At 62.3% G+C, this 57,671-nt stretch carries 53 protein-coding genes and 3 pseudogenes (1 of these 56 running past the window's edge); 30 read left to right on the forward strand and 26 right to left on the reverse strand.

Going from position 1 to position 57,671, the window contains the following annotated elements; genetic code table 11:
* Positions 1–243: 243 nt before the first annotated feature.
* From A5692_RS14885 to A5692_RS14895, 3 genes are all read right to left on the reverse strand, one after another.
* Positions 244–2,040 (reverse strand): acyl-CoA dehydrogenase, encoded by a 1,797-nt coding sequence (locus A5692_RS14885; RefSeq protein ID WP_068057215.1) that lies wholly within the window; start codon positions 2,038–2,040, stop codon positions 244–246.
* A 75-nt stretch (positions 2,041–2,115) separates the two neighbouring features.
* A complete protein-coding gene (locus A5692_RS14890; protein WP_068057217.1) occupies positions 2,116–3,693 on the reverse strand; it encodes an AMP-binding protein in 1,578 nt (525 codons plus the stop codon).
* A complete protein-coding gene (locus A5692_RS14895) occupies positions 3,663–4,817 on the reverse strand; it encodes an aromatic ring-hydroxylating dioxygenase subunit alpha (RefSeq protein ID WP_068057219.1) in 1,155 nt (384 codons plus the stop codon). Before A5692_RS14895 ends, A5692_RS14890 begins: the two co-directional genes overlap by 31 nt.
* Before the next feature lie 465 nt (positions 4,818–5,282).
* On the opposite strand from A5692_RS14895, the gene A5692_RS14900 reads away from it, so the two are divergent.
* The 3 genes from A5692_RS14900 to A5692_RS14910 all read left to right on the forward strand — a co-directional run bounded on the left by A5692_RS14900 (position 5,283) and on the right by A5692_RS14910 (position 8,643).
* Positions 5,283–6,395 (forward strand): spirocyclase AveC family protein, encoded by a 1,113-nt coding sequence (locus tag A5692_RS14900; protein WP_142393485.1) that lies wholly within the window; start codon positions 5,283–5,285, stop codon positions 6,393–6,395.
* Between the two features lie 621 nt (positions 6,396–7,016).
* The gene (locus A5692_RS14905) at positions 7,017–7,574 is read left to right on the forward strand and encodes a hypothetical protein (RefSeq protein ID WP_156766092.1); all 558 of its coding nucleotides are present in this window, start codon (positions 7,017–7,019) and stop codon (positions 7,572–7,574) included.
* 289 nt (positions 7,575–7,863) lie between these two features.
* Positions 7,864–8,643 carry an enoyl-CoA hydratase/isomerase family protein gene (locus A5692_RS14910; RefSeq protein ID WP_102420102.1) on the forward strand — a complete coding sequence of 260 codons (780 nt, stop codon included), beginning with the start codon at positions 7,864–7,866 and terminating at the stop codon, positions 8,641–8,643.
* A gap of 10 nt (positions 8,644–8,653) precedes the next feature.
* Here the strand turns inward: A5692_RS14910 and A5692_RS14915 are convergent, their stop codons facing one another.
* Together A5692_RS14915 and A5692_RS14920 are read right to left on the reverse strand one after the other, a co-directional pair.
* The gene (locus A5692_RS14915) at positions 8,654–9,466 is read right to left on the reverse strand and encodes an SDR family NAD(P)-dependent oxidoreductase (protein WP_068057225.1); all 813 of its coding nucleotides are present in this window, start codon (positions 9,464–9,466) and stop codon (positions 8,654–8,656) included.
* A gap of 184 nt (positions 9,467–9,650) precedes the next feature.
* Positions 9,651–10,316: a TetR/AcrR family transcriptional regulator gene (locus A5692_RS14920; RefSeq protein ID WP_082962731.1), complete on the reverse strand. Its 666-nt coding sequence runs from the start codon at positions 10,314–10,316 to the stop codon at positions 9,651–9,653.
* Positions 10,317–10,467: 151 nt separating this feature from the next.
* Here A5692_RS14920 and A5692_RS14925 point away from each other — a divergent pair, with 151 nt between their 5' ends.
* Positions 10,468–11,229 (forward strand): SDR family NAD(P)-dependent oxidoreductase, encoded by a 762-nt coding sequence (locus A5692_RS14925; RefSeq protein WP_174813836.1) that lies wholly within the window; start codon positions 10,468–10,470, stop codon positions 11,227–11,229.
* 135 nt (positions 11,230–11,364) lie between these two features.
* Here the strand turns inward: A5692_RS14925 and A5692_RS14930 are convergent, their stop codons facing one another.
* The 3 genes from A5692_RS14930 to A5692_RS14940 are packed head-to-tail and all read right to left on the reverse strand — an operon-like array spanning position 11,365 to position 14,431.
* The gene (locus tag A5692_RS14930; protein WP_068057230.1) at positions 11,365–12,507 is read right to left on the reverse strand and encodes an acyl-CoA dehydrogenase family protein; all 1,143 of its coding nucleotides are present in this window, start codon (positions 12,505–12,507) and stop codon (positions 11,365–11,367) included.
* Positions 12,508–12,512: 5 nt separating this feature from the next.
* A complete protein-coding gene (locus tag A5692_RS14935) occupies positions 12,513–13,568 on the reverse strand; it encodes an acyl-CoA dehydrogenase family protein (RefSeq protein ID WP_068057232.1) in 1,056 nt (351 codons plus the stop codon).
* Positions 13,565–14,431 (reverse strand): acetoacetate decarboxylase family protein, encoded by an 867-nt coding sequence (locus A5692_RS14940; protein WP_067923846.1) that lies wholly within the window; start codon positions 14,429–14,431, stop codon positions 13,565–13,567. Before A5692_RS14940 ends, A5692_RS14935 begins: the two co-directional genes overlap by 4 nt.
* A 166-nt stretch (positions 14,432–14,597) precedes the next feature.
* On the opposite strand from A5692_RS14940, the gene A5692_RS14945 reads away from it, so the two are divergent.
* Positions 14,598–15,617, forward strand: a complete 1,020-nt coding sequence (locus tag A5692_RS14945; protein ID WP_068057233.1) for a TIGR03617 family F420-dependent LLM class oxidoreductase — start codon at positions 14,598–14,600, stop codon at positions 15,615–15,617.
* A 362-nt stretch (positions 15,618–15,979) separates the two neighbouring features.
* On the opposite strand, the gene A5692_RS14955 is transcribed toward A5692_RS14945, so the two are convergent.
* Positions 15,980–16,885 carry an alpha/beta fold hydrolase gene (locus tag A5692_RS14955; RefSeq protein WP_067923854.1) on the reverse strand — a complete coding sequence of 302 codons (906 nt, stop codon included), beginning with the start codon at positions 16,883–16,885 and terminating at the stop codon, positions 15,980–15,982.
* Positions 16,886–17,773: 888 nt separating this feature from the next.
* Between A5692_RS14955 and A5692_RS14960 the strand changes: the two genes are divergently transcribed.
* Complete coding sequence (locus A5692_RS14960; RefSeq protein ID WP_197514468.1) at positions 17,774–18,604, forward strand: enoyl-CoA hydratase/isomerase family protein; 831 nt, start codon at positions 17,774–17,776, stop codon at positions 18,602–18,604.
* Positions 18,605–18,660: 56 nt separating this feature from the next.
* Here A5692_RS14960 and A5692_RS30420 read toward each other — a convergent pair whose 3' ends face one another.
* Both A5692_RS30420 and A5692_RS14965 read right to left on the reverse strand, forming a co-directional pair.
* Positions 18,661–18,969 carry a hypothetical protein gene (locus A5692_RS30420; protein ID WP_369830295.1) on the reverse strand — a complete coding sequence of 103 codons (309 nt, stop codon included), beginning with the start codon at positions 18,967–18,969 and terminating at the stop codon, positions 18,661–18,663.
* Complete coding sequence (locus A5692_RS14965; RefSeq protein WP_068057237.1) at positions 18,879–19,799, reverse strand: TIGR03619 family F420-dependent LLM class oxidoreductase; 921 nt, start codon at positions 19,797–19,799, stop codon at positions 18,879–18,881. The genes A5692_RS30420 and A5692_RS14965 overlap by 91 nt, the downstream gene beginning before the upstream one ends.
* A 348-nt stretch (positions 19,800–20,147) precedes the next feature.
* Between A5692_RS14965 and A5692_RS14975 the strand changes: the two genes are divergently transcribed.
* From A5692_RS14975 to A5692_RS15005, 7 genes and pseudogenes are all read left to right on the forward strand, one after another.
* Positions 20,148–20,510 carry a DUF4286 family protein gene (locus A5692_RS14975; RefSeq protein ID WP_068057263.1) on the forward strand — a complete coding sequence of 121 codons (363 nt, stop codon included), beginning with the start codon at positions 20,148–20,150 and terminating at the stop codon, positions 20,508–20,510.
* A gap of 291 nt (positions 20,511–20,801) precedes the next feature.
* Positions 20,802–22,043 carry a spirocyclase AveC family protein gene (locus tag A5692_RS14980; RefSeq protein WP_142393487.1) on the forward strand — a complete coding sequence of 414 codons (1,242 nt, stop codon included), beginning with the start codon at positions 20,802–20,804 and terminating at the stop codon, positions 22,041–22,043.
* Positions 22,044–22,137: 94 nt separating this feature from the next.
* Complete coding sequence (locus A5692_RS14985; RefSeq protein WP_067923969.1) at positions 22,138–22,938, forward strand: CbbQ/NirQ/NorQ/GpvN family protein; 801 nt, start codon at positions 22,138–22,140, stop codon at positions 22,936–22,938.
* 25 nt (positions 22,939–22,963) lie between these two features.
* The gene (locus A5692_RS14990) at positions 22,964–24,679 is read left to right on the forward strand and encodes a VWA domain-containing protein (RefSeq protein ID WP_369807570.1); all 1,716 of its coding nucleotides are present in this window, start codon (positions 22,964–22,966) and stop codon (positions 24,677–24,679) included.
* 172 nt (positions 24,680–24,851) lie between these two features.
* The gene (locus A5692_RS14995) at positions 24,852–26,042 is read left to right on the forward strand and encodes a cytochrome P450 (protein WP_068057243.1); all 1,191 of its coding nucleotides are present in this window, start codon (positions 24,852–24,854) and stop codon (positions 26,040–26,042) included.
* Entirely contained in the window at positions 26,039–26,236 is a 198-nt protein-coding gene (locus A5692_RS15000; RefSeq protein ID WP_067923870.1) for a ferredoxin, read from the forward strand. The genes A5692_RS14995 and A5692_RS15000 overlap by 4 nt, the downstream gene beginning before the upstream one ends.
* 176 nt (positions 26,237–26,412) lie before the next feature.
* Positions 26,413–27,325: pseudogene (locus A5692_RS15005) on the forward strand (LLM class F420-dependent oxidoreductase).
* Positions 27,326–27,947: 622 nt separating this feature from the next.
* Here A5692_RS15005 and A5692_RS15010 read toward each other — a convergent pair.
* Both A5692_RS15010 and A5692_RS29105 read right to left on the reverse strand, forming a co-directional pair.
* Positions 27,948–28,775, reverse strand: a complete 828-nt coding sequence (locus A5692_RS15010; RefSeq protein WP_067923873.1) for a mycofactocin-coupled SDR family oxidoreductase — start codon at positions 28,773–28,775, stop codon at positions 27,948–27,950.
* 235 nt (positions 28,776–29,010) lie between these two features.
* On the reverse strand, positions 29,011–29,352 hold the full coding sequence (locus A5692_RS29105; protein ID WP_156766093.1) for a hypothetical protein: 342 nt from the start codon (positions 29,350–29,352) through the stop codon (positions 29,011–29,013).
* Between the two features lie 130 nt (positions 29,353–29,482).
* Here A5692_RS29105 and A5692_RS15020 point away from each other — a divergent pair, with 130 nt between their 5' ends.
* Entirely contained in the window at positions 29,483–30,505 is a 1,023-nt protein-coding gene (locus A5692_RS15020; RefSeq protein ID WP_197509238.1) for a DUF2889 domain-containing protein, read from the forward strand.
* 92 nt (positions 30,506–30,597) lie between these two features.
* On the opposite strand, the gene A5692_RS15025 is transcribed toward A5692_RS15020, so the two are convergent.
* Entirely contained in the window at positions 30,598–31,230 is a 633-nt protein-coding gene (locus A5692_RS15025; protein WP_067923876.1) for a TetR/AcrR family transcriptional regulator, read from the reverse strand.
* Between the two features lie 201 nt (positions 31,231–31,431).
* Here A5692_RS15025 and A5692_RS15030 point away from each other — a divergent pair, with 201 nt between their 5' ends.
* The 8 genes and pseudogenes from A5692_RS15030 (at position 31,432) to A5692_RS15065 (ending at position 38,796) form a co-directional block, all read left to right on the forward strand.
* On the forward strand, positions 31,432–31,686 hold the full coding sequence (locus A5692_RS15030) for an aldehyde dehydrogenase family protein (protein WP_082962737.1): 255 nt from the start codon (positions 31,432–31,434) through the stop codon (positions 31,684–31,686).
* A gap of 18 nt (positions 31,687–31,704) precedes the next feature.
* Complete coding sequence (locus A5692_RS15035; protein ID WP_067923878.1) at positions 31,705–32,523, forward strand: mycofactocin-coupled SDR family oxidoreductase; 819 nt, start codon at positions 31,705–31,707, stop codon at positions 32,521–32,523.
* A gap of 43 nt (positions 32,524–32,566) precedes the next feature.
* On the forward strand, positions 32,567–33,367 hold the full coding sequence (locus A5692_RS15040) for a mycofactocin-coupled SDR family oxidoreductase (RefSeq protein WP_067923881.1): 801 nt from the start codon (positions 32,567–32,569) through the stop codon (positions 33,365–33,367).
* Positions 33,368–33,409: 42 nt separating this feature from the next.
* Positions 33,410–34,258 (forward strand): carboxymuconolactone decarboxylase family protein, encoded by an 849-nt coding sequence (locus tag A5692_RS15045; RefSeq protein ID WP_067923884.1) that lies wholly within the window; start codon positions 33,410–33,412, stop codon positions 34,256–34,258.
* Between the two features lie 283 nt (positions 34,259–34,541).
* Positions 34,542–35,742 (forward strand): annotated as a pseudogene (locus A5692_RS15050) (cytochrome P450).
* A 9-nt stretch (positions 35,743–35,751) separates the two neighbouring features.
* A complete protein-coding gene (locus A5692_RS15055; RefSeq protein WP_067923888.1) occupies positions 35,752–36,579 on the forward strand; it encodes an SDR family NAD(P)-dependent oxidoreductase in 828 nt (275 codons plus the stop codon).
* A gap of 316 nt (positions 36,580–36,895) precedes the next feature.
* Positions 36,896–37,936, forward strand: coding sequence for an LLM class F420-dependent oxidoreductase (locus tag A5692_RS15060; protein ID WP_068057249.1), 1,041 nt, complete (start codon positions 36,896–36,898; stop codon positions 37,934–37,936).
* An 86-nt stretch (positions 37,937–38,022) separates the two neighbouring features.
* Positions 38,023–38,796, forward strand: coding sequence for an enoyl-CoA hydratase (locus tag A5692_RS15065; RefSeq protein WP_067923894.1), 774 nt, complete (start codon positions 38,023–38,025; stop codon positions 38,794–38,796).
* 85 nt (positions 38,797–38,881) lie between these two features.
* On the opposite strand, the pseudogene A5692_RS28330 reads toward A5692_RS15065, so the two are convergent.
* Positions 38,882–39,085: pseudogene (locus A5692_RS28330) on the reverse strand (FadR/GntR family transcriptional regulator); the annotation flags it as partial.
* Positions 39,086–39,618: 533 nt separating this feature from the next.
* Positions 39,619–40,209: a TetR family transcriptional regulator gene (locus A5692_RS15075; RefSeq protein WP_067923900.1), complete on the reverse strand. Its 591-nt coding sequence runs from the start codon at positions 40,207–40,209 to the stop codon at positions 39,619–39,621.
* Positions 40,210–40,972: 763 nt separating this feature from the next.
* On the opposite strand from A5692_RS15075, the gene A5692_RS15080 reads away from it, so the two are divergent.
* Together A5692_RS15080 and A5692_RS15085 are read left to right on the forward strand one after the other, a co-directional pair.
* On the forward strand, positions 40,973–42,106 hold the full coding sequence (locus A5692_RS15080; RefSeq protein WP_067923904.1) for a phosphotransferase family protein: 1,134 nt from the start codon (positions 40,973–40,975) through the stop codon (positions 42,104–42,106).
* A gap of 47 nt (positions 42,107–42,153) precedes the next feature.
* Positions 42,154–43,206 carry a hypothetical protein gene (locus A5692_RS15085; protein ID WP_067923907.1) on the forward strand — a complete coding sequence of 351 codons (1,053 nt, stop codon included), beginning with the start codon at positions 42,154–42,156 and terminating at the stop codon, positions 43,204–43,206.
* Between the two features lie 113 nt (positions 43,207–43,319).
* On the opposite strand, the gene A5692_RS15090 is transcribed toward A5692_RS15085, so the two are convergent.
* From A5692_RS15090 to A5692_RS15110, 5 genes are all read right to left on the reverse strand, one after another.
* The gene (locus A5692_RS15090) at positions 43,320–45,470 is read right to left on the reverse strand and encodes an acyl-CoA dehydrogenase (RefSeq protein WP_068057251.1); all 2,151 of its coding nucleotides are present in this window, start codon (positions 45,468–45,470) and stop codon (positions 43,320–43,322) included.
* Positions 45,471–45,521: 51 nt separating this feature from the next.
* Entirely contained in the window at positions 45,522–45,734 is a 213-nt protein-coding gene (locus A5692_RS15095; RefSeq protein ID WP_067923913.1) for a hypothetical protein, read from the reverse strand.
* Between the two features lie 588 nt (positions 45,735–46,322).
* On the reverse strand, positions 46,323–46,583 hold the full coding sequence (locus A5692_RS15100; protein WP_231984331.1) for a cytochrome C oxidase subunit IV family protein: 261 nt from the start codon (positions 46,581–46,583) through the stop codon (positions 46,323–46,325).
* Between the two features lie 5 nt (positions 46,584–46,588).
* Entirely contained in the window at positions 46,589–47,188 is a 600-nt protein-coding gene (locus A5692_RS15105; protein WP_067923919.1) for a cytochrome c oxidase subunit 3, read from the reverse strand.
* Positions 47,185–47,907, reverse strand: coding sequence for a hypothetical protein (locus A5692_RS15110; protein ID WP_067923922.1), 723 nt, complete (start codon positions 47,905–47,907; stop codon positions 47,185–47,187). The genes A5692_RS15105 and A5692_RS15110 overlap by 4 nt, the downstream gene beginning before the upstream one ends.
* Before the next feature lie 601 nt (positions 47,908–48,508).
* On the opposite strand from A5692_RS15110, the gene A5692_RS29110 reads away from it, so the two are divergent.
* Positions 48,509–48,793: a hypothetical protein gene (locus A5692_RS29110; protein WP_156764426.1), complete on the forward strand. Its 285-nt coding sequence runs from the start codon at positions 48,509–48,511 to the stop codon at positions 48,791–48,793.
* An 83-nt stretch (positions 48,794–48,876) separates the two neighbouring features.
* Here A5692_RS29110 and A5692_RS15115 read toward each other — a convergent pair whose 3' ends face one another.
* The 4 genes from A5692_RS15115 to A5692_RS15130 form a co-directional block, all read right to left on the reverse strand.
* Entirely contained in the window at positions 48,877–49,680 is an 804-nt protein-coding gene (locus A5692_RS15115) for an SDR family NAD(P)-dependent oxidoreductase (protein ID WP_067923925.1), read from the reverse strand.
* The gene (locus tag A5692_RS15120; protein WP_067923928.1) at positions 49,677–50,078 is read right to left on the reverse strand and encodes a carboxymuconolactone decarboxylase family protein; all 402 of its coding nucleotides are present in this window, start codon (positions 50,076–50,078) and stop codon (positions 49,677–49,679) included. Before A5692_RS15120 ends, A5692_RS15115 begins: the two co-directional genes overlap by 4 nt.
* A 64-nt stretch (positions 50,079–50,142) precedes the next feature.
* Complete coding sequence (locus A5692_RS15125; RefSeq protein WP_068057253.1) at positions 50,143–50,739, reverse strand: TetR/AcrR family transcriptional regulator; 597 nt, start codon at positions 50,737–50,739, stop codon at positions 50,143–50,145.
* A 49-nt stretch (positions 50,740–50,788) separates the two neighbouring features.
* Entirely contained in the window at positions 50,789–51,109 is a 321-nt protein-coding gene (locus A5692_RS15130; RefSeq protein WP_231984332.1) for a hypothetical protein, read from the reverse strand.
* A gap of 263 nt (positions 51,110–51,372) precedes the next feature.
* On the opposite strand from A5692_RS15130, the gene A5692_RS15135 reads away from it, so the two are divergent.
* The 4 genes from A5692_RS15135 to A5692_RS15150 are packed head-to-tail and all read left to right on the forward strand — an operon-like array spanning position 51,373 to position 54,834.
* Positions 51,373–52,572 carry an amidohydrolase family protein gene (locus tag A5692_RS15135; protein WP_067923934.1) on the forward strand — a complete coding sequence of 400 codons (1,200 nt, stop codon included), beginning with the start codon at positions 51,373–51,375 and terminating at the stop codon, positions 52,570–52,572.
* 24 nt (positions 52,573–52,596) lie between these two features.
* Positions 52,597–52,803, forward strand: coding sequence for a ferredoxin (locus A5692_RS30425; RefSeq protein WP_067923937.1), 207 nt, complete (start codon positions 52,597–52,599; stop codon positions 52,801–52,803).
* On the forward strand, positions 52,803–54,026 hold the full coding sequence (locus A5692_RS15145) for a cytochrome P450 (RefSeq protein ID WP_067923940.1): 1,224 nt from the start codon (positions 52,803–52,805) through the stop codon (positions 54,024–54,026). Before A5692_RS30425 ends, A5692_RS15145 begins: the two co-directional genes overlap by 1 nt.
* 1 nt (position 54,027) lies before the next feature.
* On the forward strand, positions 54,028–54,834 hold the full coding sequence (locus A5692_RS15150) for an NAD(P)-dependent oxidoreductase (protein WP_067923942.1): 807 nt from the start codon (positions 54,028–54,030) through the stop codon (positions 54,832–54,834).
* 22 nt (positions 54,835–54,856) lie between these two features.
* Here A5692_RS15150 and A5692_RS15155 read toward each other — a convergent pair whose 3' ends face one another.
* Entirely contained in the window at positions 54,857–56,338 is a 1,482-nt protein-coding gene (locus A5692_RS15155) for a class I adenylate-forming enzyme family protein (RefSeq protein ID WP_067923945.1), read from the reverse strand.
* A 159-nt stretch (positions 56,339–56,497) separates the two neighbouring features.
* On the opposite strand from A5692_RS15155, the gene A5692_RS15160 reads away from it, so the two are divergent.
* Positions 56,498–57,671, forward strand: the 5' portion of a protein-coding gene (locus tag A5692_RS15160; RefSeq protein WP_068057255.1) for an aldehyde dehydrogenase family protein. Its footprint extends 323 nt past the window's final position; only the first 1,174 of its 1,497 coding nucleotides appear in the window; it begins with the start codon at positions 56,498–56,500; the stop codon falls past the right edge of the window.

Below are 57,671 nucleotides of genomic sequence, written 5' to 3' on the forward strand. Positions count from 1 at the left end.
ATGGTTCTAAACGGCGTCCGGTCGACATTTCGCCGGCGAAAGCTGGCCTGGGCGCGCGTCACCGGTAAGAGGGCACTCGCTCCTGGGTCATTCGACGGCGCGCGCCGCTGAGACGGGCCGGTAGGCGGGCTCAATCGCCACGCCGAACGAGCGCGCCGCGAAGGCCAGCATGTGGTAGTGCCCTCTTACCGGTGACGCGCGCCCAGGCCAGCTTTCGCCGGCGAAATGTCGACCGGACGCCGTTTAGAACCATTCCGCCTTCATGTCGACGGTCGTGCTGTCGAGGGTTTCGAGCAGATTGAGCTGGGGATCGACGCGGGGCAGTTCGTAACGGAAGAAGAACCTGCCGGCCTGCACCTTGCCAGCGTGAAAGTCAGTGTTCTTCGGCGCGCTGATGATCAACAGCTCGAGCCACATCCACGCAATCACCAAATGGCCGAACGCCTCGAGATAGATCGCGCTGTTGGCCAGCGCCAGTTCGCGATCGGATTCGCGGACCAGTTTCGTCGTTATTTCGACGAGACGGACCCACCGCTGAGCCAGCTGATCGGCGAGGTGCCCGAGCTCCCCGCCCAGCGCGGTCGCACCGTCAATCGCCTTACCGATACGGTCGGACACCAAGGCCAGGCTTGCGCCGTCGTGCTGAGTCACTTTGCGGCCGAGCAGGTCGAGGCTCTGAATGCCGTGTGTGCCCTCATGGATCGGATTCAAGCGGTTATCGCGGTAGTGCTGCTCCACGTCGTAGTCGCGGGTATATCCGTAACCTCCGTGTACCTGGATCGCGAGATCGTTGGCCGCAACGCACCATTGCGAGGGCCAGCTCTTGGCAATCGGGGTCAGCACGTCCAGCAGCAGCGCCGCTTCTTCAGCCTCTTTGTTGTCCTCACTGCTGGCGCGGGTGTCGATCAAGTATCCGCAATACAACGCGAGGGCCAAAGCGCCCTCGACATAGGCTTTTTGAGCTAGCAGCATTCGCCTGACGTCGGCATGCTCGATGATCGGCACGGGCTTGTCCTCCGCGGATTTGCGGGCCGGAACGCGGCCCTGCAACCGCTCACTTGCGTATCGCACGGACTTGAGGTAGCCGGTGTACCCCAGTGCAACGGCGCCGATGCCGACGCCAAGCCGAGCCTCGTTCATCATGTGGAACATGTAAGAGATACCGGCGTTGGGTCGGCCAACCAGGTACCCCACCGCACCTGCTGAACCCAACGGGCGATGGGCACCCTCACCGAAGTTCAGGACGGTGTTCGTTGTGCCGCGGTATCCCATCTTGTGATTGAGTCCACCAAGGGAGACGTCGTTTCGTTCTCCGATCGCGGCATTATCATCGACCAGGAACTTGGGCACGATGAACAAGGAAAGCCCTTTCACCCCCGCCGGCGACCCGGCGATGCGCGCGAGGACCAGATGCACGATGTTCTCGGTCATCTCGTGCTCACCGCCCGAAATCCACATCTTGCTGCCGAAAAGTCGGTAATGGCCATCATCGGTGGGTTCGGCGCGGGTGCTGACGTCGGCGAGCGACGACCCAGCTTGCGGCTCGGACAGACACATGGTGCCCGAAAACCGGCCGGCGAGCATAGGTTTGACGAAGAGCTCGTGGTCACGCGTGCTCCCATATGTGGCCAGCAAGTTCGCATTGGCCATGGTGAGCATTAGATAGGCTGCGGTACTGACATTGGCGGCGTGAAACCAGGCGAAGCCGGCGCTTGCCACGGTGACCGGTAACTGCGCGCCGCCGAGTTCGTAATCCATGCTCATGCCGATGAGGTCGGCGGCCGCGAATGCATCGAGCGCTCGCTTCACCTCGGGGTTGACGTGGACGTGACGTCCATCAAAGGTCGGTTCCCTGGTGTCATTGAGCTTGTTGTGCGGTGCGAAGTACTTCTCGGCGAGTTGCTCGCAGAGGTCGAGGACCCCGTCGAATGTCTCCCTGCTGTGGTCGGAGTAGCGCTCACGCTTCGGCAGCTCGTCCACACCCAGCCACTCGTAGAGCAAGAATTCGACGTCGCGCCGTGAGATGAGGTCGTTGGGCATGGACGCTCCCTACTTTTCGATCGTGGCGGCACAGCACATGGCGCCGGTGACGAGCCCGCCGGTGCCGGTAGCCAATTAGACTGTTAAATCAGGCGACTGCAGCTTCTGACGCCACTGTTCTCGCAGTGCGAATTTCTGCACCTTGCCGGTGCCAGTCTTCGGCAGCGCCTCGAACACTATTCGCTTGGGCACCTTGAACCCACCGAGTTGCTCTCGGACGTGTCTTTCGATGTCGGCCTGGTCCGCGGTTGCTCCCGGATGCAGGGTGATGTGTGCAACCGGAACTTCGCCCCAACGATCGTCGGGCACGGCGACGACGGCGACCTCGAGCACCGACTCGTGCGAGGCGATAGCGTTTTCCACTTCGATCGAGGAGATGTTCTCGCCGCCGGATATGATGATGTCCTTGCTGCGATCGCGAAGTTCGAGATAACCGTCTTCGTGGAGTACGCCGAGATCTCCGGTGCGGAACCACCCGTCGGGCACGGCAGCTTCAGTCGCCCCGGGGTCTTTGAAATAGCCCGCCATCACATTGTTTCCGCGGATGGCGACCTCGCCCATGGTTCGCCCGTCCTTCGGTACGTCATCACCATTCGCATCAAGGACCCGGACGGGTTGCGAGACGATGTTGCACACCCCCTGCCGGGCTTTGAGTCGCGCGCGCCGCGGTGCGTCGTATGAATCCCACGATCGCTGCCACTCGCAGATGACGACCGGCCCATAGGTTTCGGTGAGACCGTAAAGGTGCACGACGTCCATGTTGAGCGCGGCGAGTCGCGCCAGGATGGTGGGCGTCGGGGGTGCTCCACCGGTACCGATGAGTAGATTGCGCGGAGGGACGAGCCCATGGGCCGCATCGCCGTACGCGATCGAGTTCAGGACCACGGGCGCGCCATTGAGATGAGTGACCCCCTCGTCGTCGATCAGGCGCCAAATTTCGGTGTGATCGACCGATCGCAAGCAGATGTGGGCCCCGCCCGCAGCGGTGACGGCCCATGTGAAGCACCACCCATGGCAGTGGAACATCGGCAATGTCCACAGCATCTTCGATTTGTTCTCCAGGCGCATCTGCGTGGCCATCGCGACAGACTGCAGGTATGCCCCGCGGTGGTGATACATGACGCCCTTGGGCTTGCCGGTTGTGCCACTGGTGTAGTTGAGCGAGAGCAAGGCGTTCTCGTCCGTGATCGGCTGGATTCGAGGCTCCGCCTCGGCGAGCAGCTGTTCGTATTCGTCATTCTCCCCGCCGCAACACACCAGTTTCATCCGCGAGTCGACGATGTCCGATACTGCGTGAGCCAGTGTCGACAGTGAACTGTCGTAGATGAGGACGGCCGCTTCCGCATGGTCGATGATCCAGGCGAGCTCAGGCGCAGACAGCCGGATGTTGAGCGTGAGCAAAGGTGAGCCGGACCACGGCACGCCGTAGTGCGCTTCGAGCAACGCGTGGCTGTTCGGCGCAAGAATCGCCACGGCTTTTCCGCCGGCGAGGTCGATGAGCGCCCCGGCCAGCCGCGTACTGCGGTCGAGCAGCTCGCGATAGCTGAACGTGCGTTCACCGTCGACGACGGCCGTGTTGTCGCCGTAGATGGTGGCGGCGCGACGCAAGAAGCTGACGGGCGTCAGCGGCTCGAACCAGAATTCACTTTGCACAAGGCTTCGGCAATCTGTTCGTGGAAATGGATCAACCCCAGTTCGTTCTGGCCGAACACCAGCGAATCGACACTACCGCTGTTCAACCCCGACTGGATCTTCTTACACATCGGAAAGTCTTCCTGACCGGTGACTTGCATCAGGATGTCGAGATTGAGAATCCACTTCTTGATCGTGTCGTCATTGGGCGGTTCCGGTGCATAGATGCTCGTTTCCACCACCGAGCTGCCCGGCGTGTCGTGAGGGAAGATCCGCCATACCTCGAAATGGTCGAGCTGATGCACGACGAGAGTATTGGGAAAGACGGCGTAGTGAATCGTGGCATGCGGCGGAAACTGCCAGGTGCTCTGGTCCTCGCCGATATCATCAATCGATTTTCGGACGCCGATGCTGCGGCAGTGCTGGTCGAAGGCGTCGAACAGCTGGGGGTGCGAGTGGTAGAGCCGCGATATCGAGGAGTTGTGCAGCGAGAAGACGTGATATGTCTCGAGGAAGGTGTCGATGATCATCTTCCAGTTGCAGTCTTGAATTGCCTTGCGTGTCTCGACGTGATGGAAGTTGGCCAGCCCAAAACTGTCCAGATCCTCGCTCAACCGACCTAGGTAGGCGTTGGCGTCCACGGGGGCGCCGTCGAGCCGAGCCAGAATCAGACCGTGCGCCTCGTCGGAGGAGACCTCCGTCAGATTGGACGACTCACCGTTGAAGTAATCCTGGGCTATCGGTCTGCGCATCAGCTTGCCGTCCAGCGCGTACAACCACGCATGGAACGGGCAGCTCAGATTTCGCGCACCCGTTCTACGGCAGTCGGGCTCGACGACCGGCGCACCCCGATGCCGGCACGCATTGATGAATACCCTGGCGCGCCCGTCTTTGGCGCGAGTCACCAGCAGCGGCACACCATCGATATGCGTCGCCAAGACGGCCCCGGAATGCGGAACGTCTGCAGTGAGCGCTACCACCACCGGGTGACGCCTGAACAGGATTTCGCGTTCCTGCTCCAGCTGTTCGCTCGATGTGTACTCGCCGGCGGGCAACATCCGCGGGCCATCGCTCAGTTGTGTGGACTTCGCCTCAGCGAGCTTGCGGAAGCGCTCGATGAGCTCGTGCTGGACAGCGACCTGCATTGTTACGATCCTCGACCTCGGGGAGCCTGCCATTGCTATTTTCTATAGACGAGTAGATTCTAGCTGTAGCTAGGTGGTGAGGCAAGCGGAGGGACGACAGCGTCGCCACTCGATTGGCCGTTGTTGACGCGGAGCAACTTGACTTATCCGAGACCGCGTCGAACGCCGCCGGGATCCGCAGCTCTTGCGAATTGGCTCGCCCGCGTCAACACGTTCGGCGAACATGCCCGCACACAGCCGCAAGCCGCTGGCGGTGTTTTTTTCAATCAGGTTGCGCCCGCGCGCGTCCTGCGCGCCGCCCTCGGGCCGGCGACGTGCCCGAGATCGGGCCAGCGCAGTCCGCAGATGCCTGCCGCTTTTCGGTTCACGCTTCGATTCTGGCTTCCAATCGGGTTTGCTCTGCGTTACATTTCACATTAAGAGTTATTTGTTTAACTAATCACAGGGGAGGTGCTCGTGGCCACATTGGATGTCGAGCCGCAGCTCAGCGGCATGGACAGACTCAAGAAAGCGCCGCGGGTGCGGACGTCAACCCCCATCCTTGTGTGGGCGACGATCGGCGCTTTGTTCATGGTGCTTGCGGCATATATTGCGGCGAGTTGGATCTTCGGCGGTCGCGCCACACCCACCCCGCTCGGCAAGGACGAGCCGACGAGCGGCGAGATCGCGTTCAATATCGGCGCTCAGGTGGCAGCCCTCGTCGCCGTCGGCATCGCGCTCTTCTTCGTGATCCGCAGATGCATCAGGGAACGGCGCGTCACTTTCGATCTGATGCTCATGATCGCCTATGTGATGCTCGTCCAATGGGATCCGGTGCTCAACTACGTGGTGCCGACGTTCTCCTACACCTCATTGATGATCAACTTCGGCTCGTGGACGACCGACGTGCCGGGCTGGGTGTCGCCGGGGGCCAACCTGATGCCTGAGCCGACCGCCGCGATCGGCATCGGGTTCATGTGGAGTGCAGCGCTGTGCATGCTCGGGTGCGGATTCCTGCGCAAAGTCGTGATGAGGCGGTGGCCGGAGACCGGCAAGCTCGGCATCATCCTGTGGTCGGTCGGCTTCATGGCTGTCATGGACATCCTCATCGAGAGCGTTCTGTGCTTCGGTCACAACATCGCCTACTTCAACACCGTGGGTTGGCTGACGTTGTGGCAGGGGACATCTCATCAGTTCCCAATCTACGAAGCGCTCGTATGGGGAGGGCTCGGGTGGGCGCCCCTCATGGTGCTCCGGTTCTACCTGGACGACCGTGGTCACTCGGTCGTGGAGCGCGGCGTTGATCGCCTCAACGTGTCCTACAAGACGAAGGTCCTCCTGCAGATTCTCGCGCTGGGCGCGGTGACCAACATCTGCTACGTGAGCTACAACATCGTCATGATCGGCATCAGCCTGCAAAACGACAATGATGCCTCGGCGGTCTACCCGTCGCACCTGACCAACTCGCTGTGCGGCCCGCAGAACAAGTGCACCACTCCGGGGACCGGTATGTCGATACCTACGGGCGGCAAGCCGGCATCGCCGAGCGACGTGCCGGGCAACGGACGGACTTGGGTCGACGTTTATCTCGGGCGCTGACCCAGCCGCGCCTGCCAGCGCGAGAAAAGGACGCGGTGGGGCGGTGGTGTGACCGCGAGTCGTGTTGCACCACCGCCCTATCCATTCTCAAAGGAAGGGCCCACGACCATTCAAACCAGCGGACGCGGTCCTGCTCACTCGAATTTTCCTGGATCGGTGTAGGTGCCCGGGGGTGTAGACAAGCGAAAGTGCCCGTCCTGCAAGGGATAATTGCACTGCTCTACGGTTCAAAGATCCTGACGATAAGGCACTTCGCAGGTGAAGAATGTCGCGGTGGCATCCATCGCGGGTGAAAGTCTCGGCCGGCGGCCATGATGTCGTGTCGCATGCCCGGATGGCCATGGTGCGTGAGCTCGCCGACCGGACAGGGTTATCGGCGTAGGTCACCGCCGCGTTGGCAGACACCTACCACGGCCCGTGGGGTGTACGCGCCTGGGATCGCCGGCGGTCAGCATCCGGGCGCCACCGCGACCTGAATTGTTACGGTCCTTGACCTCTGAGAGCCTGCCATTGAAAAATTTTCTATAGCAGAGTAGATTCTGCTGCAGCTAGGTGGTGAGGCAAGCGGACCGGACATCGAAGCCTGCGTTGGCACCTGAACTTCGTCGAAGGGTCCATCCGATGACTTCGTCAGTCGTGAGTTCAGCGAGCAGCTCTACTGTTGCGCGTGCTGCTCGTCCTTTCCGGGTAGCGCTCGTGGTCTCTGAGGACGAGCGCGCGGCGATCGCGAACCCGGCGCAGAGCGGGCGCAGTTCGCTGCGGGGGCCCGAGGATCGAATTTTCGTGAGTCCAGCCACACTCGTGGCGGCCAGCGACCTGCGGCAAGCCAAGAAGCGAGTCGTTGAGGAGCGCGCGGCGCGGTGTGCGCGCGGACATCGGCAACGTCCGATTCTGTTGGCGGTCAACGTATGCATCGAAGTCGACAACGCCGCGGCATGCCGGCGGATGGACAACGGGACTAATGCGATGGGCGAGGGGCTGCCCTATACGGGTACGGCGCGTGGATTGGCCGGCTTGGTCTTCGATATCGATCACCTCGATCTCGCAGACGGCCTCATGGTGCGTTCTCCTGCGGGGTGGACTGCGGCAGCCTACGCCGCGATTGCCGAGGAGTTGGGCAAGCGTGGTTACCAGGCGCTGGTGATGGTCGCCGATCCCGAGATGCCCTGGGCGCGATAACGAAAGGCTTCTTAGGTGAGGGCCATTCGGCCGTAAGCCTCGGATACGCGCGATACCGCGGAAGGTGGGCGAGTCTGCGGGGCATCCGCGGGTGGACGCGTGCGGGCGAGATGATGGATCCCTTTCGCGCCTACCCACAATGAGAACCATTTGGTGTCACGGTCTGCCGCCCGAATGACGTCTCCCAATCGGATAGAATCTGTTTCTGATTCGATAACTAAAGGGTGGCAAGATATCGACTGCATAACTTGTGAGCCGATGGTCAGCCGACCGTTTCGAAGGGACGATGATGGAACTGGAAACGCTGCTCTACGCGTTGGATGGCCACGTTGCGACCATCACGCTCAATCGACCCGACCGGCTGAACGCCTTCAATCAGCATATGTGCGAGGATTTCTCGCAGGTCTGGCGCCATGTTCGGCTCGATGACGAGGTGCACGCCGTGGTGGTGCGAGCGGCTGGTGAGCGCGCTTTCTGCACGGGCGTAGACACGGACGACACGCTGGAGATGGTGTCCCGGCCCAATCTGTGGAGCCGCGAGGATCCCAGCAGTTATCTGTCCCCCAAGGCTAATCAGGTGTGGAAGCCGGTTATCTGCGCAGTGCACGGAATGGCGGCGGGTGGCGCGTTCTATTTGCTCAATGAGGCGGACATCATCATCAGCTCCCACGATGCGACGTTCTTCGATCCGCATGTGACTTACGGGCTTGCTGCCGTGCTCGAGCCTGTGGGGCTCGCCGCCCGGATGCCGCTGGGTGAAGTGCTGCGGATCGCGCTCATGGGCCTCAACGAGCGAATGTCGGCCAGCCGTGCCATGCAAATGGGCTTGGTATCGGAGGTCACCGAGCGTGAGGAGCTTTGGCCACGTGCCGACGAGATCGCTCACCAGATCGCGGCCAACGAGCCCCTGGCGGTGCAGGGAACGGTGAAGGCGATCTGGGACTCACTCGACGTCGGACGTACCGATGCCATCCGCAATGGTGTGCACTACACGCAGCTAGCCAACGGCGTGGAGACCGTGAAGGTGACTCGCGGTGGAGCTGGCAAGCCGCAATGGAGGTTGCGGTAGTCCCTGCGACTCATCGAAAGTCCGAACCTCCATCCACGTTGAGATCTGCCCCTGTGGTGAAAGAGTTGAGTCGCGAGCCCAGCAGCGCGATCATCGGCGCGATCTCCTCGGGGCGCCCGGCGCGGCCGACGTATCCGAGAGCATCGCCGAAAACCTGCTGTAGAAGCGCGCCGACATCCTCGGCAGTGCGCGGCCCCGTGGGCTCCCGAGGCATCGCCTCGATGAAGTTGCTGACCTGCTCGGTCATGAAGGTCCCCGGCGAAACGGTATTGACCAGAATGCCCTCACGGGCAAGTGTCTGGGACAAGTTCTTGGTCATACTGGTCAATGCAGCTTTGGCGGCTGTGTAGGCGATCAGCCTGGGTGATTGCCGTTGCACGGAATGCGCTGAGATGTTGACGATGCGCCCCCAGTCGGCAGATCGCAGCAGCGGGAGCGCAGCGCGGCACGTCCGCACAGCGCTGAGCAGAATCAGGTCGAGCGCTCTCGTCCAATCGTCATCGGACAGCTCATCGAACCCAGCCACGAGTTCGAGGCCGGGGCCCACGGTGTTGATCAGGACATTGGCAGTGTCCCAACAAGATTCGATCTGCCGGAAGGCCGCGTGCACGCTTTGCGCCTGAGCAAGATCAATGGGCACCACGAGCGCCTCCGGGCTACCCGCGGCGCGAAGTTCGGCCGCCACCTGCTCGAGCCGTCTGCGACTGCGCGCCAGAATGGCTAGTCGTGCCCCCTCTTGCGCGTAGACGTGCGCGGTTGCCAGCCCCATGCCTGCGGTCGCCCCGGTGATGATCACCCGCGCGTCCTTTACGGCCAGTTCCATACTTAGCTTTTCTCCCTCGCCCCGGCGACAGCATGCGCGCTGAAAGTGGTGCACGCGCACCGTGGCGAGGGCGCGCATGCATCGCGCTACAAGATGTTATATAGTTTACTGATTCACCGAAGGATGCGGAATCGCGGCCCCAACGGAACGACTGGCCGACAGGACGAATGCGCTAGGGGCCGGCCTATATCTGGACCGCATGGTCCCGGATGGTGATCCCGTCGAACAGTGCTGAGATGAGAAGGTCGGCGACCTTTTCAGGGGATCGCTTGGCGCGGTCGGGCCATTCGACGGTCCAGTTCAGCGATCCCATGATGAGGAGCCTCAGGGTCTGCAGGTCGAGGTCGTCTCGAATTTCGCCAGCGTCGCGCGCGTCGCTGAGGAGTCCGTCCCAGAGCTTGCCGTAGGGCCGTTGGTCGACGCGGATGTGACGCTTGCGCAGCTCGTCGGGAAGCTGGCCGAGGATGCGTGCATTGGCTGCCGTGTAGTCGACGGCCTCGATCACGGCCTCGGCGTGCGCATGAATCGCGGCGCCAAGACGCGCGGTCGCCGAGGCTTCGGGGCCCAGGGCTTCGACGGCCGAGACGACGTGTTCGTGCGTCTTCTCGAGTCCGACGCGCAGCATCTCTGCGACTAGCGTGTCCTTCGAGTCGAAGTAGTAGTACAGGCTGCCTTGTTTGACCTCGGCGGCCTCCGCGATGTCGGTGAGGCGCGTGCCGGCGTATCCGTTCTGGCTGAACACCCGTGCGGCGGAATCGAGGATCCGTGCCCGCGTTCGTGCTGACTTCGCGAATGGCACCCTGGTCCGGCTCTTCGTTGTCACCGCCCGAGTATACGAGAAACCGCGCATTTCTCCGGTCGCCGTCGACGCATGCGGTGGGTCGGAGCGGCTTCCGCGTCGCTCGGCACCGGCCCGTCGTGCACGATTGCGGGGGGTTGCAGGATAAGCTTATATTCTATTCGCTAGTAGAAAGTAGGTGTTGATCGGGAAGGGGTAAGCGGTGCGGATGGACGATTCCGTAGCGTTGGTCACTGGGGGCGCTTCCGGCCTGGGGCTTGCAGCCGCCGCAGCGTTGCGAGACAGTGGCGCGACAGTCGTCATCGCCGATCTGCCGTCTTCTGCGGGTCGGGCGGTTGCGGCCGACCTCGGCGAGGACGTTCTGTTTGCGCCAACGGACGTGTGCGACGAATCCACTGTCGAAGCGGCACTCGACCTTGCGCAGTCGGCCGGCGACTTGCGGATAGTCGTGAATTGCGCCGGGGTCGGTATCTCTCGTCGCGTGCTCGGCAGAGAAGGCGCGCACCCGACGGCGGATTTCGCCAGGGTGATCGGCGTCAACTTGATCGGCACGTTCAATGTCATCCGGTCCGCGGTCGCCCGGATGACGACCACCCCGCTCGACGCCGAAGAGCGGGGTGTCATCGTGAATACCGCATCGATCGCCGCCTACGACGGGCAGATTGGCCAGGTCGCCTATTCTGCCTCGAAAGGGGGCGTCGCGGCGATGACGCTGCCGTTGGCCCGCGATCTGGCGAGTCACGCCATTCGCGTGATGGCTATCGCGCCGGGACTCTTCGAAACGCCATTACTCGGCGTCCTGCCCGATGAGGCACTCGGCGCGATGACCCGAGTAATACCCCATCCCAAACGTTTCGGAAGGCCGAGCGAATTCGGCCAGCTCGTCGTGCATATCACGCAGAACCCGATGCTCAACGGTGAAGTGGTGCGGCTCGACGCGGGCCTGCGAATGCCAGCCCGCTAGCGGTGACGAACCCGCGGGCCGCGCCCGGTTCGCCAACCCGTCGCCTGGACGCCGACCGTGGCGAAACATGGCTACCCTCGTTCGGTTGCAGGCCGGGCCGTCGGACCAACAGCCAAGGCGTCGAAGGCAATTGAGTCAGACGCATTTCGGAAGTCCAAGATGACGCTCCGCCACGATGTTGCGGTTGATCTCGGTAGTGCCCCCGCGGATCGTGCAAAGTGGTGCATGGCGGCCCTCGTACTCGATCCAACCATCCGCGGCTGCGCCAGCCTCGCCAAACCGAAGCAGACCCGCCGCTCCGGCGCGCTGTTGGAACCAATGGGCAGCCTTTTGATATGCCGTGGTCGCAAAGAGCTTGGTCATCGCACCTTCGACTACGGGCAACTCACCGCTCGCCGCCAGCCACGCCGACCGCTGTGTCAGCAGCTTCGCGACTTCATTGTCCATAGCGGTCTGGGCCATCTGCTGTCGTATGGCGGGGTCGCGCACCGCACCGGTGTCTTCGGCCCACTGCCGAAAATGCCGCAACAGCGCAACACCGCCGTTTGTCTCACCGACGACGCCGCGTTCGAACGACAACCCGACGCCCATCGCCGCCCAACCATTGTTAACGCCTCCGAGGACCCACTCATCGCCCACGCGGACATCGTCGAAGAACGTCGCGTTGGTGCGCTCGGACCCGATCGTCCACACCGGTTCCACTGAAATGCCGGGAGTGTCCATGGGAAGCACGAACATGGTGAGACCGCGGTGCTTCGGCAGAGTCGGGTCCGTGCGCGTCAGCAGCAGGATCCAATCGGCTTCGTGGGCCATCGTCGTCCACATCTTGGATCCGTTGATCACCCACTGGTCGCCATCGCGAATCGCGCGCGTCGACACCGAAGCCACGTCACTTCCGCTCCCCGGCTCGCTGTAGCCAAGGCAGGCATAGGATTTCGCAGAAAGCAACGAGGAGAGGATGCGTTCTCGATGGAACTCGGACCCTAGCCGGTTAACCATCGCGGAAACGATCAGCATCACAGAAAGTGCGTCGTAGGGCACCGTCGCCTTCTCGAGCTCGTTGAAGAGGATCCAGAGTTCGATCGGATCACCCTTGCCCAGCCCCGGTACGGTGCGTTCGAGCAGCCCTCGCCGTGCGAGCTCCTGATACAAGGCCGGGCAGGCGAATGTGCCGGTGCGATGGTGTTCACCGCGACGATCTGGCGTGTAAGTGAGGGCGATGACGTCCTTGATCTCCTGACGGAATGCCGCCGCCTCAGTGGAGAGATTGAAATCCATTGCCGCTACCGCTTTCTCGACGTGTCATCGGTAGAGACTGCCCCGAACAATCGGTCTGCCAAGTGCTGGTACTGAACAGCGGGGTCGCCGAGCACGAGCGACCAGCCGCGCGCTCGGCGGTAGTACAAACCGATGTCGTACTCGTTGGCAAACCCGTACCCGCCGTGGTAGTGCAGCACACGGTCGGTGACCTGGGCCGCCACTTCGGTCGCGAAGAGATAGGCCATCAAAGCAAGCGATGTCGGATCGTTGACCTCGTTGTCGTCGACATCGGTGGACCTCGGCGCGGTGGAATCCGAAGTGTCCATGGCCCACGCCGCTTTGAAAGTGAGCAGCCGGGCGCCATCGATAAGTCCCGGCAAATCGGCCAATCCGTGTTGTACCGCTTGGAACGTGCCGATCGGCCGGCCGAACTGCTCGCGTGACTTTACGTACTCCACTCCGGTGTCGAGGCTCTTCGCAGCGATGCCGACCAGCGATGCGGCGGTGAGTATTTGCCACTCCGACAGCGCACGTGACCACACCGACTTGTCGCCTAGGTTCGATGCGGTGTTGTGGTCGAAGGTCCGAAAGGCCACGGGCATGCACGCGTGGTTTGCCGGCGCCACTCCGGGGGGCTCGGCAGACACGGCTACCGTGACCTCGTCACACGGGCCGACGACGGTGCGGGCGACCGCCCCGGCGGGAATGAGGCCCCAGTCGAGTCCGCCGGTTGCAGACTGCAGCGCGATCGTCGCAAGCTCGTCCCCGGCGAGCAGTTCAGCGGACGGCTCGGGCAGGGCGCGCAAGGCTACCGTGTGTTCGATGATGGGAACGGGCGCTACCGATCTCCCAACGCATTCGCCCAAGACCACGAGGTCGGCCATGGTGGCTCCGCCGCCTCCTTTCTCCGCCGCGACCCCCATCGCCGGCGCATCCAGAGCGCACAGCTTCGACCACAGCTCGGAGTCGAAGCCAAGCGGCTCCGCTCGCCGGACGACGATCGGTTCCGAAGTCTTTGCGAAGAACTCGGAGAACAGTTCTTCGACTGCTCGCTGATCCTCGCTGAGGCTGACCTTCAACGCGCCGGCCCGCTCGCGGCGACAGCGGTGGTCGCGCTACTCAGCGATCGCGTGCGGGGCAGAGCAGTGATCGTCGAGCGGTCGAAGGAGGAGGATCCTTCGATGACCATGGCCCGACGGAGTTGGAGTATCGGGAGAGAAGCCAAGGCTGACATTGCGCGTGCCCCGTTCGGAGCATCCTTCCACGAGGGTGAGGCCAACTCGAGTTCGGCCTCACCCACCTGCACGGAAGTGATCTGCGAACGCATCTGGCAACGAGTCACCTCGTCGACACCGGGGCTGTTGACGATAGGTGGGATGTAGCGAGAACAAAAGGCGTACCCGATGCTGCCCGCCTGCGCGATCTTGTCCAGCGCGACGTCGTCGACTGGCTTCGCGTTGCGTATTGTGCCGCGCGCCAACACCGTTCCGTACTCCGACATTTCCCACGATAGGTCGCCGGAATCGTCTCGTATCGGGCTGAAGTCTGCGCCCAGCTTGGCGAAACCCGTGAACTCGCGGCCGACGGTGACCGGCCGAATCTGGTCGACCCACATCACGGGCCAGAAGTTCCCTCTGGTCGTCCCCTCCTCGCCGTTGTGGGTCACGCTGATACCGACGCACAGCTCTTCGTAGCCGTGACCTGCGAGGTAGTCCACCTGGTCGAATGAGCGCCTGCTGATGACGACCGTCGGCTGCTCCGGGAGGTCGAGCTCCGCCGGTACCAGTGGACGCACCGCGACCGGATCGGTGACGAAGGTGATGTCGAGCGCTCGGAGATATCCCCACTGTGATACCTGCGGAAGCTCCGTCGGCCCGAACACGATGGGCATCTCATAACGCTCGCCCGGGTGACATGTGAACCCCTGATCGGCTGACGACATCTCGAGTATTCCTTCCCTAGGTGGATCAAAATCTACCGAAAGTTCGATAATGCGACAAGAGGCGGTGGGAGTCCATTTCACCCTAGAATCTGTCGACAACTAGAATCTGCCAGTGCGGCGCTGGAAGCATCCCGCCGGTAACACCACCCCGCGATCAAGGAGAGTCATGGACGTCGACCTGGTTGCTCCGAATGACGTCGGCGCCCTGGCCGCCGCGAAGAAAGCGGAAGCGGCCGGATATCGCGGAGTGTGGATGCCCGAGATGAAGCACGATCCGTTTCCGCTGCTGGCGATGTGCGCGCAGGACACAAGCACGGTTGCCCTGGGCACCAATATCGCCGTCGCGTTCGCTCGCAACCCTATGACCACAGCGCTGCTCGCGAACGACTTGCAGCTCTACTCCCGAGGTCGATTCATGCTGGGGCTGGGCTCGCAAGTGAAGGCTCATATCAGCCGCCGGTTCTGCATGCCCTGGTCAGCTCCGGCCGACCGGATGCGCGACTACGTCCTGGCCATCCGGGCGATCTGGGGGAGCTGGCGAACCGGCGAGCGACTTGACCATGAGGGGAAGTTCTACCGACATACGCTCATGACCTCGTTCTTCGATCCGGGGCCCAACCCACACGGCAATCCGCCGGTGCTTCTGGCAGGCGTTGGCCCCAAAATGTCGCGTGTTGCGGGGGAGGTCGCCGATGGCTTTCTCCTGCACAGCTTTACAACCGAGCGGTACCTCAGGTCCGTGACGTTGCCTGCGCTTATCGAGGGCCGGGCAGCCACGGGTCGAGACGATCTGGATGGTTTTCAGATCAGTGGAGCGGTGTTCGTCGTAACGGGTGAAACCGCGGCCGCTCGGGCGGCCGCCGATGCGGCGGTGCGCAGCCGCATTGCTTTCTACGCGTCCACCCCCGCGTACCTTCCCGTCCTGCAGACCCACGGCTGGGAAGTGATCGGTGATGAGCTGCGGGCCATGATCAAGGCTGATCGCTGGAGCCAATTAGGCGAGGTTATCGATGACGAGATGCTCGACGCCTTCGCCGTTGTCGCCGATCCGCCGGATGTGGCGCGGGCGTTGACGGACAGATTCGGTTCCGTTTTGAGCCGGGTTGCCCTGGCTGCGCCATATGACACCTCGGAAGGGCTCTGGCAGCCGATCGTCGAGGAGTTGCGCGACTGGCGGCGTTCATGACTTGAAGCCCCTGACAGGGCTACAGGGAATTCTTTGAGCCCGCGTGTGCTTCACGAACCTCAGTCATCGGCTCGCCGGCCGTTTCCTGCGGCCTCGTCCCTGGCATTGCTCAGCCGTCCCGATCAGTTCGTCTCCGAGCTGAGTGGTTTCTGCGAGCGTGGTCCGGGCGCGCAGACCGAGGTAGCCGTACGCGATCTCGACGGCCCGCTCCCTGGCCGCTTCTCGTGACGGAAGTGCAGTGATCACGGGGGAGAGGTACCAGTCGATGTGCCGGGTGCCCATGAGTGCATTCGTGGCCGATTGCCAATGCTGGTCGCCGCCGTCGCAGGCAGTGCCGTCACATCCTCGCCGTATTCGCCTCGTCAGCGTGCAGTGTCGAACAGCTTGAGCCGCGAGCGCACCCGGCGCTCGAGGAAGTCGTCGAGCACGTTCTCGAAGACCGCGTTGTCGTCACCGGCCACCATGTGGTGCGCACCGGCAACCGACGCGAACTCGGCGTGCGGCACCAACTCTAGGAAGCGCACTGCGTCGCCGACGCTGAGCACATCGGACTCGCCGCCGCGCACCAGCAGAGTCGGCAGCCGCAGGTCCCGCGCCGCCGCACCCAGCCGGGCTGGGTCAATGAGCTGATCGCGCTGCACGGCCTGATCGTTCGGCGACGCCATAAACGCAGGGTCCCAATGCCAGTACCACCGGCCGTCCCGAAAGCGCAGGTTCTTTTTCAGGCCGTCGAGGTTGCGCGGCCGCGGTCGGTGAGGAACGTAGGCCGCGACGGCATCGGCGGCCTCCTCCAGCGTGCCGAAGCCGGCCTCGGCGTGCGACACCATGAATTCGCGGATCCGGCTCGTCCCCGCTGGTTGCAGGAACGGCGACACATCCACCAGGACCAAGCCGAGCGCGAGATCGGGCCGGACCCCGATCGCCGCCAACGAGGAATTGCCGCCTAGCGAGGCACCCACATAGACCGGTGGGCGGCCGAGGAAGTCGCCCACCCGGGTCACATCGTTGGCGAACCGGTCCAGCCCGTAGTAGCCGTCCGGGGACCAGCTGCTGTCGCCATGCCCACGCAGGTCGACCGTGATGGCATACCAGTTCTTGGCGCCAAGATCGGCAGCGGTCGAACCCCAGGAATGCCTGGTCTGGCCACCACCGTGCAGCAACACCACTGGCGGATCCGACGGATCACCATAGGCATCCGCGACCATGGTGACGTCACCCGCCGGAATCTTCAGCGCCGCGTGTGGTGGCCGGCGGCCGGTGTTGGTCATGTCGCTCCTCAACTAGTCGCTGGGTGTGAAGCCACCGCGTAAACCGTGCCAGGTTCTCGCAATACGCTCACACTGCCCACTCATCGTCATACGAGCTCACTCGCCTGGCCCCGAGCACGCCGACTCCGCCCTGGCTGGAGATGGCCGGTGCGACGGTCACCTGGCTGTTGCGGACTGGCTCTGCAGGTGGCTCCTGTCCCTAATCATGTTGCACTCCTGATGTTTTCGCCCAGGCCTCGGACATCTCGCGCCGCAGCACCTTGCCGGTCTCGGTGGCCGCAGATGATCGACGATTTCGATGCGATCCGGGATGGGCGACCCGGCCCGAGACTGCCATCTCGAGCAGCAGCGCAGTGCTCAGCTCCTAACCCTTCGCTAATCCGGCATATAGTTATATCCGTATCAAGGGCCACGAGTCCACTTCCGCTAAGGAGGCACGGAAACAGGCGTCGAGTCGCTCGGCATGGCCCATGGGGAGCAGCTCGTCCTGGCAATACGTGGACCCCTGGGTGCAGCCGCTCTGTTATCCGCAGTTGTCGACGAAATCTTGGGCGCTCTGGCCAAATTGAGCACTGGGATCTCCTCGATGACCGCGTGCTGCTGTCCAATAGTCAACATGACCAGGTGGTAGGGCACCGAGAACTGTCGATTGTCGAGTGCCGGATGGGTTCGAATGGAGTACATCCGGGCCGGCCGCTCCTCCGGGCTCAGCGGGACTGTCCGTTGACAGCGACCACGGGTTCACCCCAATGGTCGCGGCAGATGACTGTCAGATGGTGATTCACCGATCGGTATATCCCTGGAATTGAGCAGCTTCTGCTGCGCATGTGCACGCCTTTTGGCTGCTAATATGACAGTCCTATGTCATCAATCGCAGAAGAACGGTCCATGACGAAGGAAATCAGCGCAGGTGAGGCTCGACCGCCGGACGGCGACTGGCTGGGCACACCGTACCTGCGGTTCGAGCGCGAGGGTGCGCTAGCGATAGTCACACTGGATCGTCCGCACGCGCGCAACGCCATGACAGCGGCGATGTATTTCGGTATTCGCTACGCAGTCTCGCGAGTGGCTGCAGACGACAACTTGGCCGGTCTGCTGATCACGGGCACCGGCGACGTGTTCGCCCCCGGCGGCGATCTCGGGCACCGCGCCGAGGACAACTGGATGGAATTGGCTTTTGCCCTGGGAATGGACGTCACGCCTTTCGAGGCCTTGCGTCAGTCGCCCAAGCCGGTGGTATCCGCGGTCAACGGCCTGGCGCAGGGCGGCGGATTGCAGATTGCGATGTGCAGTGACATGGCGGTGGTGAGCGAGCGTGCGACTTTTCGCGTACCGGAGTTGTACCGCGGCATTGCTGATACCTACTACAGTCAGATGCTCGCACGGATCATTGGACCGGTTCGCACGCGGGACCTGATGTTCACCGGCCGGGTACTGTCGGCCGAGGAGGCGCTCGAATGGGGGATGATTTCCCGCGTCGTTCCTCACGCCGACTTGCTGACCACCGCGCGCGAGATACTCGCTCAATGCTGCCGAACCGCACCGCAGGCGCGCGCAGTGGTCAAGGGCAATCTCGACAACTACATGGGGCTGTACGACCGGATCAACATGTACCAAAGCGTCCTGGGGCCCGAGGCGCGAGAGGGCTTCACGGCGTTCAAGGAGAAACGGTCGCCGGAATGGGTCCATCCCGCGCTTCGCGTCGAAGGGCGGCTGTGACGACGATGGCGACGCACCACGGCGCCGCATCCCGCCTCAGGTGTTGGCCTCGGCCGTCACGACGTCGCGATCGACGGTACGGAACGTGAAGTCCGAGAAGGACTGCGAGCGCTTCCGGCCAGCCACTGGCTCATAGCGCTTTCCAGCAGGCTCATCCCCACCGTGGCGGGCATCGCGCACTCGGCATCAGGGGCCGAGAGCCCACGCCGTCTCGCGACCACGTCGGCGACCACCAGCGTGGTGATAGTCATGTCGCCAGGCTTGCCAACCTTGATCAATCTGCTTTCGGCATCACTTCTTCGGCCACCCAGTGCAGATGATCGAGATAGGCGCTGAAGTCGGCCACCGGTGGAGGATTCACCCATGTGTCGGTGACGCCCAGGCCGGCGAGCATGTTGCAGTTGTCAATGACCTGCTGAGCGTTCTGACCGAATTGCGAATGGGGGTCGTCGTTGATTTCGTGCGCCAAGCCGATATTCAGCGAAGCCAAGCTGAAGAAAAGCGCGAACGGACGGCCATCGTAGCCAGGCTGCGACTTCAAGTAATCGAGCTTGGCCGGGAAGTCCTCGGGCCGGGTCTGCCACGGCGCCCAGCCATCTCCGAATCGGGCGGCTCGACGGAGCACGGCCTCGGCGTCGCCGCCCATCCAGATCGGTGGGTGGGGCTTGTGAATCGGCTTTGGGCCGAACGCGATGTCGCGGAATCTGACGAATTCGCCGTTATAGGCGGGCGTGTCGCTGTGCCACATTTCGAACATCGCCGCGAGGTATTCATCGGTGAGCCGACCGCGTCTGCGGAAGGGGACGCCGATGGCGTCGTACTCTTCTTCGAGCCAGCCTACCCCCACCGTCACCTGCGCACGGCCACCGGAAAGCCAGTCCAGCGTCGCGATCGACTTCGCCGCGATGACGGGGTTGTGCAACGGCAGAATCGTGACCATCGATCCAATCGAAATCGTCGATGTGGCGCCGGCGATGTAGGCCTGCGCTGTCGTGGCATCGAAGTAGTGATTGCCCGACAGTTCTACCTGCGATGTGGGTGTCACGAAGTGTTCCGGGATGAATACGCGCGCGAAGCCCAATTTCTCGGCGGTACGTGCGACGTGCGCGATGTCGCTGCCGGCAAGGCCACACTCCCACGGCTGGGTGAGCGCGGCCACGTGGACGCTGTTGGGCAGGACGACGCTGAACCGCATGGTCAGCCTTCCTCGGATCGGTCGACAGGGTGCGCACCGGATCGAAATCACGCGGTGTATTCGATGGGCCTGAGTATGGCAGTTAACTGGCATCAGCCAATACGCTGCGATGCGATGGGCGTGATGGCATCGCGAGTGCAGGCGGTTGAGGAGTCCGCGATGAACGCGGCAGTTGCGTTAATCGCCAAGGACACCCACGACGCCTTCTCCCTTACCAAGCTGAATTGTCGGAATGCACCTACGTCGAGCGGTCTGATCTGACGCGCTTCAGTGGGCGTTGACAGTGTGACAGTTAGCTGCCATAGTGCGTGAGATGTCCACCTCGGAACTGCCAAGGGGGTTGTGTCGGTGGCCAAGAGCCTTTTTCTTGTGATGACCAATCCCGTTGAAGGCCAAGACGACGCCTTCAACGAGTGGTACGACATACGCCATGTGCGCGAGGTGCTCGCGCTGCCCGGAGTGGTAGCCGCACAGCGTTACGTCCTCTCGGAGGTGAAGGTGCGCGAGGAAGACTTGCCTGCTCCTTTGCCGCCGCCTGCGCACCGATATCTGGTGATATACGAATTGGATCGCGAGCCCGACCAGGTCATGGCCGAGTGGCTCAAGGGCACCGCGGCCGGAACGCTGACGCTGGGCGAAACGCTGGACCTCAATACGGTGTCGGTGACGGGCTGGACTCCGCGGGGTGAGCGCAGGGAAGCTGACAACTGATAGCCGGATTTGGCGTCGACGATCATAGGCGCAGCGCGTTTGGAGCCGATTCGATCCCGACCGCACCATCCCGCATGACGACACCGAGCAGAGGCTGACAGCCGCGGCTCACGCGCCCAGCCGAGAACATGCAACCGGGCCGTTCGTGGTTACCCGCGATGAGCGAATCCGCGGTACTCACGACATGGATGACCGAATGCGGTGCAGCGCTTGCGCCGATGGTGGCCCCCGTGACGCCTACCTCGATGACGGGGTCCCGCCGCGTGTGCGCAGGCGTCGCCGGAGGTCTGTTTGCTTATTTTCGATCAGAATTTAGATTTTGCTTCCCATCGTGTCGAACACGTTATACATTTCACAGATAGGGATTCGTTGTTGAATTCGTCACGAAGGGGCGTGCGCATGACGACGTTGGAAAGAGGGCCGCTCGCGAGTGCTGGCCCTGACAAGCTGATGAAGACGCCGCGGGTGCGGACCACGGTTCCGATCGTCGCTTGGGCGACGGTCGGTGCGGCGTTCATCGCCCTGGCGATCTACGTCGCGTCGAGTTGGATCCTCGGTGGTCGTGCGACGCCTACGCCGATCGGTGCCAACAACCCGAAGCTGGGCAGGGATCTGGCCTGGAACATCGGCGCCCAGGTGCTGACGATCATTGCCGTCATCGGAACTCTGATCTACGTCGGCAGGCGATGCATACGGGAGCGGCGGGTCACCTTCGACGCCATCCTCATAGTCGCCTACCTGCTGCTGATCCAATGGGATCCGATTCTGAACTACGTCACGCCGCAGTTCTCGTACTCGTCGCTGATGATGAACTTCGGGTCGTGGACGACCGACATGCCCGGCTGGGTGTCACCTCATGGCAACCTCATGCCCGAGCCGACCATCCTGATCGGCATCGGGTTCATCTGGAGTGCGTCGCTGTGCATGATCGGTTGCGGTTTCCTGCGCAAGGTCGTAATGAGGCGCTGGCCACAGACCGGCAAGCTGGGCATCATCCTGTGGTCCCTCGGCTTTATGCTGCTCGCCGACTTCGTCATCGAGACCGTGCTGTGCTACGGGCACATCATCGCCTATCCGAACACCGTGAGCTGGCTGACGCTCTTCAAAGGCACATCGCACCAATTCCCCCTCTATGAGTCGCTGGTGTGGGGTGGACTTGCCTGGGCGCCGCTGATGGTTCTGCGGTTCTATCTAGATGACCGTGGCCATTCCGTCGTCGAGCGCGGGGTCGACCGCCTCAATGTGTCCAACAAAGCAAAGGTGGGCCTGCAGATCCTGGCCGTCGCCGCGGTGACGAACATCGGCTACCTGAGCTACAACATCGTGATGATCGGGATCGGCCTGCAGATCGACAATGACGGCCACGCTGTCTATCCGTCGCACCTGATCAATGGGATCTGCGGGCATGAAACACCGTATCCATGTCCCGATCCCGCTGCGGGACGGCCTATTTCGACTGGTGGTCAACCCGGCTCGCCTCGTGACATCCCCGGTGACGGCCGCACTTGGGTCGACGTATACCTCGGGGGCTGAGGAAACCTACTAAGCGGCCGAACGACGATTCAACTGCCCTACTTAACCTGAGCAAGGACGTATGACGATTCACTCCTCCCAACGTGGTCCCGTGATCAACAATCACAACCTCACACTCGGCGTCGTCGACGACTACCATCCCGTCGGGGATGAACTGGACATCCTGCTGGGAGCCTGGCGAGCGCGTCTGCCGGTGCTGCTGAAGGGTCCGACGGGCTGCGGTAAGACGAAGTTGGTGGAAAGTGCGGCACGTCGACTCGGACTGGACCTCGTCACGGTGTCGTGCCATGAGGACATGCTCGCCGCAGATCTGGTGGGGCGTTATCTGCTCGAGGGCGCGGACACCGTCTGGCAGGACGGACCGCTCACCACGGCGGTTCGTGGTGGTGCCATCTGTTATCTCGACGAGATCGTCGAAGCCCGCGTCGACGCAACGGTGGTGATTCACTCCCTTGCAGACCATCGGCGACAGTTGTTCATTGATCGACTCAATGAAACACTCGATGCCCCTGAATCATTCATGCTGATCGTGTCCTACAACCCTGGATATCAGACGTTGCTCAAGGACCTCAAGCCCTCAACGCGTCAACGCTTTGTGGCCGTGGAACTCGACTTCGCACCACCGGAACTCGAACACCAAATAGTGAAGGAGCAGTCGGGCGCCTCGGACGAGGCCGTCGCCACACTGGTGCGACTAGGTCAAGCAGTGCGACATCTGAACGAGCCGAGCATGTCGGAGATGGTGTCGACTCGGGCCTTGATCGCGGCGGCACGGCTGCACGCCAACGGACTTTCGCTCAATCGCGCGGCACGCAGCGCGATCGCGGCCATGCTGACCGACGACGCGACGGTCACGAGGTCGATCGCTGAACTGATCGATGCCTACATCGACTGATCAACCGACCGTCGCCGGCTTGCAAATGCTGGCCCGTGCGGTATCGGGACGCCTGGTGTGTGTCAAGGCCACGACCGGGCAAGACGAAGGCGTCCATATGTCGGGAAACACGATCGCAGTCGACGGCGGGCGACTCACCACGCTGACCCGGGCTCAAGTAGTCGTACAAGCCGCGATGTACGGTGCCGGATCATTTGATCCGCGGGTCCTGCGTCACCTCATCGGGCGGTCTGGCGCGTGCACGCGCTACTGCGCCATGGAAGGTCTGCGTGCGCTCTCGCTGACCTCGGATCGATTGCCGCCCTTTGTAGCAGCATTAGCGGCTGGGCTGACGGACATCCCCAGGACCAGTTCAGCCGAAGAGTCGATGCGGATAGCATTGGCGCGAACCCAGATTCCTCCTGCACCCGAATTCTTCGGTCAGCTCAGACCCGCGCGTGCGGTATTGGCGGCGACAGCGCGTACAGGCCGGGAGCACGACGGCGACGTGAAGATACGCAATGACTCAAACGCCGATGAGGCGGACGATCCCGACACCAACAGCGACGAGGCCAAGTCCCTTGATCTGCTGAGTAATCCGCTGACGCCGAACCACCCGATGGCCAGGCTGATCCAGAGTCTGTTCAAGCATTCTGGTGGCAAATCTGCAGATGCGGCATCCCAAGCCGGCGGCGGAAAGCCGGTGGCCAAACCGAGCAGGCGGCCCAGCGGGGGACGCCGAGTCAACATCGGCCGCCGCATCGCCTCGGCCGCTCACAGATTCATCGGCGGCAATTACAGCGGCGACGCCCGCTATCCGGAATGGGACGAGAGTTCGAAGCGGTATCGCAACGACTGGGTTACCGTGCACGAACTCGAGCCATGGAATCCGGATGGCTTCCGTGACCACACGGCACTCGCTCGCATCGAGGTAATGAGGGCACCGACGGCGCTTACACGCAGCCTCGCTCGTAACGTGCTGGAGATTGCGCCACACGGGCGCAACGAATTCGGTGAACAATTGCACACCGATGGCGTCGTCGACCTAGCATACTGGCGCCGAAGCAGATCCGGCTCTCCGCCGCTGCCCTTCATCGGGAAGAAGCGACAGCGACCGGGCGTCGCGGCGTTGGTACTTTTGGACGTCAGCAGTTCGACGCTGGACACGACGGCGCGCGTGGACGGGGAAACCGGATCGGTGTTCGACCAACACCTCAAGATGTCCTATCGCATTACAACCGCGCTCGATGCGCTCGGAGTGCCTGTTGGTTTCTACGCGTTCCGAAGTTGGGGCCGCGAAATGGTCCACGTGATGCCGATCAAGGGTCTACGAGAAAGCCTGTCGGCCTTGACCATCGAGCGAATCGGCCACCTGAGTCCGGCGGGCTTCACGCGGATCGGCGGTGCCGTTCGTCATTGCACCGCCATCTTGGAACGTCAGACCGAAGCAATGAAGCGGGTGGTCATCCTCGTTTCGGACGGGCACCCCTACGATGACGGCTACGACGGCGCCCAGGCCTCGGGCGACACCCGCCACGCCATGAGCGAAGCCCGCTTGCGGGGCGTCGGCTTCGTATGCGTCGGAGTTACGGCACCGAACAGCAATGAGTCTCACGTTCAACGCAACGCGCTTGACTCGGCCTCGGCGCTGCACGTCGCTAACATCAGCGGGATCGAGCGCCAACTCGGAAAACTCATTCGCCAAGCGCTGGCTGATGCGCGTCGCCGTGGAGACCATAGTTCGTTCACCGTGCCGGCGTGACGTTTCTTCGGCTGAGCAGTGCACGGCCCTGAGCCCGACTGACGGTAAGCCGGACACTGCGATTGGGTGGATGTTCACAAGTGAGCCGCCTTGTCACACTTTCGACTGTGAGTTAGATTCTACAAGACACCCAGAGTGATGTACGGCACACTTCGACGGCAGATGAGGGACCATGACGACCGCTGACGCAATTCCACAGATCGACACGGACGGACTGCCCATGGACGTCGCACGCGATCAGGCGTGGCGGGCGACCCAAGTGGCCCCGCTGATCGCCGTCGCCGATGGATATGCGGTGACCACCCGTCGCGGCGCGGAAGATGTGCTCAAGCACCCCGACCCGTTCTCTTCGGCCAAAGCGTTCGACATGCTGCAGAGCCCGGTGCCGCTTGTGCCCATCGCCTATGACCCGCCGACGCAGACGCGCTACCGTCAGATCTTGCAGCCGTTCTTCAGTCCGCGCGTCATCAAACCGATGGAAGCCGAACTGCGCAGTCAATTCATCGCGCTCATCGACCCGATCGCGCGGCGCGGCCATTGCGATTTCGTCAGCGAGGTCGCTCAGGTGTTCCCAATCCAGGCATTCCTCACGTTCTTCGGATTGCCGCTCGAGATGCGCGACCAGTTTTGGGAGTGGAAGAACGCAGTGATCGGCCTCACGGGGGCCGGTTTCGCCGCCGACGGCGACGCCGCTCAAGAGGGCATCATGAAGGCGCTCGAGATGTACACGTACTTCACTGAACTGATTCCCCAGCGCCGCGGTAAGGGCGGTGATGACGTCCTGAGCCAGATATTGGCCAAACAACCACCCGACGACCTCACGGATGCCGAAGCCGTCGGCCTCTGCTTCTTGTTCGTGCTCGCCGGGTTGGACACCGTGACGGATACGCTGGGTTGTGCAATGCAGCGGCTTGCGGAGAGTGCGGACACGCGGCAGGAGATCATCGACGACCCTGCTCTGATTCCCGCCGCGGTGGAAGAGCTGCTTCGTCTGGATCCGCCAGCCCCGTTCATCCCGAGGGTGACCTCCGCCGAGGCTCACATCGGGTCGGCGCGGCTCTGTGCCGAAACACGTGTGTCGACGTATCTCGGCGCCGTTAACCGGGATCCAGCCGTATTCGAAAACCCGCACGATATCGACTTCCACCGGCCGGAAAACCCGCACATCAGCTTCGGGATGGGACCACACCGCTGTCTGGGTTCGCATCTGGCCAGACTGGAATTGAGCATCGCGTACGAGGAGTGGCACAAGCGGATTCCGCACTACCGGATCAAGTCCGGCACCACACCCAAAGTGCACTGGCCTCATGGCACTGTCGGGCTCGAATCGCTTCACCTGGAGTTCGACAAGGCAGAGGGATGAAGCTCAACCTCGACGGCGTCGCCTGCACCGGCCACGGACTCTGCTACTCTTTGGCTCCGCATCTCTTCGAGGATGACGACCAAGGCTACGGACATGTCGTCGGCGGCGGCGTGGTCCACGACGATCATCTCGCCGAGGCACGTTCGGCGGTATCCAACTGTCCGGAACGGGCCATCAGCTTTGTCGAAGATTGATCGGCGATCGAGTCCCCGATGGCACCTCCGGCGTCGTTTCCTGCGCCGTCGCAGTGACCGATGTTGTTGACGCTTCGTGCCTGGGTGAGCCGGCCCGATGAAACCGATTGATGGTCGTGTTGACGTCAGCTGCTGACGCCGCGAAGTCTTCGGCCACTCACCGTGGTAGCGGCGTTCTGCGGCTCGGCCTGCAGATCCCCAATTTTTCCTACGGCGCACCGGTTTCCGAGCTCTACCCAGCCGTGGTCGCGCAGGCCCAGGAGGCCGAAGCCGCTGGCTTCGATGCGGTGCTGCTGATGGATCACTTCTACCAACTTCCGCATCTAGGTGCGCTCGAGGACCCGATGCTGGAGGCGTACACCGCCCTCGGGGGACTGGCCACGACCACGCGGCGGGTGCGGTTGGGCACGCTCGTCACCGGGAACACCTACCGGAACCCTGCGCTGCTCGCGAAGTCGGTGACCACCCTCGATGTGATGAGCGGCGGTCGGGGATTCTTGGGCATCGGCGCCGGCTGGTTCGAACTTGAGCATAGGCAGCTTGGTTTCGAGTTCGGCACCTTCAGACCGTTTCGAACGCCTCGAGGAAGCGCTGCAGATCATCCCACCGATGCTCCGTGGGGAGCGACCCACATTCGAAGGCCGCTGGTATAACGCTGAATCAGTGTTAAACAACCCGCGCATTCGCGACGACATGCCTCTTCTGATCGGCGGCAGCGGGGAGCAGAAGACATTCGCGTTGGCTGCTCGCTACGCCGACCATCTCAATGTCATTGCTCCGTTCGACCGGCTGCCGGGCAAGGTCGAAGCCCTCATGCGACGGTGCCAGGAGCACGATCGCGATCCGGTCACCCTTGAGACGAGTGCTCTGATAACAGTCGTCGTTACTGACGCCGCCGGCGCTTCTGAAGCATTTGCGCCGAATTCTCGCGTGGCCGTCGGGAATCTCAACGACATCGCTGAGCAGATCAAGCGATACGTGATCGACGTCGGAATTTCCGGGGTGGTCGTTAACCTGCCGTCACACGGCTATACGCCGGGACTGATCACCGATGTGGGTGAGGTGCTCGCACCCGTAGTTGGTATGTGAGTGGGACGAATCGATGGCCTACAGCATGCCGCTGCAGAAGTTGACCAAGCCGTTCACGGGGTGCCGTGGCGATTCGCTTGGTGGAGATCATTTTCGACGAAGCGTCGGGTGCGATGGACCGCTCCGCACGTCGCGACAATACTGGGCTACAGACAGTGAAGATTCGTGGTCAACTATTGGCACCCTTTGCACACCGGGCAAGGAGCTCATTTCTTGACCGGCCGGTAATGCGTCGGGCCGACGCACATCGTTATCGACGTGCCTGCGCTTCGAGCTGGTGGTGGGCAACTTCGCTTGCGGCGTTATCCACTGTCTGCACAACGCTGTTCAAGAATCGGTGCGCATACTGCTGGGACTTCGGGCCAACGCCGCTGGTGTGAGTCGAGGCCGAAGATCAGGCCGCCACACTCCACTGTCAGCAGTCAATTGAGGTAACACGGAGTCAGGACCGAGCACGCGTTCTGGGAGTTGCTGAAGAAGACGGCAGAGGACGCTGCTGAGTTGCCGTCAGTGCCCGGACGTGACTTCGAGGTTGGTCGGCGAAGGCATGGGTCTCGTGAGTCGGGTAACGCTAAAGGCATTGCGCCTCGGAGCGTCACGCCGTGCCCAGGGTGGCAACTGTTCAGCGGCGGACGTCCATGCCTGCGTCGACCTTGAGGACGCTGCCGGTGAATGTGCGGCCGAGATCCGACAGCAAGAAAAGGATGGCGTTGCTGACGTCTCTGGGCTCGATCATCGGGAAGTCCGGCAACGCCGTTTGCATCGCGGTGGCCATGTGTGGCGTCTGCTCGATCACCTTGAACAGCGCTGGGTTTTCCAGGACCATAGGCGTCGCGCAGTTCGTCGGCGCCACAGCATTAACCCGGATTCGATGCGCGGCAAGCAAATTAGCGTATGCTCGGACGAGTCCAACAATGGCCACCTTGGCCATCACATAGGCGTCGGAGCCTCCACCGCCATCGGTCATGTCCAGCAGTGCCGCCATCGAACTAGTGGCAATCAAATGTCCGCCCTCGCCACGTTCCTTCATGTGGGGAATCGCGACCTGGAAGGCATTCCAGACACCAATCTGCATGACGTCGATGCCCAGCCGCAATGACTCCGAGGCGTCGACCTCGTCGGGGTTGGTGAGGATGATCCCGGCATTGGCCAGCACCGTGTCGATATGTCCGAACTGCTCTACACCTGCGTTAAACGCGGCCTGAAGGGCCGACTTATCCCGCACGTCGGCCGCCTGGAAGTGCATCTGTCGGCCCGTTTTCTCGACGAGCCGTGCCGTCTCTTCAAGGTCTTCCCACGTGCCCAACTTGTAGGGCACGGCGTCGATGTCGTGGCAGATGTCCACGGCGACGATGTTGGCGCCTTCTTCTGCGAGAGTGACTGCATGCGAACGGCCCTGACCGCGTGCCGCGCCAGTGATGAAAACAACCCGACCGTCGAGCAACCCCATGATCTATGTTCCTTCCTGCCGGACACGCATCGAGGCGCGTGTCAGCCGCACCAATCCGCCGCGCGTCGAAGCGTCACGACGCATGAGAAGAAGCCTACCATGATATAGAGAAATGTTTATCTGATTGTTCCCCGGGCCCTGCCACCTCCAGGGCTGCTGACTGGATGGGCACACTCTTGAGAAACCTTTCGACTTCACGTTAGGTTTCTAAAACGTGCTCACGTGCTTTGACGATTCACAGCGACGAGGTTTCCATGCCAACCGATGATTCGATGCCAATGGTGGACTCCGACGAGTCTGCGATGACCGGAGCCCGCGACGAGAGATGTGTAGGGCGGGCATGGCGCTTGCCTTCCATATCGGCACCGATCCGGTGCCCGTCGAGGCCGACCGTGACGGGCAGGTGATACTGCCCGAGCGTGGGCACTTTCGCGCCTCGTGTTCGTGCGGCAACCGCAGCGTCGGGGTCGACGACTCCGACGAGCGCTTGAGGTTGGCCACGTATCCACGCCGGCCACACGCCAGACTGAAAAGAGAGACATTTCGTGGGAATCCTGGCGAGCAAATTGGCCTTCACCCGTCGACCGACGGCGCGCGTGCGGCCGGATGCCGAGTTCTTTGGGCTCTACGACTCCGACGGAAACATCTGGAGTTCTGCAGCGTCCTCGCTGCGGCGAAGTTCGGCACAGTGAACTCGTGACGCCGCTATGACCAGAACCGACTTGGGCGCACCCGATTTCAGGATGCATCCCCTGCACGGTATTCACGAGCCGACGACGGGCACGCCGCCGCGGCGACCGGGTTCGGTGCGGCGCACGAGTTCCATTGACATAACGCGTGATCCGGGCTCGCTGGATCTGGTGCATCTATCTGGTTGGGCACGCGACCTCATGACCACGCACGACGGAACTGCCGTCGAGATGGCCCAAGCCCGAACGCGAGTGACCGTCGAGATGCTCGCCCGCGTGGTTCAGCAGATTGACGTCGAGCCCGCGGTCGCGTGCATGCATCTGGTCGGTGCCCCGGCGATGAGCGGGTTCCGAGCCGCGGTCGACGAGACGGCTCCGCAATTAAGGGAGCGACGCGACTTGCGCTACACGTTGCTCGACGATGTCCCGGTCGCCACCCTGATCTCGGGGCATGCGTTGTCGGCGTCCGGCGCGCTGGGGAACGGCGCCACATCGGGCTATCTCCCGGTCGCCGACCAATGCGCGGGCTTCGTGACCGGCGGTCTGCTGATGACCTCATTCGAGGCTGGAGACCCTGCCGTTGTGACCGGACCGCCGGCGCCGGGCCTCGAGGACCCCGACGACCCGCTGGCTTGGCACGAAATGGTAGCGCTCCCTATCCACGGGATGCGTCGTCGCCGCAGGCTGGACGTGGGAAACCATGGGGGAGCAGCCGAAATAGGAATCGATGCGATGTTTCGCGACACTTACGTCCGGGCCGACGGCACGGAAACCATCATCCACGAGTACACGGTCGAGGCAGTGGTGGATTCCGATACCCAGACCATCTTGAGCTCGCAGGCGGTAGCCCGGGTGCTCCCCTGGCAAGAATGTCCGGGCGCCGTCGCCAGCGCAACCCGCCTCGCCGGAATGAGGTTGGATCAGTTGCACTTTCGCATTCGGCATGAACTTCACGGAACGTCGACGTGCACCCACCTCAACGACTTGCTGCGCAGCATCGGCGACGTCGCAGCACTGGTCGCACTGCTACCCGCCGGCTGAGGTTTGGGGCAGCCGCCTCCGATCGCCGTTCTTCTGTAGCAGGCTGGCGCTAGATCGAACCGCCGCGTTCACCTCGGCGACGCGACACGGCTTCACCGCGGCGAGAACGCTCCAGGAAGAAAGGCCCGCAGCAGTCCCTCGTCGCCTCCGTATTCGGCCGGTCCAGGCTCAGCGATGAGGCTAAAGCAGATGCGAGTCACCCAGTGAGCCATCGTCTCTGGAGCCACATCGTCGCGAACTTCACCCCTTGCCGCGGCGGCGGCGAATCGCTCGCCGAGTCCGTCTCGTAAACGGTTCTGCCACTTCTCGGACGCTGAAGCCGCATGAAAGGTGCGCCCCATTTCATCGTCGAAGGTCAACATTCGCATGGTCGGCGATTCTCGCGTTACGGCGAGGCCGACTATGCAGCTATTCACCAGCTGGTCGGCGAACGATTCCCCTGTGTCCCAACAGGACTCCGCCGCATCGAGCACTGCGGTCACGGCGCGCAGAAAACACTCGGCCAGCACGGCGTCGCGATTCGGGAAGTAGCTGTAAACGGTGCTGCGGTGTACCCCTGCCTTGTTGGCAATGTGCGTCATCTTCGTTCGGCCCACGCCACGTTCTGCGTAACACTTCTCTGCGGCATCAAGCAACCGTTCGCGCGCCTGATCGTCGCTCGTCGGCAGATCTGCACCCCATGCCGGGGCCCGCGCCGCAGCACTCCGTGTCGCCATACCGGCCATTCAACCGCTCCTCGACTTCGGACCCAAGCTTGACTTGACCGACACTTTATCCTAATTTGTCGTTCAAGGGACATGTCTGCCGGTAGTGTCGTCAGGGTGGACGGGCTGTTGGATCGCCACGCACTCGGCAACTAAGTCACGGATGGCTGGTTTACAGGCGCCAGTCGCCACGGCTGGAGGGAGCTACGTGCATGACGGTAACTGCCGAGGTACAGGCCTTCGAATTCCAGCGCGGGCGTGCACGAGCACATTTTTCCGCCGGTGGTGTCGGTGTCCCCCTTCCGTAGCGACGAGGACGCAATCCCGTTGGCAAACGACACCTCGTTCGGGTTGGCCAACTACGTGCACACCACGAATCTGGCGCGCGCTCACACGGCAGCCAGGGCTCTGCAATCAGGCACCGCGCATCGGCTTCGGCTCGCCTGCGCTACCTCATTAGTCCTGGTACAGCATTGACACCTAAGGAGTTTCATCATGTCTGACTTTCTTGCCGGCAAGGTCGCGTTCATCACCGGCGCGGCCCGCGGCCAGGGCCGCGCACATGCTGTGCGGCTCGCCGGCCACGGCGTGAACATCATCGCGGCAGACATATGTCGCGATCTGCCGGGCATGGATTATCCGAACGCGACTCAAGCTGATCTCGACGAAACCCGAGATCTGGTGGAAAGCGCCGGCGCCAAGATCGTGACGGGCATCGCCGACGTCGCCGACCAGGCAGCTTTGAAGGCCGTGCTCGACGACGGACTCGCCCACTTCGGTCGCCTCGACATCGCCATCGCCAATGCCGGCATCGTGCGCTACAGCCCAGACGACGACCCGATCGTCACCTGGAACGACATCATCAACACCAATTTGACCGGCGTCTGGAACACCTGTTTCCTGGCCCGCCAACCCCTCATCGATGGCGGTCGAGGAGGCTCCATCGTCATCACCAGCTCATCAGCCGGAATCAAGGGCACCGGCACGCACATGACTGGTGCTCTGGCATACACCGCGGCCAAACGCGGCATCGTCGGGCTCATGCAATGCCTTGCCTTGGACTTGGCTCCGCACAACATCAGGGTCAACACCATTCACCCGACCGGCGTGGTCAGCGGAATGACGATGAACGACGCGATGGCGCAGATGGTCGCGTCCGGCGACCCAGGACTGCTGGCGATGCAAAACGCCCTGCCGATCGAAATCTTGCAACCCGACGACATCGCCGACGCCGTCGAGTGGCTGGTGAGCGAGAAGGCCCAGTACGTCACCGGCATCGCTCTGCCCATCGACGCCGGCTTCACCGTGCGCTGAACCTGGTGGCGGCCGACTCACGATCGACGAAACGCGCACTTTCATGGGACGCATGACCGGCAAGGTCGTTCTGGTCACCGGCGCAGCACGCGGTATGGGACGCAGTCACGCCATTCGACTGGCGGAGGAGGGAGCCGACCTCATCCTCGTCGACATTTGCAGCTCGATCGATGGAATCGGCTATGCGATGAGCTCGGCCGAAGACCTGGCGAGCACGGTGAAGGAAGTGGAGGCCTTGGGCCGGCGGGTTCACGCCGCTCGCGTCGACGTCCGAGATCGACAGCTGATGCAGGACGTCGTCGGAACGGGTGTTGAGCGACTCGGACATCTCGACGGCGCTGTGTCCAACGCTGGTGTCTTGACTTGTGGAACATGGGAGTCAACGACCGACAAGGATTGGCGAACTGTTCTGGACGTCAACTTGATTGGTACCTGGAACACCTGCCTGGCGTCGATCCCGCACATGCTGGAACGTGGCGGCAGCCTGGTGAACATCAGCTCGGCGGCGGGCATCAAGGGAACTCCATTGCATCTGCCTTACACCGCAAGCAAGCACGGGGTGGTCGGGTTGAGCATGGCGTTGGCCAACGAACTCGCCAATCACGCGATTCGCGTGAACACCGTCCATCCCACCGGTGTCGAAACCGGTATCGAGGCACCGAGGTTGATGGAAATGTTGAGCGGCGAGCGCCAAGATCTGGGGCCGATCTTCCAGAACGCGATGCCGACGTTCTACATCGATGCCGTCGATGTCAGTAACGCCGTGCTCTATCTGCTCTCCGACGAAGCCCGCTTCGTCACCGGCACTCAGTTGAAGGTCGATGCGGGAGTGACGATTCGTTGATACGAAAAGGGTTCTGGCTACCTAAGCCAGCGTGAAGGAAATATGAGCGTCAGCACGACAAAAGTGGACGCCGAGGAACGGCGCCGACGGGGCATGGCGTTGTATCGCGACATCATGGCTGTTGAGCCGACCGAGCCAGCAACTCCGAGGGCAGCCACCCTGATCGACTTCGTGTTCGCCGAGATCTGGTCACGTCCCGGAATCGACCTTCGTTCCCGCCGACTGATTGCCGTGAGCTGCGCTGCAGGTGCCGACGCACACAGCACGCTTGCCGACCACTTCTACGCCGCGCTGAAGACGAGCCAGTTCACGGTCGATGAACTCGACGAGTTCATCCTGCACTTTGCGGTGTACTGCGGCTGGCCGAAGGCTGAGGTCACCGAGACGATTCTGAAGGAGCAACTGGTTCGGCTGCACGCCGAGGGCGTCGCTGTAGTTTCTCGGCGTCTCCCGCAGCCACTCAGCGCAGCACCAGCCGACCAGGAACTCCGTAAACTAGGCGGCGAGCAGTGTTTTCGAGAGGTGAATTGCTGCGATGCGCCGCCGCGGGGTGTCCCCTACTACGAGAGCGGCATCCTCAATTTCGTCTTCGGTGAGCTGTGGAGGCGCCCAGGGCTGAACCGACGCGACCGCCGCTGGATCACCTTGGCGTGCGTGGGACTGGACGACACCATCATCCCCATTCAGTCACACGTGTATTCGGCCATGAAGTCCGGTGACATCACCTACGACGAAATGCGCGAGTTGGTGTTGCAGTTCGCTGCTCACTCTGGATGGCCGAAAGCGCAGTTCATGCAGCAGTCGGTGGACGAAATGTACGAGCGGATCAACGGGGAGGCCTCGATCGAGCCGTGGCGAGAAGACGGTCTCGACGGCACGGGTCCGGCGTAACCGCCAGGCGCAGGGCGCGGGCGGCCGACGGACCGCCGTGCATAGAGGCCCCGATCGACACCCCTTCGCGATCGGCGGCTAGGCGGCGACCGGCACGGCTTCATCGTCGGGGCCTGTTCGTCGTCGGCATTGATGGCCCACCGCTTTGGCGTTGATTTTAGAGTTTTCAACTATATAGTCGAAAATTGACAACTCGTCGGAGATTTTGCTTTAGGCTCTAGGGCGACGGCGTGAAGGCGGCACTGCAGCGCGTTCCACGGTCAGCGAGCGCAACGAAAGGCCAATGATAGAAAACACATTCGGCACCTCCACTCTCCGTTACGACCCCTACGATCCCGAACTCGACGTAGATCCGTATCCGATGTGGCGTCGCCTCAGGGATGAGGCGCCGCTGTACTACAACGAGCTGTACGACTTCTATGCCTTGAGTCGCTTCGCTGACGTGAAGGACGCCAGCACGGACTGGGACACGTACCGGTCAGGTAAAGGCACCGTCCTGGAGATGATCAAGAGTGGCGCGCCCGTTCCGCCGGGCTTGATCCTTTTCGAGGATCCGCCAGAGCATGATCGGCACCGCGGTCTGCTGGCGCGAGTCTTTACGCCGCGTCGTGTCGCGGAGATCGAGTCGAAGGTTCGCGCGTACTGTGCGCGCGCTGGACCCGATGGTTGAACGCGGCGGATTCGACTTCATCGCCGACCTTGGCGCCGAGGTGCCGATGCGCACCATCGGAATGATGCTGGGCATGGCCGAGTCCGATCAGGTCAAGAATCGTCAGCGCGTGGAGGAGGGATTCAGCGCCGCGGGCGAAGGCAGCGATTGGATCATGGAGATCCTAGACCCGGAGACATTCGGCGAATACATCGACTACCGAACCAAGAACCCCTCAGACGACCTGATGACGGACCTGATCAACGCGACCTACAGCGACTCCGACGGTGTCGTGAGACACCTCGACAAAGAGACGATGATGACCTACATCGGGTTGCTGGCCGCCGCTGGCAACGAGACGACGGTGCGTCTGATCGGCTGGGCGGGAAAGGTGTTGGCCGAACATCCCGATCAGCGACGCGAGCTGGTCGCCGACCCCAGCTTGATACCCGATGCGATCGAAGAACTCCTGCGCTATGAGACGCCCTCGCCGGTGAATGCACGCACCCTTGCTCGTGGCGTCGAGCTCTACGGCGTCACGGCGCCGGCAGGTAGCGTGATGATTCTGCTTCACGGAGCAGCCAACCGCGACGAGAGGATGTTCGCCGAGCCGGACCGCTTCGACATCCACCGCGCCAACAAGAAGTCGCACCTCGCGTTCGGGCACGGTATCCACTTCTGTTTGGGTGCCCATCTGGCCCGACTCGAGGCCCGCGTCGCGTTGGAAGAGGTGCTCAAACGTTTCCCAGAGTGGCAGGTCGACTGGGACAACGCGGTGCAGGCACACACCTCCACGGTTCGCGGGTGGGAAAACCTACCCGTGGTCGCTGGCTGAGGACCCCAGATGAGGGTCATCGTTACGGGTGCCAACAGCGGCGTCGGCAAGGCTACGGCAGCCGCGCTGGCCGCGGCTGGTCACCAGGTGGTGCTGGCCTGCCGAACGCCGAGCAAGGGCGTGGCCGCCGCGCGTGACATGCATGGCGACGTGGAGGTCGCTCGCCTTGACCTGGCAAACCTGCGCAGCGTGCACGAGTTCGCCGCCTCCATTGACTCGGTCGACGTGCTGGTCAACAACGCCGGTGTACTCGGCGTGCCGCTCACGCACACCGCTGACGGTTTTGAAGCCCATATGGGAACCAATCACCTCGGGCACTTCGCGCTGACCTGCCTGCTGGCCGATCGCATCAAGAACCGTGTCGTGACCGTCTCCACCGGCACGTACGTGATGGCGAGGCTGCATCTGGAGGACCTGAACTGGGAACGCCGTGCGTACAACGCTTGGTCGGCTTACACCGAATCGAAACTAGCAACCGCCGTGTTCACCGTGGAATTGGCGCGCAGAGGCGTCACCGCACACCTCGCCGACCCCGGTATCAGCCAGAGCGCCATCGTGTCCGACAGGTCCGGCTTCGCCGCGCGGGTGGTCAGGTACCTTCAACCTCGAATCGCCCAGCCCGGCGACCTCGCGGCGCGGTCCACCGTGTTGGCAGCCATCACGGACCTGCCTTCCCCCACGTACTGGGCTCCGCGCGGCCTGCTTCACCAGTGGGGCAGGCCAAAGGTCGTCAAGTTGAATCGCAAGGCCTGCGATCCCGAGACCGGTCGCCGGTTATGGGACATCTCGACCGCACTCACCGGTTGCGATCTGCCACTCACGCGAAAGTTACCTTGAGTTAAGGCGTTTCGCCCTGTGGCGTGCCGCCGACCCCTTCGCATTGCTTGTCGAAGTCGGGGCAGGAAACGGACGATTCTTCTGCGGTAGATGCCACCAGCGGGGGATCTGGTTGGCGCGACTGTGCCGCGGTTCGCCCACGGCGAGAAATGCTTGATCGTCGGGAGGCGATTAGAGAGAGAGTCTACGCAGACCAAGGAAAATGCGACTCGCTAATATAATCTGTCATAAAACCAAAAATCTGGCTGGCGGGCTTGCCGACGAACTACGCGACACCCGTATGGCGGATCGCTAACGAAGCGCAGAGGGTATCGGCATGAGCGACGAGTGTGGAGGCTTGAAGATCGACGCGGCGTCCTTCACGGATCTTGCGGGCGTCGCGGAAGCTGCCCAAACGCTGGAGCGACAGGGCTACGACTGCTGCTGGTCGCCCGAACTCAACCACGATCCGTTCCTGCCGCTCGTGCTCGCGGCCGAACATACGCGCACCCTTGAGCTCGGAACTGGGATCGCGGTCGCCTTCGCTCGCAACCCGATGACGGTCGCCAACCTTGGGTGGGACCTTCAGTCATACTCGCAGGGCCGCTTCAACTTGGGTCTCGGTTCGCAGGTCAAGGCGCACATCGAAAAGCGGTTCGGCATGCCTTGGAGCCAGCCTGCCCGTCGCATGCGAGAGTTCGTTTTAGCTCTGCGCGAGATATGGTCGTGCTGGCGGAATGGCACCAAACTAGAGTTCGAGGGCGACTTCTATACCCATCGACTTATGACGCCGATGTTCACCCCAGAGCCGATGCCGTATGAGTTCCCGAGAATCTTCGTCGCTGCAGTGGGCGATACGATGACCGAGATCTGTGGAGAGGTCGCCGATGGCGTGCTTGCGCACTCATTCACGACGAAGCGCTACTTCGAAGAGGTGACCACGCCGGCGCTGTTGCGCGGTTTGCAGCGTGCTGGCCGCGAGCGGCGCGAAATACAGGTCTCCTGCCCAGTTTTCGTGGTGACGGGACGCGACGACGCCGAACTAGCCGCCAATGCCAAAGCGATGCGTAAACAGATCGGCTTCTATGGATCGACACCTGCCTATCGCAAAGTGCTGGACCTGCACGGGTGGGGTGAGCTGCAGACCGAACTGCATCACCAGTCTTTGCAGGGGAAGTGGGATCAAATGGGAACACTCATCGATGACGAGGTGTTAGAGGCCTTCGCGGTCGTCGCACCCTTGGACAAACTTGCGGCGAAGATTCACGACCGGTGTGACGGGCTCATCGACCGCGTGCCGGTTAGTTTTCTATCGCCTATCGGTGATGAGGCCACGATCGCTCTGGTTGAGCAGCTACGAGGGGCACCGGTTGTTTGACACGAGGGTGATGCGTCAGTCTGAACTGAGTTTGGCTACAGCAGGATGCTCACGTCACAGCCGGGACTCTGCTAGGTTTTCTTTGTGTGAGCACCGAAACACCGGTTTTGACAGTCGATTACGCTCACGTACGAGTCGTGACGCTAAATCGGCCTGCCGCTAGGAACGCACTCGACCGCGCACTGGTCGAGGCGGCGTACGCGGCGTTCACTGAGGCTGACGCCGAAGGCTCGGTGCGCGCGGTGGTGCTCACCGGCACCGACCCGGCGTTTTGCGCCGGGGTGGATCTCAGGGAGGCCCAGCAGCACGGCGCTGAGTACTTCTCCATCTTCGAATCGCACAACTGTGTCGCTGCGACGGCGAGCATGCGAACGCCGATCATCGGGGCCATTAATGGTGCCGTGTTCACCGGCGGGCTCGAAATGGCCCTGGGCTGTGACTTTCTCATCGCATCCGAACGAGCGGTCTTCGCCGACACGCACATTCGAGTAGGGATCCTGCCCGGCGGCGGGATGACAGCGCGGTTGCCGCTGTTGGTCGGTCCGGCCATCGCGCGGCGCATGTCAATGACCGGAGAAGTCATCGGGGCGACTCGCGCCGAGCGGATCGGGCTGGTAACGGAAGTCGTGCCGCACGAACAATTGATGGACCGCGCGCTCGAGCTGGCGCGACAGATTGCCGACGTGCCGGAGCGAACGATGTTGGGCCTCAAGGAACTCTATTCCACTGGAGCCGCCACAGTGATCAACCCCGCTTTGGCGGCAGAGCAGCGGATAGGGCAGGCATACGTCGGGGGCTTCGACAATATCGAAGACCCGTTACGAGCGGTAACCGAACGCAACAAGAGCCAGCTCACGTAGACATTTTCGGGGACCGTCGAACGTCCCCGTGCAGCATCATTACTCGGCTCCGCAATCGATGAACGAGCAAATGGCCTGGACCGTTTCGGGCGGGCAATCCCCCGCCGCGCACCCCGCGCTGGACTTCGATCAGCGATTCGGACTCGAGTATGCGGAGCGCCTCCCGAAGGGTTGGCCGCGACACCCCGAACCGTTCCATCAACTCCGACTCGGGCGGCAGCATAGTTCCCTCGGTGATCTCACCGTGGTTGAACATCCTGCGCAGTGCGGCGGCCGCACGATCAGCCATCTTTGGCTCTCGAAGGTGTGTAGTGGGCGAGGATCGCTGATCGGAACCACCAAAGAAGACGCCTTTGACGACCGGCGGCCGATCGGCATGGTCGAAAATTGTGAACTGACAAAGGGACTCGTCGATTCGCGGTGGCCCCAGTCAACAGGTCATGGATTAGCCGATGCCGACAAAACCGATGCCACGGACGCCCCGCCGACATGGAAAGCGTCCGCCAAAGCGCCCAGCTGTACCGGATCTTGCCGGCCGACAGCACCTACGACGCGAACTCCTTCAACATGAATCGACGGCCGCTGGGCGATCGCGAGCAAGGCCGCTTCGAGCCGACGGACCCGAGCTCGCGGCAAGATCCCCCCAGCGTGACTTAGCTTAGGCTTGCGTGGCCCTGCAAGCGAGCCACGACCGGAAGCTGGCCGCGGCTCTGGGGGATCTGAGGGTCCCAAAATCGTTGAGCTGGTTGCAAGTTTGCCGCGAAGCGATGCCCGAAGAAACCTCGTGCCGATCTGGCCGTGAGCGTTGCGAATCGCGGTCCGCTACTTGAGGATCCCAGGCAACGCCGCGAACTCTTGGCGGATGAGGTCCTCAACGGCCTGTCCGCGCGTATTCAGCCACCGGTTGATGGCCCGGGTGAGCAGCAGCATGCCCACCGACGCGAGCAGCTCGCATTCTTCATTCGGCGCCGGAAGGCCGCGCCGCTCGGCGACAATTTTCGCGATCACGTCAATGTTGGCGGTGTGATTCTGTTGTTCGCGGCCCAGCAGAACGGCCGATGACGCTATGGCGTCGTAGTACTGACTGATCCGCGTCCGGATGCGTTTCAATGCGGGAGCGAGGAGCGCGAACGAGTGCTCCATTGCTTGGAAGTCGGAGATTGAGTCTGGTTGGGCGAGATAGACACCACCAAACGCGCGGATGAAGTCAAACTCTCCCGAGAAAAGCACCGATTCCTTGGTCGGAAAGTAGCGAAAGAAGGTCCGGGGGGATACACCTGCGGCCTCAGCGATCTCATCGGTGCTCGTTGCGTCATAACCATATGCACCGAAGAGCTGCAATGCCGCCTCAAGCAGTGCAGTGCGCACGCGCTCCGCGTGCGCACCGCGAGGCGAGCGATCCCCACGGGGCAACTGTCACCCTCCCGCGTCAATATCAACTCGATGAAACTATAGCCACAGCGTTAACACAAAGCAGCCGCCACGGCGACGTCGGCGCGCGACCCGCAGCGCCTGCGGCGAAGGCCTCGTATGCCCTTCCGTTCCGCAGGCGAGGCGCGTGGTCCGTATGTCCGGGCGTTGACGGTGGGTTGCTGGTTGCCCTGCCGGGGCCAGCTCAACGAACCACTGTATGGCACGCAACTGTCTAGTGTAATGAGGTGCAAGCTCCAGCCTTGCCTTTGCACGCCTGGGGGGGTTTCCTCCTGATCAGCTGTGCTATCCCGGGATTTGCATTGACGATATGGCACCGAACTGTCATCGTGTTTCTATCCGACAGTCAGCGGAGGCGTGGTAAATGACCGATCTCGAGGCTGCGCAGCCGTGGGCGGTCGGCGCGACGCATGATGTTGTCCCAGTGAGGGGCCCTCGGCCGGTGCTGGTGCGGGCCGGCATCGGCGTGGCGTTCACGGCGATCGCGATTTTGTGTATTCCTCCGGCGAGGGACGTTCAAGCACAGCGTTTCTTCGATCGGTGCACCGACGAAAGTCCTTGGGGATCAAAGTAAATGCACCCACGCAAGAGTCGACAAGTACGACGGTCAACTGACATATCCGACTCTGCCCCTGAAGGGCTTTCCACGCCCTCAAGGACTTGCGTTCACCCCAATGGATGCGTCCGGCTGCCGCGTCGACGGGCGGCTGTAGAGAACTAGACAGTTCAGGAAGGAGAATTGAGCATGGCCGACGACGTGGCTGTCGAATACGTCGACATCCCCACAAAAGTTCGGCTTCGCGATATGGGTGCGGTCCGGCCGGCGATCGAGGCATGGTTGCGCCGACGCGTCGGAGACGACCTCGAGGTGCATAAAGTGGATCAGCCCGACACCGCTGGCGTCGCCAACGAGACCCTGATGATAAGCGCCACCTGCGCATTGAACGGCGAGTGTGAGGAGGCCAGCTACGTCATGCGAGTCGGCGCGACCGAGCACTTATTCATGGGGATGGATGTAAAGACTCACTACCTGATTTACGAGAAGCTTTCGCAGGAGCCGCAGATCCCGTCGCCACCAGTGGTTGGTTACGAGCCAGACACGAGGGTGTTCGGCCAGCCTTTCTTCGTCATGGAGAGGGTGGAGGGCCAGGTGCCACCGGACAATCCGCCCTTCAACGTGAGTGGCTGGGTAGTCGAACTCCCACCACAGTCGCAGCATGAGTTGTGGCGCGGCGCCATCGAGGTGATGGCCGAACTACACGGGTTGGATCCGGCTGAATTCAGTTTCTTGGCGCGGCCAAACCTGGGCCGCACGGGACTCGAGCAGGAGCTGAACCATTGGCTGGCGTATGCCAAGTGGTGTGGAGGTGATGAGCTTCCAATGGTTAAGCGCGCTTCGGAATGGTTGGTCACAAATCTGCCTCAAGGCGCTCCGCCCGGGTTCTCCTGGGGCGATGCGCGACCCCAGAACATCATCTACCAGGGAACGTCCGTGGCGGCCGTGCTCGATTGGGACATGGTCTCCCTGGCGGGGCCGGAGTGTGACTTGGCCTGGTGGACGTACACGGATCACGCCGTCACCACCGCGCGCGGACTGCCGCGTCCTGCGGGGTTTGGCTCGCGGCGCGACGCGATCAATCTTTGGCAAGAGCTCATAGGTCGCCCGGCTGAACACCTCGACTGGCACCTTGTGCTGAACGCCCTGCGCATCACGCTCGTGATGGTGCGCCTGCCCGCCATGCTGCTGGCGACCGGACAGCTAACGCCGGACCAGGCGCGCCAACTCAACGAGAGCGGCAACATGGACTGGCTGGACGGCCTTCTCGACGGTCCGCCGCCCCCGCGTTTTGGATCGCGCTGGTCCGGGTGGGACGACTAGGCGACGCCGGCATGGAGCCCCCAAACCACCGTGAGTAAGGAGATTTCGTGACCGTCCAGGATTTGTCGAGCGGACTGCCGGCCGCGCAGGAGAGTGTCGTCTCGGAGCGACCGACTGAGCCGTTCTGGGCGGAGAATCTTCTTTTCGCGTTATACGACCCTCGAGCAGATCTCGGCTTCTGGCTGCACTTGGGCAGCGTGCCCAATGAGTGGGATATGTGGGAGGACCGGGTGCTGGTCTGTCTGCCTGGCGATGAGGGCGTTCTGACGATGTGGGGCTACTACTACACACCCCAGCAGAAGAAGCCGGCGGGACCGAACCTGGCATTTCGATGCATTGAGCCGTTCAAACGCTGGAAGGTCACGTTTGACGGTTTCGCACAACACGTTTCGAACACCGATATGCAGAATGGGCTGGTCCCGGACGGCCTGCGCAAGCGCCTCGTCATCGACTTGGAGGTCGACTGTGTGACGCCGGTGTGGGACGCGCACACTTCGGCTCACGGCGAGGGCGGCAAGGGTGACATGACCAATCAGGGCTGGGCAAAGGAGCATTACGAACAGCTCTATCGCGCCCGCGGCCAGGTGCGGGTGGACCAGACGATCTATGACATCGATGCGACGGGCTGGCGTGACCACTCGCGCGGCCCGCGCGGAGGCGGCACCGGCGAACCGTGGGGCGGTCACGTGATAGCGAGCTGCCTGTACGAAAGTGGGAAAGCATTCGTCTTCTCGTCCTACTGGCGTCTGGACGGGCTGATCACGTTGCAAGGTGCAGCGGTCGTTGACCGCGACGGCAGATTCTGCACCGCTGAGGTGCTCGAACCGCCGAGGCTGAAGGATCTGCAGTTCTCGGGTGAGCGCCTGCCTATTCGCCTGCGCTGGGATGGCGGGGCGATCGACACTGTGCTGGAGACCCGACGCTCCATCTGGATGTCGATGCAGAAGTACCTTGCGGTCGGGAAGGATCTGGAGGGGCCGGGGCTGATGTATGTGCTGAACTTCGGCCCCTGCGAATGGGATGGGGAAGTCGGCCAGGTTTATATCGAGCGGTCCGACGCGCTCAACTCCCCGGCCAAACGGGTTTGGTCAAAAGCCTAGGCCGCCCTTGGGTTTCAGGGCAGACCCGCTTCACAGCTACCCATGTTCGGCGCGGCCGCTGGGATCGATGAGTTTCGCCAAAGTGCTTGCAGACAAACGGTATCGCTCGATTGTTATGCCAGCAGTGGGTCGCGCGGTAGGCCGAGGATGCGTTCGGCGATGAGATTGCGGATAATCTCTGAGGTCCCGCCGGCTATCGTGAGACAGCGGCTGTACAGGTAGTCATGTGCGACCTCGGCCTGCTCTCCGACGAGGACAGCAGGGGTGACAATGCAAAGAGCCAGTTCGGCGACGCGTTGCGCGTGTTCAGCGCCGTATAGCTTCGCAATGTTGCCTTCGATCGTCGACCCGGAATCGAATACCGCTCGGGCCGCCCGCCGGAGATTCAGCGCTGCAAGACAATACGACTCCACGAGTAGGGCGCCGACTTCACGCGCCAGGCCTGTGTCGCCGCTGCGGTACTGCTCCAACAACTCGGCGAGCTTGTCCGCAGGCAGGGTCACTGAACCACCACCGAGGGATACGCGTTCGTTGCCGAAGGTCGCCATGGCGACTTTCCAACCGGCGTTCACCTCACCGACAATGTCGCGGTCGGGGACGAAGACGTCGGTGAAGAAGACCTCGTTGAACAGCGTCGCGCCGGTGATCTCCTTCAGTGGGCGGATCTCCACACCCGGTACCGCCAGATCGATGATCATGGCGGTGATGCCACGGTGCTTGGCTGCGCTGCGATCGGTGCGCACCGTGGCCAGACCCCGCTGGCAATTCATCGCATCGCTTGTCCACACCTTCTGGCCGGTCACCGACCAACCGCCCTCAACGCGCTCGGCCTTGGTAGCGACCGCGGCCGCATCAGAGCCCGCTCCTGGCTCACTGAACAACTGACACCAGCGCAGCTCACCCTCGAGGCTGGGCCAGATCAGCCGCTCGACCTGCTCCGGGCTACCGTGCTCAAGCAAAGTCGGCACCACCCACTCGCCGAGTCCGAGGTGCGGCTTATCCAGTTCGCCGAGCACTTCGTCGATGATCAGCTGCTCCACCGAGTCCGCGCCGCGCCCGAACGGCGGCGGCCAGTGCGGCTGCAGATATCCGCTGCGGGCCCATAACTTGGGCCTGCTGTCAACGTCGGCCCGCATCAACTCCGACCGGAACTCCTCGGCGGCCAATCGGTACTGTTGGGCTTCGGGCGGCAGATCTAGCGCGTGATGCAGTCGCACCCCAGCGCGTTGCAATTCGATGACCTTGTCGTGCAATGCTTCTCGCCCGCCACAGAACGCCAGCAAGATTGTGGCCCGGCGAATGAAGAGATGGGCGTCGTGCTCCCAGGTGTATCCGATGCCGCCGTGGATCTGAAGATTTTGCAGCGCGACGCGCTGATAGGCCGGCAGCACATGTCCGGCCGCCATGGTCACCGCCAGGTCGGCTTCTGGTGCGTGCCTGCGGGCTGCATCCCAGGTGACCGCAACGGCCAGTTCCGAATCGACCAGCATGTTCGCGCAGTGGTGCTTGATCGCCTGAAACGACCCGATGGGCCGATCGAACTGTCGTCGATCCTTGGCATAGCTGGTCGCCATTTCGGTGCAAGCGGCCAAGCCGCCAACCGCCTCGGCCGCCGCCAGCAGCCGAAGCGTGCGCACGGCGCTGGCAGCAGCACCGACCAGCACGTCGGCGACGGGGGCAGCGGATAGTTCTAGGACGACTAGCGGGCGGGTGAGCATGTCGTTTGTTTCGCCGACCTGGACGGAAACGGCGTCGCCATCTTCGACCAGCACGATGTCTTCACCGACGGTGATGAGGTAGACGTCGCTGCCGGAGTCACCGAGAACCGCGATGTTTGTTCCCGTGATGGTCGAATCCGACCGAATCGCAGTGTTGGTCGTACTGACGCCTGCGATCAGCTCGCCCGACGCGAGACGGGGAAGCCAGCGTTGTTGCTGCTGTTCGCTGCCGAACTCGGCCATTAGCACCGATGCAGCCACCGTCGGCAGGAACGGCCCACCGATAGCGGCGCGGCCGAGCTGTTCCATCACCACCGTGAGCTCGGGAAGGCCGTAGCCTTGGCCCCCGAACCGCTCGTCGATGTGCAGGCCGAGCCAGCCCGCCGAGGCCATCTCCTTCCAAAGCTCGTCTGCGGCCCACCAACGGTCAGGTCGGTCCGGATTCAGCAGCATGTCGCGCGCAGCCGCCATGCCCCCGCGCGCAGCCACCACCGCCGCGGCGAGGTCCGCGAAGGCGCGGTGGTCTTCCGTTATCGCCAAAGACATGACCAAGAACCCTCTTTCGTTACCAGGAGTTGCCGAACCGGTCGCGGAACGTCACCGACATCGCCGGACGTCGACGCGGCGCGGAGAGCTTTTGGCGGGAACGCCGAGGTAGATGGCGGACATCGGCACGATCGTGACGGGCAATCTCAGTACTTCCCGAACCCGGTCGATACCGAACGTGGTCAGACCCGTGGTCAGTGTGCCCGCGGTCACCCGTTTAGTGAACTCGGCCACCACCTCGTCCGGATTCCCGGTCAAGTTCATAGAGGAGAACATACTTTCTGCCATCTCAACGCTCCTCCGCGATCGGGTCAGCCGGACCTGCATCCCGACACTATGACAGTCAACTGTCACAGGTCAATGTGAAGGTCTGCTATTCACGTCCGACCGCCGATAACTACCATCTATAGCGTGGAACCCTGTTCGGAACTCGGACTCGTACGGGAGAACTAGTTGTGCAGGGGGCGGAGGAAAGTCGTCGAAATTACCGATGTTATCCCGCAATTGAGTGATGTCGACCGTCATGGCCTTCATCTTGGTAACCATGCTGTGCGTCGTGGCCAAATATTTGGTCGATGGTCTTTTGCGGATCTCCGGCCTGTTTACGTGTAATGTCCACAACTTTCTGCATGCCGTTCGTCACGGCGCGGGAAGTAGTAGTAGATGGTGGGGATTGGGTTCGGCTTGTTCTGCTACGTCCGAAAGCCTCGTGCTCGCATACCCTTTGACGCTCAGGACATGAGCGGCCCGCGTCCGAGCGGATTTGAAATCGCCTTCCTCCGGACTGCCGGCCCGCGGCCTTGACTTTCTAGCTATCGTTCGACTGTACGCAGATGACCGGCCATGTCGTTTCTAGGACACGACGAGGTCCAACGTCACCAGCGTGGCAAACACTACGAGGACGTAGCCCTCGAATATGAGGCGCAGTGTGCGCGGAGCGGCCCGGATATCCATGAAATGCAGGCCGATCAGCCGCACTTTGCACAGCGCGAGGCCGATGATGACCACGGCGGCCGCCGATGCCACGCCGGCGCCCTGTTCGACCCCAACGGTGAACGATGCGAACGTGAGGCCGATGAGCGCGGCCCATACCAGAGTCACCCGGCGCGTCATTGCCATCACCGCATCAGATAGAAGAGAGCGAACAGTACGACCCACAGCAGGTCGACCATGTGCCAGAAGATGCCGCCGGCCTCGCACAGCATCGTGTCGCGCCCGCTCAGCTGTGGCTTGCGGCTGACCGTGATGAGCCGGCTCAGCACCACGCAGCCGATCAACACGTGCGCCAGATGTATACCGGTGAACATGAAGTAATACGAGAAGAACTCGCCGCTGCCGACGGTCTTGCCGTTACCGAACAGATGCAACCACTCCACGGCCTTCACAACGACGAAGCCCAGTCCGCATGCGAGCGCGGCACCGAACAGCCGGGGCGCTGAGCGGTGCACACCAGTGAGGACTTGCTGTACGGCCAATGCGGCAAACAACGAACTGCTCAGTAGCAGAACGGTGTTCATGGTGCCCAGGGCGACGTTCAGGCTCGCGTGATCGCGGGCGAAGAGCTCAGGGTTCTTGGCGCGTGAGTACATGAACGTGGCGAAAAACAGCGCGAACACCGTCATGTCGCCGAGGACGAATACCCAAATCCCTTCCTCGCCGGGAATGCGTTTGGGTTCTGTGGCCCGTGCCCGTGTCTCGCGGTCGGCCGTTGCGGTCATGCGCCTGTGCGGTGGAGGACGGGCTCCTCGCGGTCGTCTGTCGGTTGCGCGCCAATCGTTGTCAGCAACTGCCAGGTCATGACGAGGAGCCACGCCCCGAAGAACACGGCAACCAGCCAGAAAGCGAGCAGTCCGTTCCAGGCGAACACGCCGGTCTTGAACAACACCACGAGACCGCCTGCGGCGAAGATGAAACCGCTCCAAAAGTTGTAGTAGGCCACCCATCTCGGCCAGACGGGGTGCGGCCCCTGGTAGCCGAAGATCGCAAAGCCGATCGCCAGGCACTGGATGGTGGCCGCGGGCCAGTTCATCACGAACGGCAGCCAGCCGAGGTCGTTGAGTGCCTGGGTGATCTCGGGATTGCGCTCGGGGCGATACGACGCCGCGGCGAACGCAAAGGTTGGTAGGACGATCGCCATCACCGCAAGGCCGGTGGCGATCAGCTGCGCGTAGGCAAGCGGGGAGAACCTGCCCTCGAGCTGCCTGATCCGCACGGCGATGAGCGCGCCGAAGGGTACCTGGAGTCCCGCCGCCGCCAGCAGGACGACAAGTCCGGTGCGCTTCACCCCGGTGTTTGTCGACCAGAACTCTGCGACCTCGCCGGCGGACTTCGTGGGAGCCATCGGAGGGAGCAGGCCGACCATGATGATGCCGGGGAATAGGAGCAGCAGGAAGGCGGCGCCGCTCCACGCCATCGTTTTCTGAATGCCGGTCGTCATGACGAACCCCTCATCGATGGTTGATAAGGCATGACGCTACTTAGAGTTTGACTCGAGAGTCAACGAAATTCTGTGTTGAATTAGAAAAAACTCCTCGGCTGAATAGGCGTTCGCGCACCTACGGAGGCTAGTTCACCATGGTGGTGTCGGAGCTTGCCGTCACACGGACAAGCCCCAATGCATCCGAGCCCGCTCGTACTGGCGGTGCGACGGTAGGGGCGGCGATTGCGGCCCTGTGGCTTGTCGTAGCGGTGCAGGCGCTGGTGCGGTGGGTCTTTTCACCTGACTTCGGGCGGGCCCGGTTGACCGTATGCCGACGTGGAATCTGGTGGCATTGACATCTTTGAGGGTCTCAGCCTTGCGCTCTTAGCGGGGGTGGTGTGGTTCTGTGTCGTTCGACCATGGCGGCGGACCGGCAAGCTGAGCCTCGACGGCAAGTTCCTCCTCGGAGACGGCTCATCGATCGGGATGCCCGTGGTAGTAAGCCGACCTGCCGCGCATGTCAGGCCACTCGCGCTCGCGCCAGTCAGAACGGCTGGTCCGGCGACTCGCGAGGCCAAACTTAGCTGCATCGGACGAGGCAACGATCGGGCCACTGACTATGGCCGGCGGTACCAAGGATAGTGGACACGAGGATGCGTCTGAACGGATCGAGATGATTGAAGCCGCACCAGCTTTCGCCTTCGTATGTATGAGTGACGATTTCCATCCAGGTGGGCCGACTGCCGTTTCGAGCCGAATCGGTGCACTGAACTTCGGCGTCGAAGACGCGGCGATGCCGCCGAGATGGTCGAAATCGAAATTGGGTGACGGCGGTGTGCTTCAAGTAGTCCAGCTGTTGTCGCTGTGCCGGCGGATTGCGCAAAATCCGGCGCTGGCTGCATGAAGTGGCGAGCGGAGATGCATGGATCCGCAGTCGAGGTGCGGACCATCATTCTGCCGCCAGGATTGGCACCAATCCGCTGCGACCTACGTCGGGATGATGCTCAGGGTGGCGCCGCCGTCAACCGGAAGGATGATCCCGGTGATCCACGCGGCATCGTCGGACGCAAGGAACACGGCTGCCTTGGCGACGTCGAAGGCGCTGCCCTGTTTGCCCAAAGGTACGGTGGAGTCCCGCATCTCCATGACCTTCTCGCGGCTGAGGCCTGTGCGCTCGACCAGTTGATCAACGCCAATCGGCGTTTCCACGGCTCCGGGGGCGATCACATTCACCCGCACATGATGTTTGGCGTACTCCTTGGCGAACGACCTCGACATGGAGTTCAGCGCTGCTTTCGAGGTCGCGTATCCGACGTTCTCCGGCCCGGCGAGAAACGAGGCCAACGACGAGATGTTGATGATCGACCCTGACCCCTGTTCGCGCATGATGGGTCCGAGATGCTTGATGACCTGCCATATTCCGTCGAGGTTGATCGCGAACATGCGGTTCCAGAAGTCCAGATCGATCTCGTCGGTGGCGCCGGTCGAGATAATACCGACATTGTTGTGCAGCACGTCGACGCGGCCATAGTCCGAGCGGACCCGTGCGGCAAGGCCTTCCACGTCTGCCGTCGCGGTGACGTCCACTTCGATCGCCGCCGCGGTACCGCCCTCGTCATGGATCATCTTCACGGTGGACTCGGCGCTCTCCAGCACACGATCGGCCACTAGAACTGTTGCGCCCTCGCGGGCGAACGTGATGCATGCCGCACGCCCGTTTCCGATCGTGGCCCCGGCGGATTGACCACCGCCGACAACGACCGCGACCTTGCCGTCGAGTCTCCCGGTCACTTCGATGCTCCAATCGGCTCGTCGGTCTTGTGGGCGCCGATTGCGCCGGCCGCAACCTGACTGGCATTGGCGGCCGCCGGGAATCCCAGATAACCCGACAGGTGGTAGGTGACTTCTTCCAACTCGGCGCGCGTAAGACCGTTGCGAAGCCCGATCTGGAAGTGTTCCCTCAACTGGTCGTGGGCGCGGAGCGCGATCAGGGCACCGATGGTGACGAGGCTACGAGACCGCCAGTCCAGGCCGGGCCGCGTCCACAACGCACCGAACAGATTGTCGGCGCTGAGAATGCCGAGTTCGTCACCGAACCGCGGCTCGCTCTTGCCCTCACCGATTTTGGCAGCGATATCGGGGCAGAGTTGGGCGAACACTTCCAGCCCCGCTTGTATGCGTTCTGACATGAATCTACCTCGTTATCTATGACGGAACCAGGTGAGTGCGGGCCGCTTGATCCGGCAGCGAGGGTCAGGGGGCATGCGAGTGTTTCCCTTGCTGTACGGCGCACGCTGCCAGCGTCAACTCGACGCACCGATCCCATTCCTCGGGACGGGCTTCCTGTTCGGACGACAGAGCCAGCGCCAGGCCTCGAATCAGCCGGCGTAAGTCGCGTGAGGTCACCTCAGAACGCACCCGGCCGGCGCGGATCCCCAATGCGATCAGCTCGTCGCTCAACGTCGCGAGTCGATGCGCGTCATCACCGACGGCGTGCGTGTCGACATCGAACACCATGCCGGCGATGCGGTCCTGGCGAATGCGATGGATGACGTCGTACAACGCCTCGGCCAGCGCCGTCCATGGATCGCCCTGGCGTGCCTGCAGAATCGCCTCACAAACGCGCGCTTCGATCCAAATCGTTTGCGGTTCAAGAAAGGCCGAGATCATCGCCTCCCGGCTGGGGAAGACCCGGAACACGGTGGCCTTGCCGATGCCTGCCGCGCGCGCGACATCTGCGTGAGTGGCAGTGCCCTTGGCGGCGAACAACTCTCGCCCGGCATGGACGATGCGCTCGTAGTTGGCGCGTGCATCGGACCGCTGTCGTCGCGCTTTGGCTGTCGGTGGCATAGGTGGACCTCCCTGGCACGGCACCTACGCAGGTTAACATGAAACGGACCTAGGGGTCCACTTGTTCCAGCACCGTGTCGATATGCCCGAACTGCTCTACACCTGGGTCGAGCGCGGCCTGTAGGGCCGACTTATGCCGCACGTCAGCCGCCTGGAACTGAATCTCTCGGCCCGTTCTCTGGACGAGTCGAGCTGTCTCTTCGAGGTCTTCCCACGTGCCCAACCTGTACGGCACGGCGTCGATGTCGCGGCAGATGTCTACGGCGACGATGTTGGCGCCTTCTTCCGCGAGAGTGACTGCATGCGAACGGCCCTGACCGCGTGCCGCCAGTGATGAAAACGACGCGACGCGACCGTCAAGCAAACCCACGATCTGTGTCCCTTCCTTCCACCGAGACGCATGCCAGCTGGACCTGGCTGATTAGTGCCGTGTGAGCGCGAACGAGTCGGCGCATTCGACAAGTACGCAGGAACCGGATTGACCCACACGTGCTTGAAGGACTTGTTCGCGACATCGCTCAGGTATAAAATTCGAAGCAAATATAGAATATGGTCATAAACAGATTCTGGTAGAACACTGAGCCGGACGGATCTCAGCCGGGTCCGGCGGGGCACGGCGCAAGGGAGCGAAGGATGCCGTTACAAGACACCCATCAGATCGTGTCGGTCGATGACCACCTCATCGAGCATCCACGTGTGTGGCAAGACCGCTTGCCGCAGAAGTATCGGGAGGCCGGACCCAAGATCGTCGAGATCAACGGCCAGCATTTGTGGTCGTATGACAACACGCTGTATCCGACGATCGGGCTGAACGCGGTTGCGGGCAAGCCACCGCAGGAGTGGGGCACCGATCCGGTGCGCTACGAGGATATGATTCCCGGTTGCTACGATCCTGCGGCGCGGGTGGCGGACATGGACCTCGATGGGGTGCAGGCGGCGTTGTGCTTTCCCTCCTTCCCGGGGTTTGCGGGGGGGACGTTTTATCGGGGTAACGATCGCGAGCTGGCTCTGCTGTGCGTGAAGGCGTGGAACGATTTTCACATCGACGAGTGGTGCGCGACGGCGCCGGACCGGTTCATTCCGCTTGGTTTGCTTCCGGTCTGGGACATCGACGCGTGCGTCGTCGAGGCCGAGCGTCTGGCCTCGAAGGGGGCGCGTACTGTGTCGTTTCCGGACAGCCCGGTGTCGTTGGGGCTGCCGTCGTTTCACTCAGATCACTGGGACAATCTGTGGCAGGTGTGCTCGGACGCGGGCATGCCGCTGGCACTGCATTTCGGGTCGGGCGGTTACGTTCCCGGATTCTCCTTCTCGGGGACGAGCACCTTCCAGAATGATCTGGCTAAACAAGACGTTTCGGCGCCCTTCGCGGTGGCGATTGCGCTGTTTGCGACCAATCTCATGTGGTCAACCGTCGATCTGCTGTTCTCCGGCAAACTGCAGAAGTTTCCGAACCTTCAGATCTCGTTATCCGAAGGCGGTATCGGTTGGGTGCCTTACATTTTGGAGCGCACGGACTACGTGTGGGAGCGTCACCGCTACTACCAGCCGATCGATTTCGACGCGCGCCCTTCTGATCTGTTCCGTTCCCACTTCTGGGGCTGCTTTATCGATGATGAGCACGGATTGACCAACCGCCATGCGATCGGTGTTGATCGCATCACCTTGGAGATCGACTTCCCGCACTCGGATTCGAACTGGCCGAACTCGCGCAAGCGTGCGGCCGAAGTGCTTGCCACGGTGCCCGATGACGAATGTGCGCTCATCGTCGAGGACAACGCGCGGCGCATGCTCAACTTCCCAAGGACGGCCGAGCCGCAACCCGCCAATGTGTAACGGGAGAAGACAATGGGAGGCCGAATGAGGGTCGCGGTGGACCCGCAGCGATGTCGAGGACATGCACGCTGCTTGACGATAGCGCCCAACGCTTTCGAATTCCTCGACCTCGAAGATCGAGCGGTGGCGAGCCAAAACGGAATCGCGCTCGAGGACAAAGATTTGATCCGAAGAGCCGAACAGGAATGTCCCGAGCGAGCGATCAAGATCGACGACCTAAAGGACGCGTGATGACGACTATCGACTCAGGCACCGAGGCCGCCTCGACCGACCTCGACCACCATTCGGCGTACTTCCGAGAGAACAATTTCGCGATCTACTCTGAGTTTCGCGATCGTTGCCCGGTTTTGCATTCGACCGCATGGGATGGGTTCTGGCTGTTTCTCGGGTACGACGCGATCGTCGACGCCGCGCAGGACGCCGAGCTGTTCGGCAATGGTGTGGAGAAAGCGGTGCCGGGGCTGTCCCCGGATCCGTTGATTCCCATCGACATCGATCCGCCGCTGCACGGCGCATGCCGCCGTATCGTATTGCCGCGCTTTTCCCCGGGCGCTGCCCAGCGTTGGAGGCCGCGAATTCGCCAGTTAGCGGCGGAGTTGGTCGACGACTTCATCGAGACCGGCCGAGCCGACATCGTCCAACAGCTGACCACCCCACTGCCAGCGCGCTGGATCCTGCAGATGTTGGGTCTGGACGACAGCCGTTGGCCGGAATGGGTGGAGTGGATCCATTCCGCCATTCACGACCGCTCGCACGACCCCGAGCGGGCCAGCAATGGCGTCATGAATATTTACGGCGCCATCGTGACCGCGATGCAGCATCGGCGGACCAACGGTTTCGGCGACGACTTGATCAGTGTCATCCTGCAAGCCGAAGTCGATGGCGCGCCGCTCACCGAGGAGCAGCTGATCGGGTACATCTTCCTCCTGCTGCTTGCCGGTATGGACACGACGAGCGGACTGACCGGTAATGCGCTGGTTCGGCTCGAAGAAGATCCGGCATTGCGTCAGCAGTTGATTGACGATCCCGAGCTTCTCGATGCTGCGACCGAGGAGTTCCTCCGGCACGACACTCCCACGCAGGGGCTCTATCGAGTCGTCAAACGGGACTGCGAATTTCACGGTCACAAGCTGCGTGCGGGAGACCGCGTCATGTTGATGTTCGCCTCGGGCAACCGCGATCCGAAGGTGTTCGACAAGCCCGAGGAAATCGACCTGACCCGATCATCGAACCGCCACCTCGCGTTCAGCCTCGGCGCTCACCGTTGTCTCGGCTCCAACTTCGCCCGGGTGATGTTCCAGGAGATGATCTCCGAAATACTGGCCCGTCTGCCCGATTTCGCGATCGACGGCGAAATCGTGCGGTTCGAGGACGCTGGTGAGGTCTACGCTGTCCGCCATTTGCCCATCCGTTTCACGCCGGGTCCTCGTCTTAATTCCGGTTCGGGGCCATGAGATGTCACGAGTCGGTTTCTTCGGCGTCGGTCAAATGGGTGCGCCGATGGTGTCGCGGCTGCTCGATCGCGGTCAGCACGAAGTCGTACTCTATGCGCGCCGACCCGAGGTCTGCGAACCTCATGTCGCGCGTGGGGCTGGTTTGGCCGGTTCCCTCAAGGAGCTCGCGCGAGCCAGTGACGTGTTGATCGTATGTCTGTTCTCCGATCCGCAGCTGCGGGAGACCGCGTTCGGCGAGGATGGTTTCCTTGCTCATCTGCCCGACGGTGCGATCGTCGTTTCGCACACCACGGGTAGTCCGGCGCTCGTCGCTGACATCGCCCAGACAATGCCGCATGTTCGGGTGGTCGACGGGCCCATCAGTGGAGATTCGGAAGATATTTTTCAGGGCAGGCTCACGGTCCTGTTGGGCGGGGAACCTGACCCGGTCGATACTGCGCGCGACGTGGTGGGTGCTTACGCCGATCCCATCATTGCGACCGGTGCGCTGGGCAGCGCGCTGCTGGTCAAGCTGCTCAATAACCTTTTGTTCGCGGCAAATTCGCAACTGCTGGCGGGTACTGCTGCGGCCGGAGCAGCGTTGGGCTTGAACGAGCAGTCGTTACTCGCCGCGTTGAGCGCGTGTAGCGGCAGCAGCGCGGCCCTTCAGCGTGTGCGGCAAGTCGGCGGTCTTATTCCGTTCGAGGGCCGTGTGACGCCATATCTGCGCAAGGACGTCGCGACAGCGATCGCGCTGGCCGAGGAGATGGGTGTGTCGATCGACTTCGTGCGCGGTGTCGCGGAAAAAGGACCACTGTCCGTGACGTGATTCCGCCCGGGGTGTCGCCGATTCAGGCCGTCAACTGCTTAGCAAGTTCACGCTTCGCGACCTTGCCCAAACCGGTCAGGGGGAATTCATCGAGTATGTAAAGCCGCTCGGGCCACTTCTGCTTCATCAAGCCGCGGTCATCCAAAAACCGGCAGATCTCTTCGAGTGTGACATCGCGGTGCTGGGGTGATCGTTGGACGACCGCGCAGACGAGCTCGCCACGTACTTCGTCGGCAAGGCCGAGCACCGCGACGACATCGATGAGCGGGTGCGCGAGCAGCTCGTTCTCGATCTCGGCGGGAGCAATGTTCTCACCCTTTCGAATGATCAGATCCTTCATCCGACCGGTGATCACCAGCCGGCCGTCAGCCCGCAGGTATCCCGTGTCCCCGGTTCGGAGCCAGCCTTCCGGCGTGACAGATGAGGCCCATTGCTCACCGTCGACGTAGCCGGGTGTCAGGACATCGCCGCGCACTTCGACCTCTCCCGTCGGCGCGATACGGACTTCGGCGCCGGGAACGGGGCGACCCGCACTGTTCGACCGCTGCTCAAAGCTGTCCGAGGCCTGGCTGGCGGTAATAGCGGGGGCTTCAGTCATGCCGTAGCCGTGCAGTACGGGCACCCCGAGCACGAGTCTGATCTTCTCGTGCAGCTCTGGCGGACAGGGTGCACCGCCACCGATCAGCATGCGAAGCGTTGGAATGACGGGAGCATCACCACCTGAGGAGAGCTGTGCGGAGAGCAGCATCTGGTAGAACGCCGTACTTGAGCCAGTGAACGTCACTCGATTGGCTGCAAGCACTGCGGCGATGTCCGGCCCGACCCGCGGCAGCAACAGAACCGAGAACCTCCCGATAAGGGCGCACGAGACATAGAAGATGCCGCCAACGTGTGCGATGGGAAAGTTGATGGTCCCAACGTCGTCGGGCGCGGATCCCAGGCCGAGATACTTCACGTAGCCGCGCGCCGCGGTCAACAGCGACTTGTCGCTGTGTCGCACCCCTTTCGGGCGCCCGCTCGTTCCGGACGTAAAGAAGACCCATCGTGCGTAGTCCGAAGGGAAGTTCGCTGCGCCCTCCGATGGCTGGTCATCGGGCATGGTCCGAAGGACGTCGAGGAAATCGGAGGGCAGGCAAATCACGGGTGTATCCGATGGTGCGTTGTGCTGTGTGGTCTCGTCAACGATCAACACGTCGGCGCCGGCGATTTCGAGTGCGGCGGCTACCTCTCGCTGTCGGAACAAGTGCAGCACCGGGACCTGGACGGACACGCTTCGCGAGAGCGCCAACATCAGGACTGCGGCAGCGCAGTGACTGGGTAGCTGCCAAGCGACGGTCATGGTGCTATTGACGCCGTGTGCGGCCAACCAGCGTGCCGCTGCAGCAGACAGGTAGGACACCTCACCGATGGTCAGTCCCGCGCCGGTTGGTTCGAGCAGGAGGGGGCTGTCGGGGCGGTCCAGTGCACCAGCTTCAAGCTGTTCGACGACCGTGCGTGGGGCCATCTGTGCGTCCCTCCGTGGAGTAATCTACTTGATGACAGAATCTAGGATAGTAATGCCGCGTTCCGCACCAGGCACCGACGATCGCGCGAAATCAGATAAATAGTTATCTATTATGATTTATGCTAGAGCGTGCCGCCAGCCCAGCGAGAGGACATTTCCATGACGAGTTCGTCGGTTGCCGCATCGACACTCCCGTTCAATGCCGAAACCCGCTTGTACATCGATGGGAAGTTGCGGGACGCGCTGACCGGAGCGTCTGCCGAAAACATCAATCCAGCCACCGAAGAGGTGCTGGGCGTCGCCACCGACGCCGGCGCCGAGGATATGCAGTCGGCGATCGCCGCAGCGCGGCGTGCCTTCGACACGACCGACTGGTCGACCAATCACGAATTCCGTCAGCACTGCCTCATGCAGCTTCACGACGCCCTTCAGCAGGAGAAAGAGGACATCCGTGCCGAGCTGGTCGCCGAGGTCGGCGCGCCGCTCTCGTCGACATACCTTGCCCAGCTGGAGTGGCCGATCCCTGACGCCGTTCGGTGGCCCGCCCAGTACATCTCCGAGTTTCCATGGGAGCGGAAGCTTTCCGACGGTGCGCTACTGGGCGCGCCGTATCACCGCAAAGTGGTCAAAGAGGCGCTCGGCGTGGTGGGGGCCATCACGCCGTGGAACTTCCCGTTCGAGATCATCAGTAACAAGATTGCGCAGATACTTGCCACTGGCAACACCATGGTGCTCAAACCGGCCATGGAGACACCTTGGAGCGGGCTGCGATGGGGCCGTATCGTCGCGGAGCGCACCGACATCCCAGCGGGTGTGTTCAACGTCGTTCCGACGTCCGACAACGGCGTCGCCCAGCTGCTCGCCACCGACCCGCGCGTGGACATGGTTTCCTTCACCGGCTCGACGGCCGTCGGCAAGCTGCTTCAAAGATTGTCCGCTGACACGATGAAACGCACCTTGCTCGAGCTGGGAGGCAAGTCGGCGTACATGGTGCTAGACGACGCCGACATGGATACGGTCTTGCCGGGATGCATTGGTGCGCTGATGCATTCGGGTCAGGCCTGTGCGATGACTGGCAGGGTGCTCGTCCCCCGCGAGGTGTATGACCAGGCCGTGGAAGTTGCCACTGCGGCGTTCACGGCGGTTCCCGTCGGTGACCCTACCGATCCTGCGACATTCTGCGGCCCCTTGGTGTCGGCCAAGCAACGTGACCGCGTGTTGAATTACATCGATATCGGCCAGCAGCAAGGGGGGCGGGTGACAGTCGGCGGCGGCAAGCCGAAGGGACTCGATCGCGGCTACTTCGTAGCACCGACCGTTTTCGCCGATGTGG

Origin of the sequence: Mycobacterium sp. E342 (genome assembly GCF_001667665.1) — a bacterium.
In the GTDB taxonomy this organism is placed as follows: domain Bacteria; phylum Actinomycetota; class Actinomycetes; order Mycobacteriales; family Mycobacteriaceae; genus Mycobacterium.

Coding starts and splice junctions, on each gene's coding strand:
- A5692_RS14885 (WP_068057215.1), bottom strand. CDS start 2,040: ATGCCCAACGACCTCATCTCACGGCGCGACGTCGAATTCTTGCTCTAC.
- A5692_RS14895 (WP_068057219.1), bottom strand. CDS start 4,817: ATGCAGGTCGCTGTCCAGCACGAGCTCATCGAGCGCTTCCGCAAGCTC.
- A5692_RS14905 (WP_156766092.1), top strand. CDS start 7,017: ATGACTTCGTCAGTCGTGAGTTCAGCGAGCAGCTCTACTGTTGCGCGT.
- A5692_RS14910 (WP_102420102.1), top strand. CDS start 7,864: ATGGAACTGGAAACGCTGCTCTACGCGTTGGATGGCCACGTTGCGACC.
- A5692_RS14915 (WP_068057225.1), bottom strand. CDS start 9,466: ATGGAACTGGCCGTAAAGGACGCGCGGGTGATCATCACCGGGGCGACC.
- A5692_RS14920 (WP_082962731.1), bottom strand. CDS start 10,316: ATGCGCGGTTTCTCGTATACTCGGGCGGTGACAACGAAGAGCCGGACC.
- A5692_RS14930 (WP_068057230.1), bottom strand. CDS start 12,507: ATGGATTTCAATCTCTCCACTGAGGCGGCGGCATTCCGTCAGGAGATC.
- A5692_RS14940 (WP_067923846.1), bottom strand. CDS start 14,431: ATGTCGTCAGCCGATCAGGGGTTCACATGTCACCCGGGCGAGCGTTAT.
- A5692_RS14945 (WP_068057233.1), top strand. CDS start 14,598: ATGGACGTCGACCTGGTTGCTCCGAATGACGTCGGCGCCCTGGCCGCC.
- A5692_RS14955 (WP_067923854.1), bottom strand. CDS start 16,885: ATGACCAACACCGGCCGCCGGCCACCACACGCGGCGCTGAAGATTCCG.
- A5692_RS14960 (WP_197514468.1), top strand. CDS start 17,774: ATGACGAAGGAAATCAGCGCAGGTGAGGCTCGACCGCCGGACGGCGAC.
- A5692_RS30420 (WP_369830295.1), bottom strand. CDS start 18,969: ATGGGTGAATCCTCCACCGGTGGCCGACTTCAGCGCCTATCTCGATCA.
- A5692_RS14965 (WP_068057237.1), bottom strand. CDS start 19,799: ATGCGGTTCAGCGTCGTCCTGCCCAACAGCGTCCACGTGGCCGCGCTC.
- A5692_RS14990 (WP_369807570.1), top strand. CDS start 22,964: ATGCTGGCCCGTGCGGTATCGGGACGCCTGGTGTGTGTCAAGGCCACG.
- A5692_RS14995 (WP_068057243.1), top strand. CDS start 24,852: ATGACGACCGCTGACGCAATTCCACAGATCGACACGGACGGACTGCCC.
- A5692_RS15000 (WP_067923870.1), top strand. CDS start 26,039: ATGAAGCTCAACCTCGACGGCGTCGCCTGCACCGGCCACGGACTCTGC.
- A5692_RS15010 (WP_067923873.1), bottom strand. CDS start 28,775: ATGGGGTTGCTCGACGGTCGGGTTGTTTTCATCACTGGCGCGGCACGC.
- A5692_RS15020 (WP_197509238.1), top strand. CDS start 29,483: ATGACCAGAACCGACTTGGGCGCACCCGATTTCAGGATGCATCCCCTG.
- A5692_RS15025 (WP_067923876.1), bottom strand. CDS start 31,230: ATGGCCGGTATGGCGACACGGAGTGCTGCGGCGCGGGCCCCGGCATGG.
- A5692_RS15035 (WP_067923878.1), top strand. CDS start 31,705: ATGTCTGACTTTCTTGCCGGCAAGGTCGCGTTCATCACCGGCGCGGCC.
- A5692_RS15040 (WP_067923881.1), top strand. CDS start 32,567: ATGGGACGCATGACCGGCAAGGTCGTTCTGGTCACCGGCGCAGCACGC.
- A5692_RS15045 (WP_067923884.1), top strand. CDS start 33,410: ATGAGCGTCAGCACGACAAAAGTGGACGCCGAGGAACGGCGCCGACGG.
- A5692_RS15055 (WP_067923888.1), top strand. CDS start 35,752: ATGAGGGTCATCGTTACGGGTGCCAACAGCGGCGTCGGCAAGGCTACG.
- A5692_RS15060 (WP_068057249.1), top strand. CDS start 36,896: ATGAGCGACGAGTGTGGAGGCTTGAAGATCGACGCGGCGTCCTTCACG.
- A5692_RS15080 (WP_067923904.1), top strand. CDS start 40,973: ATGGCCGACGACGTGGCTGTCGAATACGTCGACATCCCCACAAAAGTT.
- A5692_RS15090 (WP_068057251.1), bottom strand. CDS start 45,470: ATGTCTTTGGCGATAACGGAAGACCACCGCGCCTTCGCGGACCTCGCC.
- A5692_RS15095 (WP_067923913.1), bottom strand. CDS start 45,734: ATGAACTTGACCGGGAATCCGGACGAGGTGGTGGCCGAGTTCACTAAA.
- A5692_RS15100 (WP_231984331.1), bottom strand. CDS start 46,583: ATGACGCGCCGGGTGACTCTGGTATGGGCCGCGCTCATCGGCCTCACG.
- A5692_RS15105 (WP_067923919.1), bottom strand. CDS start 47,188: ATGACCGCAACGGCCGACCGCGAGACACGGGCACGGGCCACAGAACCC.
- A5692_RS15110 (WP_067923922.1), bottom strand. CDS start 47,907: ATGACGACCGGCATTCAGAAAACGATGGCGTGGAGCGGCGCCGCCTTC.
- A5692_RS29110 (WP_156764426.1), top strand. CDS start 48,509: ATGGCCGGCGGTACCAAGGATAGTGGACACGAGGATGCGTCTGAACGG.
- A5692_RS15120 (WP_067923928.1), bottom strand. CDS start 50,078: ATGTCAGAACGCATACAAGCGGGGCTGGAAGTGTTCGCCCAACTCTGC.
- A5692_RS15125 (WP_068057253.1), bottom strand. CDS start 50,739: ATGCCACCGACAGCCAAAGCGCGACGACAGCGGTCCGATGCACGCGCC.
- A5692_RS15135 (WP_067923934.1), top strand. CDS start 51,373: ATGCCGTTACAAGACACCCATCAGATCGTGTCGGTCGATGACCACCTC.
- A5692_RS30425 (WP_067923937.1), top strand. CDS start 52,597: ATGAGGGTCGCGGTGGACCCGCAGCGATGTCGAGGACATGCACGCTGC.
- A5692_RS15145 (WP_067923940.1), top strand. CDS start 52,803: ATGACGACTATCGACTCAGGCACCGAGGCCGCCTCGACCGACCTCGAC.
- A5692_RS15150 (WP_067923942.1), top strand. CDS start 54,028: ATGTCACGAGTCGGTTTCTTCGGCGTCGGTCAAATGGGTGCGCCGATG.
- A5692_RS15155 (WP_067923945.1), bottom strand. CDS start 56,338: ATGGCCCCACGCACGGTCGTCGAACAGCTTGAAGCTGGTGCACTGGAC.